Origin of the sequence: Streptomyces aquilus (assembly GCF_003955715.1) — a bacterium.
GTDB lineage: Bacteria > Actinomycetota > Actinomycetes > Streptomycetales > Streptomycetaceae > Streptomyces > Streptomyces aquilus.
This window is the reverse complement of record NZ_CP034463.1, coordinates 3,077,572-3,134,462: the sequence shown is the minus strand read 5'-3', so window position 1 is coordinate 3,134,462 and position 56,891 is coordinate 3,077,572. Positions and strand designations below refer to the sequence as shown.

The 56,891-nt window shown below is 70.2% G+C and carries 53 protein-coding genes and 1 riboswitch (2 of these 54 only partly in view); of the genes, 37 read left to right on the top strand and 16 right to left on the bottom strand.

Annotation, left to right across the window (positions count from 1 at the left end; translation table 11 throughout):
• Together EJC51_RS14460 and EJC51_RS14455 are read left to right on the top strand one after the other, a co-directional pair.
• A protein-coding gene (locus tag EJC51_RS14460) for an efflux RND transporter permease subunit (RefSeq protein WP_126271451.1) crosses the window boundary here: on the top strand, nt 1-1,926 show its 3' portion. 1,182 nt of this gene lie to the left of the window's left edge; the window shows 1,926 of its 3,108 coding nt (coding positions 1,183-3,108); its start codon lies off the left edge, out of view; its stop codon occupies nt 1,924-1,926.
• A gap of 99 nt (nt 1,927-2,025) precedes the next feature.
• On the top strand, nt 2,026-4,275 hold the full coding sequence (locus EJC51_RS14455) for a protein kinase domain-containing protein (RefSeq protein WP_126271450.1): 2,250 nt from the start codon (nt 2,026-2,028) through the stop codon (nt 4,273-4,275).
• A gap of 11 nt (nt 4,276-4,286) precedes the next feature.
• On the opposite strand, the gene nadA is transcribed toward EJC51_RS14455, so the two are convergent.
• Nucleotides 4,287-5,471 carry a quinolinate synthase NadA gene (gene nadA, locus EJC51_RS14450; protein ID WP_126271449.1) on the bottom strand — a complete coding sequence of 395 codons (1,185 nt, stop codon included), beginning with the start codon at nt 5,469-5,471 and terminating at the stop codon, nt 4,287-4,289.
• Between the two features lie 243 nt (nt 5,472-5,714).
• On the opposite strand from nadA, the gene EJC51_RS14445 reads away from it, so the two are divergent.
• Nucleotides 5,715-6,071 carry a HesB/IscA family protein gene (locus EJC51_RS14445; protein WP_030794551.1) on the top strand — a complete coding sequence of 119 codons (357 nt, stop codon included), beginning with the start codon at nt 5,715-5,717 and terminating at the stop codon, nt 6,069-6,071.
• A 94-nt stretch (nt 6,072-6,165) separates the two neighbouring features.
• Here EJC51_RS14445 and EJC51_RS14440 read toward each other — a convergent pair whose 3' ends face one another.
• Complete coding sequence (locus EJC51_RS14440) at nt 6,166-7,935, bottom strand: hypothetical protein (protein ID WP_244362621.1); 1,770 nt, start codon at nt 7,933-7,935, stop codon at nt 6,166-6,168.
• A gap of 174 nt (nt 7,936-8,109) precedes the next feature.
• On the bottom strand, nt 8,110-8,319 hold the full coding sequence (locus EJC51_RS14435; RefSeq protein ID WP_126271448.1) for a hypothetical protein: 210 nt from the start codon (nt 8,317-8,319) through the stop codon (nt 8,110-8,112).
• Nucleotides 8,320-8,452: 133 nt separating this feature from the next.
• On the opposite strand from EJC51_RS14435, the gene EJC51_RS14430 reads away from it, so the two are divergent.
• Entirely contained in the window at nt 8,453-9,427 is a 975-nt protein-coding gene (locus EJC51_RS14430) for a carbohydrate kinase family protein (protein ID WP_126271447.1), read from the top strand.
• Between the two features lie 4 nt (nt 9,428-9,431).
• Here the strand turns inward: EJC51_RS14430 and EJC51_RS14425 are convergent, their stop codons facing one another.
• Nucleotides 9,432-10,796 (bottom strand): cysteine desulfurase/sulfurtransferase TusA family protein, encoded by a 1,365-nt coding sequence (locus EJC51_RS14425; protein ID WP_126271446.1) that lies wholly within the window; start codon nt 10,794-10,796, stop codon nt 9,432-9,434.
• A 246-nt stretch (nt 10,797-11,042) separates the two neighbouring features.
• Between EJC51_RS14425 and ctaC the strand changes: the two genes are divergently transcribed.
• The 4 genes from ctaC (at nt 11,043) to EJC51_RS14405 (ending at nt 15,547) form a co-directional block, all read left to right on the top strand.
• Entirely contained in the window at nt 11,043-12,002 is a 960-nt protein-coding gene (gene ctaC / locus EJC51_RS14420; RefSeq protein WP_097263052.1) for an aa3-type cytochrome oxidase subunit II, read from the top strand.
• Nucleotides 11,999-13,735: an aa3-type cytochrome oxidase subunit I gene (gene ctaD / locus EJC51_RS14415; protein WP_126271445.1), complete on the top strand. Its 1,737-nt coding sequence runs from the start codon at nt 11,999-12,001 to the stop codon at nt 13,733-13,735. Before ctaC ends, ctaD begins: the two co-directional genes overlap by 4 nt.
• The gene (locus EJC51_RS14410) at nt 13,732-14,130 is read left to right on the top strand and encodes a cytochrome c oxidase subunit 4 (RefSeq protein WP_109499282.1); all 399 of its coding nucleotides are present in this window, start codon (nt 13,732-13,734) and stop codon (nt 14,128-14,130) included. Before ctaD ends, EJC51_RS14410 begins: the two co-directional genes overlap by 4 nt.
• Nucleotides 14,131-14,284: 154 nt before the next feature.
• Nucleotides 14,285-15,547, top strand: coding sequence for a L,D-transpeptidase (locus tag EJC51_RS14405; protein ID WP_126271444.1), 1,263 nt, complete (start codon nt 14,285-14,287; stop codon nt 15,545-15,547).
• Nucleotides 15,548-15,554: 7 nt separating this feature from the next.
• On the opposite strand, the gene EJC51_RS14400 is transcribed toward EJC51_RS14405, so the two are convergent.
• Nucleotides 15,555-15,956, bottom strand: a complete 402-nt coding sequence (locus tag EJC51_RS14400) for a response regulator (RefSeq protein WP_126271443.1) — start codon at nt 15,954-15,956, stop codon at nt 15,555-15,557.
• Between the two features lie 178 nt (nt 15,957-16,134).
• Here EJC51_RS14400 and ctaE point away from each other — a divergent pair, with 178 nt between their 5' ends.
• The 7 genes from ctaE (at nt 16,135) to EJC51_RS14365 (ending at nt 25,476) form a co-directional block, all read left to right on the top strand.
• On the top strand, nt 16,135-16,755 hold the full coding sequence (gene ctaE, locus EJC51_RS14395; protein ID WP_059197596.1) for an aa3-type cytochrome oxidase subunit III: 621 nt from the start codon (nt 16,135-16,137) through the stop codon (nt 16,753-16,755).
• A gap of 82 nt (nt 16,756-16,837) precedes the next feature.
• Nucleotides 16,838-17,647 (top strand): cytochrome bc1 complex diheme cytochrome c subunit, encoded by an 810-nt coding sequence (qcrC, locus tag EJC51_RS14390; protein ID WP_126271442.1) that lies wholly within the window; start codon nt 16,838-16,840, stop codon nt 17,645-17,647.
• The gene (gene qcrA / locus EJC51_RS14385) at nt 17,644-18,699 is read left to right on the top strand and encodes a cytochrome bc1 complex Rieske iron-sulfur subunit (RefSeq protein ID WP_126271441.1); all 1,056 of its coding nucleotides are present in this window, start codon (nt 17,644-17,646) and stop codon (nt 18,697-18,699) included. The genes qcrC and qcrA overlap by 4 nt, the downstream gene beginning before the upstream one ends.
• The gene (gene qcrB / locus EJC51_RS14380; RefSeq protein WP_126271440.1) at nt 18,696-20,336 is read left to right on the top strand and encodes a cytochrome bc1 complex cytochrome b subunit; all 1,641 of its coding nucleotides are present in this window, start codon (nt 18,696-18,698) and stop codon (nt 20,334-20,336) included. The genes qcrA and qcrB overlap by 4 nt, the downstream gene beginning before the upstream one ends.
• 135 nt (nt 20,337-20,471) lie before the next feature.
• Nucleotides 20,472-21,536: an anthranilate phosphoribosyltransferase gene (gene trpD / locus EJC51_RS14375; RefSeq protein ID WP_126271439.1), complete on the top strand. Its 1,065-nt coding sequence runs from the start codon at nt 20,472-20,474 to the stop codon at nt 21,534-21,536.
• 74 nt (nt 21,537-21,610) lie between these two features.
• A riboswitch (SAM riboswitch) is annotated at nt 21,611-21,727 on the top strand.
• A gap of 162 nt (nt 21,728-21,889) precedes the next feature.
• A complete protein-coding gene (locus EJC51_RS14370; protein ID WP_126271438.1) occupies nt 21,890-23,251 on the top strand; it encodes an aminotransferase class V-fold PLP-dependent enzyme in 1,362 nt (453 codons plus the stop codon).
• 68 nt (nt 23,252-23,319) lie between these two features.
• A complete protein-coding gene (locus EJC51_RS14365) occupies nt 23,320-25,476 on the top strand; it encodes a protein kinase domain-containing protein (protein WP_126271437.1) in 2,157 nt (718 codons plus the stop codon).
• On the opposite strand, the gene EJC51_RS14360 is transcribed toward EJC51_RS14365, so the two are convergent.
• Nucleotides 25,473-25,754, bottom strand: coding sequence for an Lrp/AsnC family transcriptional regulator (locus EJC51_RS14360; protein WP_059197589.1), 282 nt, complete (start codon nt 25,752-25,754; stop codon nt 25,473-25,475). The two genes, EJC51_RS14365 and EJC51_RS14360, sit on opposite strands and share 4 nt — an antisense overlap.
• On the bottom strand, nt 25,751-26,491 hold the full coding sequence (locus EJC51_RS14355; RefSeq protein WP_126271436.1) for a rhomboid family intramembrane serine protease: 741 nt from the start codon (nt 26,489-26,491) through the stop codon (nt 25,751-25,753). Before EJC51_RS14355 ends, EJC51_RS14360 begins: the two co-directional genes overlap by 4 nt.
• A 174-nt stretch (nt 26,492-26,665) precedes the next feature.
• Between EJC51_RS14355 and EJC51_RS14350 the strand changes: the two genes are divergently transcribed.
• The 5 genes from EJC51_RS14350 to EJC51_RS14330 all read left to right on the top strand — a co-directional run bounded on the left by EJC51_RS14350 (nt 26,666) and on the right by EJC51_RS14330 (nt 31,997).
• Complete coding sequence (locus EJC51_RS14350) at nt 26,666-26,905, top strand: hypothetical protein (RefSeq protein WP_037719539.1); 240 nt, start codon at nt 26,666-26,668, stop codon at nt 26,903-26,905.
• A gap of 37 nt (nt 26,906-26,942) precedes the next feature.
• A complete protein-coding gene (locus EJC51_RS14345; protein WP_126271435.1) occupies nt 26,943-28,286 on the top strand; it encodes an NYN domain-containing protein in 1,344 nt (447 codons plus the stop codon).
• 210 nt (nt 28,287-28,496) lie between these two features.
• The gene (locus tag EJC51_RS14340) at nt 28,497-29,531 is read left to right on the top strand and encodes a C40 family peptidase (protein ID WP_126271434.1); all 1,035 of its coding nucleotides are present in this window, start codon (nt 28,497-28,499) and stop codon (nt 29,529-29,531) included.
• Between the two features lie 210 nt (nt 29,532-29,741).
• Nucleotides 29,742-30,761 (top strand): C40 family peptidase, encoded by a 1,020-nt coding sequence (locus EJC51_RS14335; RefSeq protein ID WP_126271433.1) that lies wholly within the window; start codon nt 29,742-29,744, stop codon nt 30,759-30,761.
• Between the two features lie 45 nt (nt 30,762-30,806).
• Entirely contained in the window at nt 30,807-31,997 is a 1,191-nt protein-coding gene (locus EJC51_RS14330; protein WP_126271432.1) for a hypothetical protein, read from the top strand.
• Here the strand turns inward: EJC51_RS14330 and EJC51_RS14325 are convergent.
• Nucleotides 31,954-32,511 carry a PadR family transcriptional regulator gene (locus EJC51_RS14325; RefSeq protein ID WP_126271431.1) on the bottom strand — a complete coding sequence of 186 codons (558 nt, stop codon included), beginning with the start codon at nt 32,509-32,511 and terminating at the stop codon, nt 31,954-31,956. The genes EJC51_RS14330 and EJC51_RS14325 overlap by 44 nt on opposite strands.
• 109 nt (nt 32,512-32,620) lie before the next feature.
• Here EJC51_RS14325 and EJC51_RS14320 point away from each other — a divergent pair, with 109 nt between their 5' ends.
• Nucleotides 32,621-33,931 (top strand): MATE family efflux transporter, encoded by a 1,311-nt coding sequence (locus tag EJC51_RS14320; RefSeq protein WP_126276948.1) that lies wholly within the window; start codon nt 32,621-32,623, stop codon nt 33,929-33,931.
• On the opposite strand, the gene EJC51_RS14315 is transcribed toward EJC51_RS14320, so the two are convergent.
• On the bottom strand, nt 33,880-35,127 hold the full coding sequence (locus tag EJC51_RS14315) for a glycosyltransferase family 87 protein (RefSeq protein WP_126271430.1): 1,248 nt from the start codon (nt 35,125-35,127) through the stop codon (nt 33,880-33,882). The genes EJC51_RS14320 and EJC51_RS14315 overlap by 52 nt on opposite strands.
• Nucleotides 35,128-35,291: 164 nt before the next feature.
• On the opposite strand from EJC51_RS14315, the gene EJC51_RS14310 reads away from it, so the two are divergent.
• Nucleotides 35,292-36,434 carry a glycosyltransferase family 4 protein gene (locus EJC51_RS14310; protein ID WP_126276947.1) on the top strand — a complete coding sequence of 381 codons (1,143 nt, stop codon included), beginning with the start codon at nt 35,292-35,294 and terminating at the stop codon, nt 36,432-36,434.
• Nucleotides 36,435-36,474: 40 nt separating this feature from the next.
• Nucleotides 36,475-38,112: a GMC family oxidoreductase gene (locus EJC51_RS14305; RefSeq protein WP_483025181.1), complete on the top strand. Its 1,638-nt coding sequence runs from the start codon at nt 36,475-36,477 to the stop codon at nt 38,110-38,112.
• Between the two features lie 17 nt (nt 38,113-38,129).
• On the opposite strand, the gene EJC51_RS14300 is transcribed toward EJC51_RS14305, so the two are convergent.
• Nucleotides 38,130-39,926: an AMP-dependent synthetase/ligase gene (locus EJC51_RS14300; protein WP_126271429.1), complete on the bottom strand. Its 1,797-nt coding sequence runs from the start codon at nt 39,924-39,926 to the stop codon at nt 38,130-38,132.
• A gap of 312 nt (nt 39,927-40,238) precedes the next feature.
• Here EJC51_RS14300 and EJC51_RS14295 point away from each other — a divergent pair, with 312 nt between their 5' ends.
• The 6 genes from EJC51_RS14295 to EJC51_RS14270 all read left to right on the top strand — a co-directional run bounded on the left by EJC51_RS14295 (nt 40,239) and on the right by EJC51_RS14270 (nt 45,223).
• On the top strand, nt 40,239-41,036 hold the full coding sequence (locus EJC51_RS14295) for a metallophosphoesterase family protein (protein ID WP_126271428.1): 798 nt from the start codon (nt 40,239-40,241) through the stop codon (nt 41,034-41,036).
• A 127-nt stretch (nt 41,037-41,163) separates the two neighbouring features.
• A complete protein-coding gene (locus EJC51_RS14290; RefSeq protein WP_126271427.1) occupies nt 41,164-41,607 on the top strand; it encodes an SRPBCC family protein in 444 nt (147 codons plus the stop codon).
• Between the two features lie 34 nt (nt 41,608-41,641).
• Complete coding sequence (locus EJC51_RS14285) at nt 41,642-42,844, top strand: ArsA family ATPase (RefSeq protein ID WP_126271426.1); 1,203 nt, start codon at nt 41,642-41,644, stop codon at nt 42,842-42,844.
• A gap of 57 nt (nt 42,845-42,901) precedes the next feature.
• A complete protein-coding gene (locus EJC51_RS14280) occupies nt 42,902-43,381 on the top strand; it encodes a DUF5304 domain-containing protein (RefSeq protein WP_126271425.1) in 480 nt (159 codons plus the stop codon).
• Between the two features lie 54 nt (nt 43,382-43,435).
• The gene (locus tag EJC51_RS14275) at nt 43,436-44,389 is read left to right on the top strand and encodes an ROK family glucokinase (RefSeq protein WP_059197577.1); all 954 of its coding nucleotides are present in this window, start codon (nt 43,436-43,438) and stop codon (nt 44,387-44,389) included.
• Nucleotides 44,390-44,506: 117 nt separating this feature from the next.
• The gene (locus EJC51_RS14270) at nt 44,507-45,223 is read left to right on the top strand and encodes an endonuclease/exonuclease/phosphatase family protein (RefSeq protein ID WP_126271424.1); all 717 of its coding nucleotides are present in this window, start codon (nt 44,507-44,509) and stop codon (nt 45,221-45,223) included.
• Here EJC51_RS14270 and EJC51_RS14265 read toward each other — a convergent pair.
• Together EJC51_RS14265 and EJC51_RS14260 are read right to left on the bottom strand one after the other, a co-directional pair.
• Nucleotides 45,220-45,846, bottom strand: coding sequence for a hypothetical protein (locus EJC51_RS14265; protein WP_126271423.1), 627 nt, complete (start codon nt 45,844-45,846; stop codon nt 45,220-45,222). The two genes, EJC51_RS14270 and EJC51_RS14265, sit on opposite strands and share 4 nt — an antisense overlap.
• Nucleotides 45,839-46,621, bottom strand: a complete 783-nt coding sequence (locus EJC51_RS14260) for an alpha/beta hydrolase (RefSeq protein WP_126271422.1) — start codon at nt 46,619-46,621, stop codon at nt 45,839-45,841. Before EJC51_RS14260 ends, EJC51_RS14265 begins: the two co-directional genes overlap by 8 nt.
• A gap of 169 nt (nt 46,622-46,790) precedes the next feature.
• On the opposite strand from EJC51_RS14260, the gene EJC51_RS14255 reads away from it, so the two are divergent.
• The 5 genes from EJC51_RS14255 to EJC51_RS14235 all read left to right on the top strand — a co-directional run bounded on the left by EJC51_RS14255 (nt 46,791) and on the right by EJC51_RS14235 (nt 51,735).
• Nucleotides 46,791-47,537, top strand: coding sequence for a lysophospholipid acyltransferase family protein (locus EJC51_RS14255; protein WP_126276945.1), 747 nt, complete (start codon nt 46,791-46,793; stop codon nt 47,535-47,537).
• Nucleotides 47,538-47,566: 29 nt separating this feature from the next.
• Nucleotides 47,567-48,781, top strand: a complete 1,215-nt coding sequence (gene macS / locus EJC51_RS14250) for a MacS family sensor histidine kinase (protein ID WP_126271421.1) — start codon at nt 47,567-47,569, stop codon at nt 48,779-48,781.
• On the top strand, nt 48,778-49,455 hold the full coding sequence (locus EJC51_RS14245; RefSeq protein WP_059197571.1) for a response regulator: 678 nt from the start codon (nt 48,778-48,780) through the stop codon (nt 49,453-49,455). Before macS ends, EJC51_RS14245 begins: the two co-directional genes overlap by 4 nt.
• 109 nt (nt 49,456-49,564) lie before the next feature.
• On the top strand, nt 49,565-50,593 hold the full coding sequence (locus EJC51_RS14240) for a 6-phosphofructokinase (RefSeq protein ID WP_126271420.1): 1,029 nt from the start codon (nt 49,565-49,567) through the stop codon (nt 50,591-50,593).
• 146 nt (nt 50,594-50,739) lie between these two features.
• The gene (locus EJC51_RS14235; protein ID WP_126271419.1) at nt 50,740-51,735 is read left to right on the top strand and encodes a 2-hydroxyacid dehydrogenase; all 996 of its coding nucleotides are present in this window, start codon (nt 50,740-50,742) and stop codon (nt 51,733-51,735) included.
• Here the strand turns inward: EJC51_RS14235 and EJC51_RS14230 are convergent.
• Together EJC51_RS14230 and EJC51_RS49555 are read right to left on the bottom strand one after the other, a co-directional pair.
• Nucleotides 51,687-53,567 carry an anthranilate synthase family protein gene (locus tag EJC51_RS14230; protein WP_126271418.1) on the bottom strand — a complete coding sequence of 627 codons (1,881 nt, stop codon included), beginning with the start codon at nt 53,565-53,567 and terminating at the stop codon, nt 51,687-51,689. The genes EJC51_RS14235 and EJC51_RS14230 overlap by 49 nt on opposite strands.
• Nucleotides 53,568-53,666: 99 nt before the next feature.
• Nucleotides 53,667-53,723 (bottom strand): trp operon leader peptide, encoded by a 57-nt coding sequence (locus tag EJC51_RS49555; RefSeq protein WP_071528813.1) that lies wholly within the window; start codon nt 53,721-53,723, stop codon nt 53,667-53,669.
• Nucleotides 53,724-53,819: 96 nt separating this feature from the next.
• On the opposite strand from EJC51_RS49555, the gene EJC51_RS14220 reads away from it, so the two are divergent.
• Nucleotides 53,820-55,172, top strand: coding sequence for a class II 3-deoxy-7-phosphoheptulonate synthase (locus EJC51_RS14220; RefSeq protein ID WP_126271417.1), 1,353 nt, complete (start codon nt 53,820-53,822; stop codon nt 55,170-55,172).
• 159 nt (nt 55,173-55,331) lie between these two features.
• Complete coding sequence (locus EJC51_RS14215; protein ID WP_208870707.1) at nt 55,332-55,556, top strand: (2Fe-2S)-binding protein; 225 nt, start codon at nt 55,332-55,334, stop codon at nt 55,554-55,556.
• Between the two features lie 10 nt (nt 55,557-55,566).
• Here the strand turns inward: EJC51_RS14215 and bfr are convergent, their stop codons facing one another.
• On the bottom strand, nt 55,567-56,046 hold the full coding sequence (gene bfr / locus EJC51_RS14210; RefSeq protein WP_079308696.1) for a bacterioferritin: 480 nt from the start codon (nt 56,044-56,046) through the stop codon (nt 55,567-55,569).
• Between the two features lie 174 nt (nt 56,047-56,220).
• Here bfr and EJC51_RS14205 point away from each other — a divergent pair, with 174 nt between their 5' ends.
• Nucleotides 56,221-56,853 carry a sulfite oxidase-like oxidoreductase gene (locus EJC51_RS14205; RefSeq protein WP_126271415.1) on the top strand — a complete coding sequence of 211 codons (633 nt, stop codon included), beginning with the start codon at nt 56,221-56,223 and terminating at the stop codon, nt 56,851-56,853.
• 9 nt (nt 56,854-56,862) lie between these two features.
• On the opposite strand, the gene EJC51_RS14200 is transcribed toward EJC51_RS14205, so the two are convergent.
• Nucleotides 56,863-56,891, bottom strand: the end of a protein-coding gene (locus EJC51_RS14200; protein ID WP_126271414.1) for a DUF4396 domain-containing protein. It continues 445 nt past the right edge of the window; only the last 29 of its 474 coding nucleotides appear in the window; its start codon lies off the right edge, out of view; its stop codon occupies nt 56,863-56,865.

Here is a 56,891-nt window from a genome sequence, read left to right as displayed (position 1 = left end):
ATCGGCCGGGTCGTCGACGACTCGATCGTGGTCCTGGAGAACATCAAGCGCCATCTCGGCTACGGCGAGGAGCGCCAGGACGCCATCCTCAAGGCGGTCCGCGAGGTCGCCGGCGCGGTCACCTCCTCCACCCTCACCACGGTCGCCGTGTTCCTGCCGATCGGCCTGGTCGGCGGCATGGTGGGCGAGCTGTTCGGCTCCTTCAGCCTGACCGTGACGGCGGCGCTGCTCGCGTCCCTCGTCGTCTCGCTGACGGTCGTGCCCGTCCTGTCGTACTGGTTCCTGCGCGCCCCGAAGAACACCCCCGAGGACGCGGAGGAGGCCCGCCGCCTCGCCGAGGAGAAGGAGGCGCGGAGCAGGCTCCAGCGGCTCTACGTCCCCGTCCTGCGGTTCGCGACCCGGCGGCGGCTGACCAGCGTGCTGATCGCGGTCGTCATCCTCATCGGCACGTTCGGCATGTCCGGGCTGCTGAAGACGAACTTCTTCGACCAGGGCGAGCAGGAAGTCCTCACCGTCAAGCAGGAGCTGAAGCCCGGCACCAGCCTGGCCGCGACCGACGCGCAGGCGAGGAAGGTCGAGAAGCTGCTCGCCGACACCGAGGGCGTCAAGGACTACCAGGTCACCATCGGCTCGTCCGGCTTCATGGCGGCCTTCGGCGGCGGAACCGACACCAACCAGGCCTCCTACTCGGTGATGCTGGACGACTCGGCCTCCTCCGACGACGTCCAGGACAGCATCGAGGCCGGTTTGAAGAAGCTCGACGGCATCGGTACGACGACCATCGCGGCCGGCGACGGCTTCGGCAGCCAGGACCTGAGCGTCGTCGTGAAGGCGGCCGACCCGAACGTCCTGCGCGAGGCGTCCGAGGAAGTGCGCAAGACCGTGGCCGGCCTCGACGACGTCACCGACGTCACCAGCAACCTCGCCGAGAGCGTCCCGCGCATCTCGGTGAAGGCCAACTCCAAGGCCGCCGCGGCCGGTTTCAACGACCAGACCCTCGGCCAGGCCGTCGCCGAGGCGGTCAAGGGCACCACCGCCGCCAAGGCGATCCTCGACGACACCGAGCGCGATGTCGTCATCCGGTCGGCGAAGCCCGCCCGGACGCTGGACGAGCTGCGGAACCTGAAGCTGGGCCCGGTGAAGCTGGGTGACATCGCGACGGTGAAGCTGGTGGACGGCCCGGTGTCGATGACCCGGATCGACGGTCAGCGGGCGGCGACCATCACCGCGAAGCCGACCGGCGACAACACGGGCGCGGTGAGCCAGGACCTCACGTCCAAGCTCGACGCGCTGAAGCTCCCGGCGGGCGCCACGGCCGAGATCGGCGGTGTCACCTCCGACCAGGACAGCGCGTTCAAGAACCTGGGCCTGGCGATGCTCGCGGCGATCGCGATCGTCTTCATGCTGCTGGTGGCGACGTTCCGTTCACTGGTCCAGCCGCTGATCCTCCTCGTCTCCATTCCGTTCGCGGCGACGGGCGCGATCGGCCTGCTGATCCTCACCGGCACCCCGATGGGCGTCCCCGCGATGATCGGCATGCTGATGCTCATCGGCATCGTGGTGACGAACGCGATCGTGCTGATCGACCTCATCAACCAGTACCGCAGGCAGGGGTACGCGACGGTCGACGCCGTCATCGAGGGCGGCCGGCACCGGCTCCGCCCGATCCTGATGACGGCCCTGGCGACGATCTTCGCCCTGCTCCCGATGGCCCTCGGGGTCACCGGCGAGGGCGGCTTCATCGCCCAGCCGCTGGCCGTCGTCGTGATCGGTGGTCTGATCACCTCGACGCTGCTGACCCTGCTCCTGGTCCCGACGCTCTACACGATGCTGGAGCTCCGCAAGGAGCGCCGCGCGAAGAAGCGGGCCCTGAAGCGGGAGAAGAAGGCGGAGGCACCGGCCCAGCCGGAACCCGCGGGAGTGTGACCAACCCCTGAGAGGGCGGCCGGGCGACCGGCCGCCCTCGCTCTTCGCGTGCGTATTCTGTGGCCTCGAACTGCCGTGCGCGGGAAGGGACATACGGTCGTGCCACTGCACAAGGACGACCCGAAGTCGGTCGGCGGGTACAAGCTGGTCGACCGGCTCGGCTCCGGCGGCATGGGCGTCGTCTACTGGGGCAGATCGCGCTCGGGCCGCGACGTCGCCGTCAAGGTGGTGCACGCCCAGTACGCGGAGGACAAGGTCTTCCGCGCCCGCTTCCGCCAGGAGATCGAGGCCGTCCGCAAGGTCAGCGGCGCCTTCACCGCGCCCGTGGTGGACGCCGACCCGGAGGCGGTACGGCCCTGGATGGCGACCCAGTACGTCCCCGGCAGCTCCCTCGCCGAACGCATCCGCGACCACGGCGCCCTCAAGGGCCCCCAACTGCGGCGGCTGGCCCTGGGGTTGGTGGAGGCGCTGCGGGACATCCACCGGGCCGGAGTCGTCCACCGGGACCTCAAGCCCGCCAACGTCCTGATGGCCGAGGACGGCCCCCGCGTCATCGACTTCGGCATCTCCCGCGCCGCCGAGAACCACCAGACCCTCACCGAGACCGGCCAGATGATCGGCACCCCGCCGTTCATGTCCCCGGAACAGTTCACCGACGCCCGCACGGTCGGACCCGCCTCGGACGTCTTCTCACTCGCCGCGCTCCTCGTCTTCTCGGCCACCGGCCGCGGCCCCTTCGACGCCGACAGCCCGTACATGACCGCGTTCCGGGTCGTCCACGAGCCACCCGGACTGGACGGCGTACCGGAGCGGTTGCGGGCGGTCCTGGAGCGCTGCCTGGTCAAGGACCCCGCCGAACGGCCCCCGCTGGACGTCCTGGCCAAGGAGTTCGCCGAGGCCCTGCCCGAGCCGGACCCCATGGACCCGGACACCACGATGCTCAGCCTGGGCGATCTGCGGACCGTCGAGGAGACGTACGCCGGGACCGGCTCGGCCGCCCCGGCGACGAGCGGGCGTCGCCGGCGCCGGCTCCGCCCCCTGCTGGTGGCGGCCGGCACCGTCGGCGCGCTGGCCCTGGGGACGCTCGGGTACGCGCAGTTCGGGGTCTCGGACGACCCCTCGGCGGCCAGCGACGACCCGGGTTCCCGATGGGCGCCCGCGCCGCTGCCCGACGGCTGGCAGCCCTGGCGGACCACGGTGGCCGAGCCGGCGCGGTGGGGCGAGATCCAGCCGCTGGGCGCGGCGGACGGTGAGGTCGGCGACGCCTCCTGCGTGCGCAGCGGGGACGCCGTCTACTGCGCGGGCGCCAACGTGCTCCCCGAACGCCTGGACGCGCGCACCGGCGACACGCTCTGGCGTGCCTCCCTGGCCTCGACCGGCGGCGCGAAGAAGACCTACGACGCCTCGATCCTCGGCGTGCACGACGGCACGGTGCTGATCCGGCAGTCCGTCGCCGGCGTGGACTCCTCACGGGCCACGGTCCATGTCATCGCCCTCGACGCGCAGCGCGGCGACGAGCTGTGGCGGCGCGAGGTGAACGACCAGAACGCCCAGCTGATCCTGTCGCGCGAGATCGTCCTGACCGTCGACCCCGGCGGCAGGATCGTGACGGCCCGCGACCCGCGCACCGGCCTGGACCGCTGGACCAGCGAGCTGCCGTCCGGCAGCAACTGCGCGTTCCTGACGGCCGGCACCGCCCTGTACGAGCACTGCTTCCCGCAGCGGGGCGGTCCCGACGCGCAGCTGCTGCGCCTGGACCGGTCCGACGGCTCGGTGGTCAAGCGCATCAAGACGCCGTACGACAGCGGTGTGGCCGGCACGGTGGAGGGCCTGCTGGCGGTGCTGCCCGCGAACCACAGCGGGCCGGACGCCCTGGAGGACTCGACCTTCGGTACGGTCCTGCTGATCGAACCGGACACCGGGAAGCGCACCACGATCAAGCTGACGAAGACCTACACGGGCTCCACGACCCTGGCGGGCGGCACCCTGTGGATCACCGAGGTCGACGGCCGCGTGTCCGCCGTGAACCCGCTGACCGGCGAACAGGCGTGGCAGACGAGCACCGTCGTGGAGAACTCGGGCCCGCCCACGTACGACGCCAAGACCCGCACCGTGTTCGTGGCCGGCCCCAGCGGCCGGGTCGCCGCTCTCGACGCCGACACCGGCGAGAACCTGTGGGAGACGGGCCCCCACGCCGAGAAGATCTCCGACAGCAGCACCACCAAGGCCCGGGTGCTGCTGTACGGCGGCGCGCTGATCGCCGTCACCCCGGACGGCACGGTCTTCGGCCTCGACCCCGCAGACCCCTCGGACCCCTCAGACCCCGAGGAGGACTCCTCCTCGGGGTGATCACCAGGGTGTTACGGCAGCGCCAGCATCCGCTCCAGGGCGAGCTTCGCGAACGCCTCGGTCTCCTTGTCGACCTCGATGCGGTTGACGAGCTTGCCCTCGGCGAGCGACTCCAGCGTCCACACCAGGTGGGGGAGGTCGATGCGGTTCATGGTCGAGCAGAAGCAGACCGTCTTGTCGAGGAAGACGATCTCCTTGCCCTCGGGCGCGAAGCGGTTGGCGAGCCGGCGTACGAGGTTCAGCTCGGTGCCGATGGCCCACTTGGAACCGGCCGGGGCCGCCTCCAGCGCCTTGATGATGTACTCGGTCGAACCGACGTAGTCCGCCGCCGCCACGACCTCGTGCTTGCACTCGGGGTGGACCAGGACGTTGACCCCTGGGATGCGCTCGCGCACGTCGTTGACCGAGTCCAGCGAGAACCGGCCGTGCACCGAGCAGTGGCCGCGCCACAGGATCATCTTCGCGGCACGCAGCTCGTCGGCGGTCAGGCCGCCGTTCGGCTTGTGCGGGTTGTAGACGACACAGTCCTCCAGGGACATGCCCATGTCCCGGACGGCGGTGTTGCGGCCGAGGTGCTGGTCGGGCAGGAAGAGCACCTTCTCGCCCTGCTCGAACGCCCAGTCCAGCGCGCGCTCGGCATTGGACGAGGTGCAGATCAGGCCGCCGTGCTTGCCCGTGAACGCCTTGATGTCCGCGGACGAGTTCATGTAGGAGACGGGCACGACCTGCTCGGCTATCCCGGCCTCGGTCAGCACGTCCCAGCACTCGGCGACCTGCTCGGCGGTGGCCATGTCGGCCATCGAGCACCCGGCCGCGAGGTCGGGCAGCACGACCTTCTGGTCGTCGCTGGTCAGGATGTCCGCGGACTCCGCCATGAAGTGCACACCGCAGAACACGATGTACTCGGCCTCCGGGCGCGCGGCCGCGTCCCGGGCCAGCTTGAAGGAGTCGCCCGTGACGTCGGCGAACTGGATGACCTCGTCGCGCTGGTAGTGGTGGCCGAGGACGAAGACCTTGTCCCCGAGCTTCTCCTTGGCCGCACGGGCGCGCTCCACCAGGTCCGGGTCGGACGGCGAGGGCAGGTCGCCGGGGCACTCCACACCCCGCTCGCTCTTCGGGTCGGCCTCACGGCCGAGGAGCAGCAGGGCGAGGGGCGTCGGCTGTACGTCGAGCTCCTGGGTCTGGGCGGTGGTCACGACACGCACCCTTTCTACTTTTCGTCGTTCTGACGTTATCTATCATAACCCGGTTCACGTCACTTTGACGATGGTCATTGCGTCGATGTGACATGAATCCCGACGCGGCATTTTCCGCCGCCTGTCAGGTGTGCGAGCATGAAGAAGACGCCGGAAAAACGGCGCCCGGCCCGGAATGAATCCGCGGCCTTGCCGGTTGCACCAGTCGGCAAGCAGTCTCCGTACAACCCGGGAGAGATGTAGATGTCCGTATCGGACGAGACCAGCACCGTCACCGACGGCATCATCCTGTCCGACGCCGCCGCGGCGAAGGTCAAGGCCCTGCTCGACCAGGAAGGCCGTGACGACCTGGCCCTGCGTGTCGCCGTCCAGCCCGGTGGCTGCTCCGGCCTGCGCTACCAGCTCTTCTTCGACGAGCGCTCGCTCGACGGTGACGTCGTCAAGGACTTCGACGGCGTGAAGGTCGTCACCGACCGCATGAGCGCCCCGTACCTGGGCGGCGCGTCCATCGACTTCGTCGACACCATCGAGAAGCAGGGCTTCACGATCGACAACCCCAACGCGACGGGCTCCTGCGCCTGCGGCGACTCCTTCAGCTAAGCCCCACGGCTCAGCCGAAGAACCGAACACACGCGAAGGCGGCGGCCCCCTCCGACAGGGCCGCCGCCTTCAGCTGTTCTCCGGGGCTTCGGGGCTACCGCGCCCCGGAGGTGTTCGGCAGCCGGGCCCCCGCCTTCTCCAGCGGGATCTCCTTGCCGTCCGAGCCGACGACCTTCCGGTCGCCCAACGGCTCATCCAGCCGCACGCTCTGGTGGTACACCTTGGCGATCATGATGCAGACCTTGTCCGGCCAGGGCGTCTCGGTCACCGTGACGGTCACCTTGTCCGAGCCCTCGACCGCGGCCGCCTTGTAGTCGGCGCAGACACCGCCCGTGAAGCTCACCGTCAGCTCGTTCCCGTCGGCGGTGTAGCCGTCCACCTGCACGTCCCGGGTGGCCGGCGCCGCGGTCGGCTCGTCGGAACCCGGCCCGGTCGGCCGCGGGCTCGGTGGAGCGGTCGGCTCGCCGCTCGGCACCGCGGACGGCGTCGGCGAGGCGATGTACTTCGGGTCGACCGCCGGATACGTCACCGTGAACGGGTCCTGCGCCCCCGCCGCCTTCACCTCGAACAGCCAGGACGGCACCAGCGTCTGCCGCGCGTCCACATACTGCGCGGCAAGCCCGAACACGGCCTTCTCGACGGTGATGGTGTCCTGCTGCGCGGGCTGCGGTGTACCGGCCTTCGGAGCGCCGGACGACGACGAACCGCAGGGCGCCTCCAGGCGGTCCTTCAGCGGTACGGGACTGGCGCAGCCGCCGATCCCCATCCGATGGTCGGCCGCCGGCCGCGCGTTCATCAGCTCCAGCGCCTTCTCCGCACCCACGACGGGGTACGTGTCACCCTTCACCGGCGCCTTCAACTGCCCGCTGCCGCCGACCACCTCGCCCCGCACATTGACCACGACGCCGGTCGTCCAGCCGTGCGTCGGCAGTCCGCCTACCACCGGATCGGCGTTCACCACCCGCTGCGCACCCATGACCTGGCTCGCGTCGATCTTCGCGTCGTCCTGCCCGACCGCCTTCAGGACCGGCGCCGCCGCCTTCCTGGCGACGTCCTCGCTCACCGGGTCGACGGCCGGGGCGGCGGGGTCGCTCGCGCACACCGTCTCGCTCTTGCAGTCGTCGGTGCCGGGCGCGTACCGGTGGAAGGTCCAGGTCCCCGGCGCGAGCTGGTTCACCTGGAGACTCGGCCCGGCGGCGTCCTGCCCGCCCACCTTCCAGGCCTTCCCCTCCAGGACCGGCGTCCCGGTCACCCCGAGCGCCTCGGCCAGCCGGGCCACCTCGTCCTCGGTGACCTCGCCGGTCGCCCGGTACACGGGCGCGGAGTCGGGGCCGTCGGGGAGCGTGCCGTCGGCCTGGTAGGTCGGGCCGTACGGGTTCGGCTCCCCGGGTGCGATGCCGCCGGTGCCGCCGCCGTCGGTGTAGCCGTCCAGATGCAGCGGCGGGGGAGTGTCGTCGCCGGGCGCCCCGGACGTCGTACCACCGTCGCCCGAGCCGCTCGCGGCGCCGGTGGCGAGATACGCCCCACCCCCGCCGACGAGCAGCACGGCGGCGGCGACGGAGGCGATGAGCACGGGGGAGCGGCGCCGGGTGGGGCGCTCGGTGTCGTCCCGCTGACCTGAGACCGCGACGACGGGCTCCTCGGGGGCACCGGATTCCTCGACGGCTTCCTCGGCGGCCGTCTCCGTGGTCTCGGCGGCCGTCTCCGTCGTTTCGCCGGTCTCCTCGGCAGCCGCCTCCGCCTCGGTGGTCTCGCCGGTCTCCTCGGCGACCGCTTCCGGGGCCTCCTCGGCAGCCTCATCGGCGCCCGTGTCCCTGTCGACGACCTCGGCGTCGTCGTCGTTGTCGGGTCGCTCGGTGTTCACCGCATTCGCTCCTTCGGCCGCGCAGCTGTCCCATTGACCCTGACCCGGCCCTGTCAAAAGGGCGAGTCGGAGGGTCGTATCCCGCATCCCCTTTACGGGGGACAGCGATGGGACGCAGCGGGGGAGCGCACGGTTCCCTTCAGCGCGCCGGGCCCAATCTCCGTAGCGCCGGGCTCAGTCTCCGTAGTCCGACATCGCGTCCAGCAGCCGGGCGGACTTCGTCGGCACCTTCACCCCGTGGATGAGGGACGGGGACACCGGGAGGGAGGCAACCCGGTCGGGGGCGGCCCAGTGCGGGACCATCCGGGCGCAGTCACCGCGCAGCGACGCCAGATCGCCGTCGAGGTCGGCCGGAGCGGGGGCAGGGGCCTTGAGGTTCGTCATGACGGCACCGTAGGCACGACGGAGCCCGCGAAGAAAGATCTACTATCGGGTAGTTTTGGCCGCTTCAGAGGCCCGTACGGACCAGGTAGCGTGAACTGTCAATCCAGTTTCTCCCCACAGGAGAGTCCACGCCGTGCGCATCGCAGTCACCGGCTCCATCGCCACCGACCACCTCATGACCTTCCCCGGCCGCTTCGCCGACCAGTTGGTCGCGGACCAGTTGCACACGGTCTCGCTCTCCTTCCTGGTCGACAACCTCGACGTCCGCCGCGGCGGCGTCGGCGCGAACATCGCCTTCGGCATGGGTCAGCTGGGCACCGAGCCGATCCTGGTCGGCGCCGCAGGCTTCGACTTCGACGAGTACCGGGCGTGGCTGGACCGCCACGGCGTCGACACCGCCTCGGTCCGTATCTCCGAGACCCTGCACACCGCCCGGTTCGTCTGCACCACCGACGCCGACCACAACCAGATCGGCTCCTTCTACACCGGTGCGATGAGCGAGGCCCGCCTCATCGAGCTCCAGACCGTCGCCGACCGCGTCGGCGGCCTCGACCTGGTCCTCATCGGCGCCGACGACCCGGAGGCGATGCTCCGCCACACGGAGGAATGCCGCTCCCGCGCCCTCCCCTTCGCCGCCGACTTCTCCCAGCAGATCGCCCGGATGAACGGCGACGAGATCCGGGTCCTGCTGGAAGGCGCCACGTACCTCTTCTCCAACGAGTACGAGAAGGGCCTCATCGAGTCCAAGACCGGCTGGACGGACGCCGAGATCCTCGCGAAGGTCGGTCACCGCGTCACCACGCTCGGCGCCCGAGGCGTACGGATCGAGAAGGCCGGCGAGGAGCCGGTCGTCGTCGGCTGCCCCGAGGAGGACCGCAAGGCCGACCCGACCGGCGTCGGCGACGCCTTCCGCGCCGGGTTCCTGTCGGGCCTGGTCTGGGGCGTCTCGCTGGAGCGGGCGGCCCAGGTGGGCTGCATGCTGGCGACCCTCGTCATCGAGACCGTCGGCACCCAGGAGTACCAGCTGCGCCGCGGCCACTTCATGGAGCGCTTCACCAAGGCGTACGGCGACGAGGCCGCGGCCGAGGTCCAGAAGCACCTGGCGTAAGGCCTTACGAGGTCCGGCGGACGAGGTAGGCAGTCCCCTTGTCCGCCGGCTCCTCACCGACGTACTCCTGCTCCCGCATCTCGCACCACGCCGGGATGTCGAGACGGGCCGCCTCGTCGTCCGACAGCACCCGCACGAGCCCGCCCACCGGCACGTCGCCGATGACCTTGGCCAGCTCGATGACCGGGATCGGGCAGCGCTTGCCGAGGGCGTCGACGAGCAGCTCGTCCGCGCGCACCACCGCGGTCGGCGTGGGTGCGCCCAGCTTCTCCCGTACGCCGTTCACCACGCCCGGCAGCACGGCGAGAAACCGCTCCACGTCCTCGGCCGCGGTCCCCGCCGGCAACGAGACCCGCACATTCCCCTCACTCAGCACCCCCATCGCCTTCAGCACATGGCTGGGCGTCAGCGTGCTGCTCGTACAGGACGAACCGGAGGAAACGGAGAATCCCTCCCGGTCCAGCTCGTGCAGCAAGGTCTCCCCGTCGACATAGAGACAGGAGAAGGTGACGATCCCCGGCAGCCGCCGCTCCGGATCGCCGACCACCTCCACATCCGCGACGAGCTCCGGCACCCGCGCCCGGATCCGCTCCGTCAGCTCCCGCAGCCGTACCGCCTCTTGAGCCGCCTCGGCCCGCACGGCCCGCAGCGAGGCCGCCGCCGCGACGATCGCGGGGAGGTTCTCGAAGCCGTATCCCCTCTCGTCCACCGGCCCTTGAGCGGCGAACCGCACCCCCTTCCGGACGACAAGCAGCCCGACTCCGGCGGGCCCACCCCATTTGTGCGCACTGCCCGCGAGAAGCGACCAGGGCCCCTCCACCGGCCCCCACGCCAGCGACTGCGCCGCGTCCACCAGCAACGGCACCCCGGCGGCCCGGCACACCTCGGCCACCTCGGCCACCGGCTGCTCGGTCCCCACCTCATGGTTGGCCGACTGGAGACAGGCGAGCGCGGTGTCCGGCCGGAGCGCGTCGGCGTAGCCGGAGGGGACGACCCGCCCCCCGCGGTCGACCGTCACCTGGGTGACCGAACCGCCCTCTTTCTCGTGCAGTTCGGCCGAATGGAGCACGGAGGAATGTTCCACGGCTGACACGATCAGGTGACGTCCCACGCGCCGCCGCCCCGCCAAGGCCCCGGCGATACCGCTGTGTACGGCATGCGTCCCTGAAGGGGTGAAGCGCAGTTCGTCCACCCGACACCCCACAGCCTCGGCAGCGGCTTCCCGAGCGGCATCGAGCAACATCCGAGCCCGCCGCCCCTCCCGGTAGAGCCGCGAAGGATCAGCCCACCCCTCGTCCAGGGAGGCCAACAGCGCCTGACGGGCTACGGGATGAAGGGGCGCACTGGATGCAGCGTCAAAGTAAGACACGCGCCAACGCTAACGCCGCCAGGGGCGCGGGGAACTGCGCTACCAGCCCAAAACAACCCGCACCCGCCAATCCAGCGAACCACCCCACCCACTAGGCACCCCTCCCCGCGAACCCCCAGAACGCGTCGGCTAGGGTTTGGTCCGCATAAACATCCAAACCCCTGCCCGACGCAGGGCGGCGACCGACCACCGAGTAAGGCAGGCCGCAGCCAATCCGCGCGGGCGAGACTCTCGGGAAGGCGCTACGTGAGTCCCAACGGCTCCGACCGCTCGCCGCGGCGCCCGATGCGGCGGAAGCTGCTGCAGGCAATGACCGCGGGCCTGGTCCTGGCGACCGCCACCGGTTGCACATACAAGGACTTCCCCCGCCTTGGTATGCCCACCCCGACCACGGAAGAGGCTCCGCGGATCCTCTCCCTGTGGCAGGGCTCCTGGGCTGCCGCGCTGGCCACCGGCGTGCTGGTGTGGGGCCTGATCCTGTGGAGTGCTTTCTTCCACCGGCGCAGCCGCACGAAGGTCGAAGTTCCTCCGCAGACCCGGTACAACATGCCCATCGAGGCGCTGTACACCGTGGTCCCGCTCATCATCGTCTCGGTGCTGTTCTACTTCACGGCCCGCGACGAGTCGAAGCTCCTCAGCCTCGACAAGAAGCCCGACGTCACTGTGAACGTGGTCGGCTTCCAGTGGAGCTGGGGCTTCAACTACATCGAGAACGTCGACGGTTCCACCGGCGACGCGAAGACCGACAAGAACCTGGACGCCATTCCGGACCGGTTCAAGGCGGACTTCCCGGCGAACGCCGGCGGTGTCTACGACGTCGGTACGCCCGGCACCCGCAACCCGCAGACCCACAACCCGGGTCCCACGCTGTGGCTGCCCAAGGGCAAGACGGTCCGCTTCGTGCTCACCTCGCGTGACGTCATCCACTCCTTCTGGGTGGTGCCGTTCCTCATGAAGCAGGACGTCATCCCGGGCCACACCAACTCCTTCCAGGTGACCCCCAACAAGGAGGGCACCTTCCTGGGCAAGTGCGCCGAGCTCTGCGGCGTCGACCACTCCCGGATGCTGTTCAACGTGAAGGTCGTCTCCCCCGAGCGCTACGAGCAGCACCTCAAGGACCTCGCCAAGAAGGGGCAGACCGGTTACGTTCCCGCGGGCATCGAGCAGACCGCCCACGAGAAGAACCGGGAGACGAACAACCTGTGAGCATCCTCAACGAACCCCAGGGTGCCGCGGCAGCTGAGGGACACTACTCAGACGAGCTGCCGGTCCGGCGCAAGCAGCCCGGCAACGTCGTGATCAAGTGGCTCACCACCACTGACCACAAGACGATCGGAACGCTGTACCTCGTCACGTCGTTCGCGTTCTTCTGCATCGGTGGCGTGATGGCGCTGCTCATGCGCGCCGAGCTCGCCCGGCCTGGTCTGCAGATCATGTCGAACGAGCAGTTCAACCAGGCGTTCACGATGCACGGCACGATCATGCTGCTGATGTTCGCGACGCCGCTGTTCGCCGGCTTCGCGAACTGGATCATGCCGCTCCAGATCGGCGCCCCCGACGTCGCCTTCCCGCGTCTGAACATGTTCGCCTACTGGCTGTACCTGTTCGGCTCGCTCATCGCGGTCGGCGGCTTCCTCACCCCGCAGGGCGCGGCCGACTTCGGCTGGTTCGCCTACAGCCCGCTCTCGGACGCCGTGCGCTCCCCGGGCGTCGGCGCCGACATGTGGATCATGGGTCTGGCCTTCTCCGGCTTCGGCACCATCCTCGGCTCGGTCAACTTCATCACCACGATCATCTGCATGCGTGCGCCGGGCATGACCATGTTCCGCATGCCGATCTTCGTGTGGAACGTGCTGCTGACCGCCGTCCTGGTCCTGCTCGCCTTCCCCGTGCTGGCCGCGGCCCTCTTCGCGCTGGAGGCGGACCGCAAGTTCGGCGCCCATGTCTTCGACTCCGCCAACGGCGGGGCGTTGCTGTGGCAACACCTCTTCTGGTTCTTCGGCCATCCAGAGGTGTACATCATCGCGCTACCGTTCTTCGGCATCATCTCCGAGGTCATCCCGGTCTTCTCCCGCAAGCCGATGTTCGGCTACATGGGCCTGATCGGCGCCACCATCGCGATCGCCGGTCTGTCCGTGACGGTGTGGGCCCACCACATGTACGTCACCGGCGGAGTGCTGCTGCCGTTCTTCTCCTTCATGACGTTCCTCATCGCCGTGCCAACGGGCGTGAAGTTCTTCAACTGGATCGGAACGATGTGGAAGGGGTCCTTGAGTTTCGAGACCCCGATGCTCTGGGCCACCGGCTTCCTCATCACCTTCACCTTCGGTGGTCTGACCGGTGTCATCCTGGCCTCGCCGCCGATGGACTTCCACGTGTCCGACTCGTACTTCGTGGTGGCGCACTTCCACTACGTCGTCTTCGGCACCGTCGTCTTCGCGATGTTCTCCGGCTTCCACTTCTGGTGGCCGAAGATGACCGGCAAGATGCTCGACGAGCGCCTCGGCAAGATCACGTTCTGGACGCTGTTCGTCGGCTTCCACGGCACGTTCCTCGTCCAGCACTGGCTGGGCGCGGAGGGCATGCCGCGGCGTTACGCCGACTACCTGGCGGCCGACGGCTTCACCGCCCTGAACACGATCTCGACGATCAGCTCGTTCGTGCTCGGCGCGTCGATCCTGCCGTTCCTCTACAACGTGTGGAAGACGGCCAAGTACGGCAAGCCGGTCGGCGTCGACGACCCGTGGGGCTACGGCCGTTCGCTCGAGTGGGCGACGTCCTGCCCGCCGCCGCGGCACAACTTCCTCACCCTGCCCCGTATCCGCAGCGAATCCCCGGCGTTCGACCTGCACCACCCGGAGATCGCCGCTCTCGACCAGCTCGAGAACGCGCCTCACGGTGAGAAGGCGCTCGCTGGTGGCAAGGAGGCCGGCAAGTGAAGATCCAGGGCAAGATGTTCATGTGGCTGAGCGTCTTCGTCCTCGCCATGGCGGTCGTCTATGGCGTGTGGTCGAAGGAGCCGGCCGGTACCACGGCCCTCTTCCTGGCCTTCGGTCTGTGCATCATGGTCGGCTTCTACCTGGGCTTCACGGCCCGGCGGGTCGACGCGGGCGCGCAGGACAACAAGGAGGCGGACGTCGCGGACGACGCCGGCGAGGTCGGGTTCTTCAGCCCGCACAGCTGGCAGCCGCTGTCCCTGGCGGTCGGTGGCGCGCTCGCCTTCCTGTCGATCGCGATCGGCTGGTGGCTGATGTACTTCTCGGCGCCGCTGATCCTGGTCGGCCTGTGGGGCTGGGTCTTCGAGTACTACCGCGGTGAGAACCGCACCCAGTAGCACGGCCTGAGCTCAACGAGAGCCCGGACACTCCGTCAGGAGCGTCCGGGCTCCCGCTTTTGCAGCAGTTTCGATGGCCGGATGCAGCAGTGCCCGTCCCTCGTACGAGTTACCCGCCGCGCCGCTGCTGACGAACGTTCCTAGCGTGAAGTACATGAGCCACACTCCGCGCACGCGCACCGTTCTCTCCTGCACCCTGCTGGTGCTCGCCCTCACCGCGGGCGCCACCGCCTGCAGCAGCGACGGCAACCCGCTGTCGGCGGCGCCGTACGACGCGGCGGACCAGATTTCCTTCAACGGCCCCTCCGGCGACGGCAAGAAGGCCGACCCGGACAAGCCGCTGGAGGTCACCGCCGAGGACGACGACGGGCGCATCACCGACGTCACGGCCATGGACGCCACGGGACGCCATGTGGCGGGCGAACTCTCCGCCGACGGCAGCCGATGGCACAGCACCACCCCGCTGGCCGCCAGCGCCCACTACACGGTCCGGGTGAGCACCGAGGACGAGGACGGGGCGCCCGGCCGCCGGGTCCTCGCCTTCGACACCGGCAAGCCCACCACGAAGAAGCGCCTGAAGGTCACCTTCGGCCCCAAGGCGGGCAAGTACGGCGTCGGCCAGCCCATCACGGCCGAACTGAACAAGCCCGTCAAGGACAAGGCGCAGCGGGCCATCGTCGAGCGCGCCCTCAAGGTCGACTCGATGCCCGCCACAGAGGGCGCCTGGTACTGGGTGGACGACAAGGAACTCCACTACCGGCCCAAGGAGTACTGGCCCGCCCACGCCACGATCCAGGTCCGCAGCAACCTGGACGGAGTGAAGATCAGCGACCGCTTGTGGGGCGGTCGGACCAAGCCCCTCAAGCTGACCACCGGGGACCGCATCATCGCGGTGACGGACGCCTCGTCACACAGCATGACGGTCTACAAGAACGGCGAGGTCATCAAGGAGCTCCCGGTCACCACCGGCAAGCCCGGCTTCGAGACCCGCAACGGCGTCAAGGTCGTACTCGGCAAGGAGTACTTCGTACGGATGCGCGGCACCAGCATCGGCATCGCCGAGGGCTCGTCCGAGTCGTACGACCTGCCGGTCTACTACGCGACCCGGGTCACCTGGAGCGGCGAGTACGTGCACGCCGCCCCCTGGTCCGTGGGCTCCCAGGGCTACGAGAACGTCAGCCACGGCTGCACCGGCATGAGCACCGGCAACGCCGAGTGGTTCTTCGACACCGTCCACGAGGGCGACGTGGTGAAGGTCGTCAACTCGTACGGCGACACCATGGAGACCTTCGGTAACGGTTTCGGCGACTGGAACCTCAAGTGGAACAAGTGGCGCAAGGGCAGCGCCCTGACCGCCGGCGCCCCTGAGGCCCCCAGCGCCGAGCAGCGGGCCCGACTGCGGCCGGAGAGCGTCTAGGGCCGCCTCAGGCGCTCAGGGCCCGCTTCTGGCGCAGCAGGGAGGCCAGTGCCGAGGCGAACTCCACCGGGTCCACCGGGTGCGTCACAGCGCCCTCGGCGCGGCTCCAGGTGGCCAGCCAGGCGTCCTGCGGGCGGCCGATCAGCAGCAGCACCGGCGGGGAGTTGAAGACCTCGTCCTTGATCTGGCGGCACAGCCCCATGCCGCCCATCGGTACGGCCTCGCCGTCCAGCACGCAGACGTCGATCCCGCCCCGGTCCAGCTCCTTGAGCACCGCGGCGGACGTGGCGCACTCCACGAACTCGACCACCGGGACGTCCGGAGCCGGCCGCCGGCCGGTCGCGAGCCGTACCTGCTCGCGGGTGTTGGCGTCGTCGCTGTAGACCAGCACCGTGGCGGTCGCCTGCATGCTTCCTCCGTGACATCAGCGTCGTACGGACAGAACAGTTGCCGCGGATGCTACTCCCTTGAACAGCCCGTCAACACCCGCTGGAGCGCCCCCGCGATGGGCCATCCGGGCAGTACACAGGGTGCGAACACTCCGAACGGCACCCCCCGGAGTGAGGGCGGGATAAGCGACCGACATAATGTCGGTCGTGGCGACAGCAACGACAGTAGAAACCGGGCACGCGCACCCGTCGGTCAATCGGCCGAACCTCACCAGTGTCGGAACGATCATCTGGCTGAGTTCCGAGCTGATGTTCTTCGCGGCCCTCTTCGCGATGTACTTCACCCTGCGATCGGTGACGGGTCCCGATCACTGGAAGGAAATGGCCGAGAGCCTGAACCTTCCGTTCTCGGCGACCAACACCACGATCCTGGTGCTCTCCTCCCTCACCTGCCAGCTCGGCGTGTTCGCCGCCGAGCGCGGTGACGTGAAGAAGCTCCGGATGTGGTTCATCGTCACCTTCGTGATGGGTGCGATCTTCATCGGCGGTCAGGTGTTCGAGTACACCGAGCTGGTCAAGAAGGACGGGCTCTCGCTCTCCTCGGACCCGTACGGCTCGGTCTTCTACCTGACCACCGGTTTCCACGGTCTGCACGTGACGGGTGGCCTCATCGCCTTCCTGTTCGTCCTCGGCCGCACCTACGCGGCCAAGAGGTTCACGCACGAGCAGGCGACCGCCGCCATCGTCGTGTCCTACTACTGGCACTTCGTCGATGTCGTCTGGATCGGCCTCTTCGCCACGATCTACCTGATCAAGTAGTCGGGGCCCGTTCCCGAGCGCCTCCACGAGAAGCGCACTTCCAGAAGCATCGACGCAGAAGATCCTGACACCGGGGTAATCCGTGAAAAAGCTCTCCGCACGACGACGCCATCCGCTGGCGGCGCTCGTCGTCCTACTCCTCGCGCTGGCGGCCACTGGGGGGCTGTACGCCGCGTTCGCGCCCGCGGACAAGGCGCAGGCCGATGAAACCGCCCAGTCCCTCACCATCGAGGAGGGCAAGAAGCTCTACGCCGTGGGCTGCGCCAGCTGCCACGGCACCGGTGCTCAGGGCACCACCGACGGGCCGAGCCTCGTGGGTGTGGGCTCCGCGGCCGTGGACTTCCAGGTCGGCACCGGCCGTATGCCGGCCCAGCAGCCGGGCGCCCAGGTCCCGCGCAAGAAGGTCATCTACACGCAGGCCGAGATCGACCAGCTCGCCGCGTACATCTCCTCGTTGGGCGCCGGTCCGGTCGTCCCGACGAAGAACCAGTACAGCCCGGAGGGCGCGGACATCGCCAAGGGTGGCGAGCTGTTCCGCACCAACTGCGCGCAGTGCCACAACTTCACCGGCAAGGGCGGTGCGCTGACGCACGGCAAGTTCGCGCCGAGCCTCGAGGGTGTCGACCCGAAGCACATCTACGAGGCCATGCAGACCGGCCCGCAGAACATGCCGTCGTTCCCCGACACCACGCTGTCGGAGCAGAACAAGAAGGACATCATCGCGTACCTCGACGCGGTCAACGGTGACGACACCGAGAGCCCCGGCGGCCTCGAGCTGGGCGGCCTCGGTCCGGTCAGCGAGGGTCTCTTCGCGTGGGTGTTCGGACTCGGTGGCCTGATCGGAATCGCCGTCTGGCTCGCCGCTCGGACCGCAAAGGCCAAGAAGTCATGAGTAGCCAAGACATTCCAGAAGAGAACCTGCCCGCTGAGCAGGACGCCCACGGCGCGGTGAGCGTCGCGGACGACAAGGACCCCTTCGCCGACCCCGGCCTGCCGCCGCACGAGCACCGGGTCCAGGACATCGACGAGCGGGCCGCCAGGCGGTCCGAGCGCACGGTGGCGATGCTGTTCACCCTGTCGATGCTGGCCACGATCGGCTTCATCGCCGCGTACGTGGGTGTCCCGCACGACAAGGCGATCTACGTCTTCCCCATCGGGCACATCAACGCGCTGAACTTCTCGCTCGGCCTGACCCTCGGTGTCGCCCTCTTCGCGATCGGCGCGGGCGCGGTCCACTGGGCCCGCACCCTGATGTCCGACGTGGAGATGGTCGACGAGCGTCACCCGATCGAGGCGTCTCCCGAGGTGCGCGAGAAGGTCTTCGACGACTGGAAGCAGGGCGCCAAGGAGTCCGCGCTCGGCCGTCGCAAGCTGATCCGCAACACCATGCTCGGCGCGCTCACCCTGGTGCCGCTCGCCGGTGTCGTGCTGCTGCGCGACCTCGGCCCGCTGCCCGGGACCAAGCTGCGTCACACCATGTGGCGCAAGGGCCTCCAGCTCGTCAACATGAACACGAACGAGCCGCTGCGTCCCGAGGACGTCGCGGTCGGTTCGCTCACCTTCGCCAAGCCCGAGGGCCTGGAGGAGCACGACGAGGAGTTCCAGACCGAGATCGCCAAGGCGGCCCTGATGATCGTCCGGATCCAGCCGGACAACATCAAGGACAAGCGCGAGCTCGAGTGGTCGCACGACGGCATCGTGGCGTACTCGAAGATCTGCACCCACGTCGGTTGCCCGATCTCCCTGTACGAGCAGCAGACGCACCACGTGCTGTGCCCGTGCCACCAGTCCACCTTCGACCTCTCCGACGGCGCCCGGGTGATCTTCGGCCCCGCTGGTCACGCCCTGCCGCAGCTGCGCATCGGTGTGAACGAGGAGGGTTACCTCGAGGCGCTCGGCGACTTCGAGGAGCCCGTCGGTCCTGCTTTCTGGGAGCGCGGATGACCACCACGACCGAGACCACAGACTCCCGCTCTCGCGGGAAGGCACCGGCCGGCGAGAAGCTCGCCGACTGGGCCGACGGCCGACTGGGGATCTACTCCCTGGCCAAGGCCAACATGCGCAAGATCTTCCCCGACCACTGGTCGTTCATGCTGGGTGAGATCTGCCTGTACAGCTTCATCATCATCATCCTCACGGGTGTGTACCTGACGCTGTTCTTCCACCCGTCGATGAACGAGGTGGAGTACCACGGCAGCTACGTCCCGCTGCAGGGACAGCTGATGTCCGAGGCGTTCAACTCGACCATGCACATCTCCTTCGATGTGCGCGGTGGTCTGCTGATCCGGCAGATCCACCACTGGGCGGCGCTGATCTTCCTCGCCGGCATGTTCGTGCACATGATGCGTGTGTTCTTCACGGGCGCGTTCCGCAAGCCGCGTGAGGTCAACTGGCTGTTCGGCTTCCTGCTGTTCGTCCTGGGCATGTTCACCGGCTTCACCGGTTACTCGCTCCCGGACGACCTGCTCTCCGGCACCGGTGTCCGCTTCATGGAGGGCGCGATCCTGTCCGTGCCGATCGTCGGCACGTACCTGTCGTTCTTCCTCTTCGGCGGCGAGTTCCCGGGCGGCGACTTCGTGGCCCGCTTCTACTCGATCCACATCCTGCTGCTGCCGGGCATCATGCTCGGCCTCGTGGTGGCCCACCTGATCCTGGTCTTCTACCACAAGCACACGCAGTACGCGGGCCCCGGCAAGAACAACAACAACGTCGTCGGCATGCCGCTGCTGCCGGTCTACACGGCCAAGGCCGGAGGCTTCTTCTTCCTGGTCTTCGGTGTCATCGCGGTCATCGCGGCCATCGCCTCGATCAACCCGATCTGGTCCATGGGCCCGTACCGTCCGGACCAGGTGTCCACGGGCGCCCAGCCCGACTGGTACATGGGCTTCTCCGAGGGCCTGATCCGTGTCATGCCGGGCTGGGAGATCAACTTCTGGGGTCACACGCTCGTCCTGGGCGTCTTCGTCCCGCTGGTGATCTTCCCGCTGGTCCTGGTCGCGATCGCGGTCTACCCGTTCATCGAGGCCTGGGTCACCGGCGACCGGCGCGAGCACCACATCCTGGACCGCCCGCGCAACGCCCCGACCCGTACGGCCTTCGGCGTCGCGTGGATCACCTGGTACATGGTGCTGCTCGTCGGTGGTGGAAACGACCTGTGGGCCACCCACTTCCACCTGTCGATCAACTCGATCACCTGGTTCGTCCGCATCGCGTTCTTCGTCGGTCCGGTCATCGCGTTCATCATCACCAAGCGGATCTGCCTCGGCCTCCAGCGCCGCGACAAGGACAAGGTGCTGCACGGCCGCGAGTCCGGCATCATCAAGCGCCTGCCGCACGGTGAGTTCATCGAGGTGCACGAGCCGCTCAGCCAGGACGCGCTGCACACGCTCACGGCGCACGAGCAGTACAAGCCGGCCGAGATCGGCCCGACGGTCGACGAGAACGGCGTCGAGCGCAAGGTGAAGGGCTCCGAGAAGCTGCGCGCCAAGCTCAGCGAGGCGTACTTCGGCGAGGAGTCGCAGATCGCCAAGCCCACCGTCGAGGAGTACAAGGAGATCACGAGCGGCCACGGCCACCACTGATCGCTGCGCTCGCCACGCGCGCTGGAAGGGCCCCCGTCCGGTCTTCGGACGGGGGCCCTTCTGCGTGTCCTGAGCTGGATAGGGTGGGGTCAAACATCTGTTGAAGCAGGTCTCACGACACCCAGGAGCGGCCGTATGAGCGCTGTGACCCCCGCTGGAGGCGACACCGCGGCGGGCCGTTCCTGGCCCGAGGTGCTGAACGCCCTGCTGTACGGGCAGGACCAGAGCGCCGACGCCACCGCCTGGGCGATGGACAAGATCATGCGCGGCGAGGCGACCGACGCGCAGATCGCCGGGTTCGTGGTGGCCCTGCGCGCCAAGGGGGAGACGGTCGAGGAGATCACCGGCCTCGTCCGGGCGATGTACGAGCACGCCAACCTGATCGAGGTGTCCGGGCGGACCGTCGACATCGTCGGCACCGGCGGCGACGGCGCGAAGACGGTGAACATCTCCACGATGTCCTCCCTCGTCGTGGCCGGCACCGGCGCGAAGGTCGTCAAGCACGGCAACCGCGCGGCCTCGTCGGCATCGGGCTCCTCGGACGTCCTGGAGAAGCTGGGCGTCAACCTCGACCTCACGCCCAAGCGGGTGGCCGAGGTCGCCGAGGAGGCCGGCATCACCTTCTGCTTCGCCATCAAGTTCCACCCGGCGCTGCGTCACGCGGGCGCCGCCCGCGGCCAGTTGGGCATCCGCACGGTGTTCAACGCCCTCGGCCCGCTGACCAACCCGGCGAAGGTCAAGGCGCAGGCGGTGGGCGTCGCCGACCCGCTGATGGCGCCGATCGTCGCCGGGGTGTTCGCCGAGCGCGGCAACTCCTCCCTGGTGTTCCGCGGCGACGACGGCCTCGACGAGCTGACGACCACCGCCACCTCCCGGGTGTGGATCGTCCGCGACGGCAAGGTCACCGAGGAGGCCTTCGACCCGCGTGACGTCGGCCTCGAACTGGTGCCGGTGGAGGCGCTGCGAGGCGGGGACCCGGCGTTCAACGCGGAGGTCGCGCGCCGGCTGCTCGACGGTGAGACCGGCCCCGTCCGGGACGCGGTCCTGCTGAACTCGGCGGCCGCTCTGGTGGCCCTGGAGCCTGGCTCGGGGACGCTGGCGGAGCAGCTGCGGGCCGGCATGGACCAGGCCGCCGAGTCGATCGACTCGGGCGCCGCCAAGCAGGCCCTCGACCGCTGGGTGGCGGCCAGCAACCGGTAGTCGTGCCGATCGTCGTCCCGCGATCCGGACACGGGTTGCGGGCCGACGATCACATCGCGTACTTTCCTGTACCAGGTCATGAGTGACAGTCATGAGGCCCCGGCCGACTGTCCGGCAACCCTCCGTCCGTGGCGGGGTGCCCCGGGTGAAGACCAGGCCGTAGGCAGCGAGGTCTACGGCAAGCGCGGGCCCCTCTCGAATCCAGGGGTCCTGGTCGTTCGAGGGAGTCTTCCGTGAGCAAGCGAATGCGATAGGGCCGCAGAGCCCCGCCTCCGCGCACCCTTTTTCTCTTCTTCCGCATGCCAGCTTCTTCTGTATGCCTGCTTCGGCATGCCCTCTCACGGGAGTTCCCCATGTCTGTCTCCACCGCTGCCGCCGCCCAGACCATTTGTGCCCCCCTGCCCGTTCTGGGCCGTGATGTCACCGTCCCGCTCGTCACCGGTGGCGAGGTCACCTACGCCGCCCTCGACTACGCCGCCAGCGCGCCGGCCCTCCAGCGGGTGTGGGACGACGTGGCGGCGTACGCGCCCTACTACGGAAGCGTCCACCGCGGTGCCGGGTACCTCTCGCAGCTGTCGACCGACCTGTTCGAGAACGCCCGCAGGACCGTCGCCGAGTTCCTGGGCTGCCGCGAGGGCGACCAGGTCGTCTTCACCCGGTCCACCACCGACTCCCTCAACCTGCTCGCCGCCGCGCTGCCGGCCGACTGCCAGGTCTTCGTCTTCGAGACCGAGCACCACGCCTCCCTGCTGCCCTGGCGCGACGCCCGCGTCACCTACCTCGACGCGCCCCGCACCCACCAGCAGGCCGTGGAGACCCTGGAGAAAGCCCTCGCCGACCGCGACCCCTACGGCCCCGCCCTGGTCTGCGTGACCGGTGCCTCCAACGTCACCGGCGAGCTGTGGCCGGTGCGCGAACTGGCCGCCGCCGCCCATGCGCACGGCGCCCGGATCGTCCTCGACGCCGCCCAGCTCGCCCCGCACCACGCGGTGTCCGTCGCCGACCTCGACGTCGACTGGGTCGCCTTCTCCGGCCACAAGCTGTACGCCCCGTTCGGCTCCGGCGTCCTCGCGGGCCGCGCGGACTGGCTGGTTCAGGCTCAGCCGTATTTGGCCGGCGGCGGCGCCAGTCGCAAGGTCACCCGGCGCGAGGACGGCGGCGTGGACGTGGAGTGGCACGAGAGCGCGGCCCGCCACGAGGCCGGCTCCCCGAACGTCATCGGCGCCTACTCCATCGCCTCGGCCTGCAAGGCGCTCACCGAGGCCGGCTTCGACAGCCTGGTCGCCCGTGAGCAGTACCTGATCGAGAAGGTGCGGGAAGGCCTGGCGGACGTCCCCGAGGTCCGCATCCTCTCCCTCTTCGGCGACGACGCCCCGCGCGTCGGCGTGATCTCCTTCGTCGTCGAGGGCTGGAACAGCTCCCACTTCGCCGCCGCCCTCTCCGCCGAGTACGGCATCGGCGTCCGCGACGGCCTCTTCTGCGCCCACCCCCTCGTCCGCACCCTGCTCGGCAGCGACCCGCAGACCCAGGGCGAGTGCGGCGCCCCCGAGGCCGCGCCCGGCGAGAAGTCCCTCAACGCCATCCGCGTCAGCTTCGGCGCGGGCACGCCGGACGAGCACGTGGAGCGGTTCGTGACCGCCGTGCGCGAGCTGGTCAGCGACGGTGCGAAGTGGCGGTACCGGACCGAGGACGGGCGCTGCGTCCCGGCCGTCTGACCGGCTGACCTGCGCTTGCCGGTACGCTCCCCTACGGCGTTCGTACGACATACAGGGGGAAGCCGGAAGTGCAGGCGCTGCGCACGACGGATCCGCGCAGGGTCGGCCCGTACGAGGTACGAGGCCGGCTCGGCTCGGGCGGCATGGGCGAGGTCTACCTCGCCGAGTCACGGACCGGGCTGCGGCTGGCGGTGAAGGTCGTCAGGGCCGAGTACGCCCAGGACCGCACCTTCCGGGCCCGGTTCCGGCAGGAGGTGCGGGCCGCGCAGACCGTCGGCGGGGCGGGCACGTACACCGCACGGGTCGTGGACGCCGACCCCGAGGGCGAGCGCCCCTGGATGGCGACGGAGTTCGTGGAGGGACCGAACCTGCGGGACGCGGTCCTGGACGGCGGACCGCTGCCCGAGCCTGCGGTCCGGGTGCTGGGGGCCGCGCTCGGGGAGGCGCTGGGCGCGATCCACGCCCGTGGCATGGTCCACCGGGACCTGAAGCCCTCCAACATCCTGCTGGCGCCGGACGGCCCCAGGGTCATCGACTTCGGGATCGTCCGGGCCCTCGAAGCGACGGCGATGACCCGCACCGGCGCGATCGTGGGCTCGGTCGGCTATGTCTCGCCCGAGCAGATCCGCAACGGCGGCAAGGTCGGACCGTCGAGCGACGTGTTCTCCCTGGGGGCCGTCCTCGCCTACGCGGCGAGCGGCCGCGAGCCCTTCGGCGAGGGGCAGGACTCGGTGATCCTGCTGCGCATCCTGACCCGGGACTTCGACCTGACGGGCGTACCGAGGGAACTGCTGCCGCTGGTGGAGGCCTGCCTCCGGGAGGAGCCGGGGCAGCGGCCGATGCCGGCGGACGTCGTGGCGGCCGTGGGGGGTTCCCCGCGCGGCGGTCTGCGTCCGGGCTGGTACACCGCTGCGGGGCCGGGCCCCGAGGCGTCTCAGGGGACCGAGATCTGGCTTCCGGAGCGGGAGTCGGGGGAGCGGGAGAGCCGGGTCGAGTATGTGGCGCCGGTGGCGGAGACGCCTGACGTGGCGCCGCCCGAGGTGGAAGCCGCGGATGGACGGCCGTCGCGGCGCGGGCTGCTGCGCCTCGCCGCGGGCGGGGTCGTGGTCGCCGGCGCCGGGGGAGCGGGCGCCTGGTGGTGGCTCGGGCAGTCGGAGACCGGGAGCTCGGGCGAGGGGAAGGGCGGGAGCGCGAAGGCGCCGGGGTCCGTCGCACGGAAGGCGTCCGTGAACTGGACGTACAAGGCCGGCGGCCCGCCGCACGTGGCCGGCGGTGCCGGCGGGGCGCTCTCCGTCGACGGCCGGACGCTGTACTTCGTGGGGGACGACGGGAACCTGCGGGCCTTGGGAAGCGACGGCAAGGAACGCTGGAAGGCGACCGTCTTCAAGGGGGCGTCCTTCGTCACCCGGCCGGTCTTCACGGCCGACGGGATCTTCGTCGCAGTGGTCAGCGACACCGAGCCCGAACCGGGCCGGCTCATCGCACTGAGCGCCGAGGGCGAGGTGATGTGGACGCGCGAGCTGCCGAGTCCGTTCTTCCAGCAGCCCGCGGTGTTCAGAGGCAACGTCGTCGTCGGTTCCTCGAAGCACACGATCGACGGGGCGGGGATCGTGCAGGCCTACGACGGCCGGGGCAAGGTGCGCTGGTACGCCGAGCTGGACGGTGCGCCGCACGAAGAGCTCGTCGTGGCCGGCGACGTCCTCTACGTGCCCTGCTACGACAACCACCTCTACGGCATCCGCGAGGGCGGCGCCACGCCGTTCGACGCCCCGCTGGACGGTGATGTCGGCCGGCCCGCCGTCAGCAGCGACACCGTGATCGTGAGCACCGGGAACCAGGCCGCCGAGTTGTTCGGGCTGGATCTGACGGGCCGCCTGAAGTGGCGGGAGCCGGACCTCGCCGGTTCCTACGTCCCGGCGAACGCGGACTCCTTCGCCTTCCTGGGGGTGACCGACACGGGGGCGGCGCTCAAGGCGATCACGGCGCGCGGCGACGTGGTCTGGACGTACGGCGGGGGCGGGGCCTTCTCCGACCCGGTGCTGGTGGACTCCACGGTCTACGTACGCACCGACACCGAGGTCCACGCCCTCGACCTGCGGGGCGAGCTGCTCTGGAAGGCGACGGTGGGCCCCGACCCGGGCGTCCTGCTGACCCCCCTCGTCCACGGCCGCCGTGTCTACGCCGGCACGAACAAGGGCATTGCCGCCCTCGACGTCACCGTCTAGTTGTCGAGCCCGATCGCGAACGCCGCCTCCAGGTCGTGCTGGGAGTACGTGCGGAAGGCGACGTGGGTGTCCGTGGCCTCGACGCCCGGGATCTTGCTGATGCTGCCGGGGATGACCTCGGCGAGGTCCTCGTGCTGCCGGACGCGGACCATGGCGATCAGGTCGTAGGTGCCGGTGACGGAGAAGACCTCGCTCACGGAGTCCAGCGCCGCGATCGACTCGGCGATCTCGGGGATCCGGTCCACGCTGGTCTTGATGAGGACGATCGCGGTGATCACGGCTGGTTCTCTCCCTCGGGGGCCGGAGCTGGGGCGGGCTTCACTCTAGTCGCAGGGGGGAATCGCACCCACGCGAAGGCGAAGCCCAGGCCGAAGCCCACCAGGTGCGCCAGATACGCCACCCCGGGCCCGTTCGGCGCCCGGCCCGCCGCCAGCCATTGCAGGGCCGCCCAGAACGGCAGCACCACCCAGGCCGGGAAGCGCAGCGGGAGGAAGAAGAGGAACGGCAGCAGGCTTGTCACCCTGGCCCCGGGGAACAGGTAGAGAAACGCTCCGAGCACGGCTGAGATCGCCCCGGAGGCGCCCACCAGCGACTGGTCGGAGTCGGAGTTCGCCGCCGCGTAGCCCAGCAGCGCCAGATAGCCGCAGCCGACGTAGAACAGCGTGAACTGGACGCGGCCCATCCGTTCCTCGGTCAGCACTCCGAAGACATAGAGGAAGAGCATGTTGCCGAGGAGGTGGACCCAGCTGCCGTGCACGAAGAGGGCCGTCGCGGGGGTCAGGGCGGCTCGGGCCGAGCCTTCGAACAGTTCTGCGGGGACCACCCCCCAGCGGTGGAAGTAGGCCCGCTGGGCGGCCAGCAGTTCGTCGCCGGTGCCGTAGGCCGGATTGAGGCCCGCGGCCGGGCCGATCAGGAACAGCAGACAGCACAGGGCGATCAGGCCGTAGGTGACCGGTGCCGACCCCCACAACGACCTGCTCGCGCCACCGACCGTCACCCTCCAGTTGCTGATCATGAACACAGAGCATGACGTAACGGGACGCAACCGAACAGACCGCCTCGCCGCCGGGTGGGCGATATGGACGGCCGAGCGACGACTACCCGCCAGGCCGTAGGGTTACGAGCCACACGCACCGGGCCCGGTGTGTCGCGGACAATAGAAGACCTAGCAGGAAAGAGCACAGGCACGATGACGGTTCCCCTGCCGACCGCCTCGACGCGGTGGCGCTGCACCCTCTGCGGCAACCTCACGCGGTTCGACGTGACCCGCTCGTCGAAGGTCGTCGAGTACGTCCACCTCGACCTGGCCGGTGAGCCGAAGGTCGAGGAGCGCGAGGTGGTCAGTGAGACCATCGAGTCGGTGCGCTGCCGCTGGTGCAACGCCGTGGATCAGGTGGAACTCGTGGACAGGCCGGGCGCCGGCTCCTGAGGGAGCGGCCCCCGCACACAGGTTGGGGTGTTGACGGATGGTGGAGTCACAAGGCGGGGGGCCGGGCGACGGCGCCGCTGAGGTGCTCGACCGTCCGCTGCCCGACGGGGTGCGCCGCCGTGTCGTACAGATCGTGTCGGACGGCTTCGGCGGACTGACCGTCGGTGAACTGCCCGCGCAGCTCAGACAGTACGCGCGCTTCGCGCCGAACCGGCGGGCCAAGTTCGCCGGCAACGCGATGGCGGCGGCGCTGGAGACCGATCCGCTGTTCCGGCAGCGGATCGGCGAGAAGTTCAGAGAGGCCCAGCCGGAGCTCTCCGGCGCTCTCGACACCGGCTCGCCGCCCCCGGCCGCGGATCCGCTCGACGTGGCGGCCGCGGCCTATGTTCTGCGCCCCACGGGTTGGGTGAAGCTCGTGACCGCGGCCGGCGAGGAGGCCCAGCGGGCCGACGCCGAGCGGGCCGACGAGGAGAGCCGCATCGAGCTGGAGCGGCTGCGCGAGGAGCTGGTGGCGGCCCGGGAGCAGACCCGGACCGAGACCGAGCGGCTGCGCACCGAGCTGGAGTCGGCGAAGAAGGAAGCCGAATCGCTTCACCGCAAGCTGCGCGCCGCCCTCAGTGACGTCAAGCGCGGCGAGGCGGCGCTGCGCAAGCTGCAGGGCGAGATGGACGCCGTGCGCGCCGAGGGGCAGACGCAGGTGTCCGCCGCCGAGGTCGAGACGCGGCGGCTCAAGGCCCGGCTGAGCGAGGCCGAGGCGGCCCTGGAGGCGACGCGCAGGGCGGCGCGTGAGGGGCGCAGTGTCGAGGACATGCGCGTGCGGCTGCTGCTGGACACCGTGCTCGACGCGGCCCAAGGGCTGCGCCGGGAGCTGGCGTTGCCGCCCGTGTCGGTACGGCCCGCGGAGACCGTCGACGCGGTCGAACCGGGACGCATGACACCGAAGGACATCGCCGCGCGGGCCCTGTCCGAGCATGATCCGGCCATTCTGGATCAGCTGTTGGCCCTGCCGCAGGCCCACTTGGTGGTCGACGGCTACAACGTCACCAAGACCGGCTATCCCCAGATGCCGCTGGAGAAGCAGCGGCTGCGGCTGCTCGGTCAGCTCTCGCAGCTCGCGGCGCAGACCGGGGCGGAGGTCACCTGTGTCTTCGACGGTGCCGAGCTGGCCGCGCCGGTGCTGCTCGCGCCGCCGCGCGGGGTGCGGGTGCTGTTCTCCAAGCCGGGTGTCACGGCCGACGAACTGATCCGCCAGCTGGTGCGCGCCGAGCCGCCGGGCCGGCCCGTCATCGTCGCCTCCACCGACCGCGAGGTCGCCGACGGGGTGGCCAAGGCGGGGGCCAGGCCGGTCGCTTCGGCGATGCTTCTCAAGCGCCTGTCCTAAACATCGAACTTGTGGGCTCATTGCCCGAATTGGTCGGATCGTCACGCAACGTAGTGTCAATCGAGCATTACCGCACGTGAGTTGTGTGTAAAGAATGCAGTCCGTGACCGATTTTTTCGCGTGAGGATTTGAACTGATCACAAGAAGGTCACTAGGGTCTGGGCTCGAACCTCCGAACGGGTGATCACTCACAAGAAGGAGCTCACCTCCGTGGCGTCCCACCGTCGACCCAAGCAGCCGAGCCGCACACGCGTGACCGTGCTGACCACCGCTGCTGCCGCCGCCGTCGCGCTGAGCGCCAACGCCGCCAACGCGGCACCGAGCGAGAAGCCCAGCAAGGACGAGGTCAAGTCCAAGGTCGACAAGCTCTACGAGGAGGCCGAGCAGGCCACCGAGAAGCTCAACGGCGCCAAGGAGAAGCAGGAGAAGCTCCAGAAGGAGATCTCCGCCATCCAGGACACCGTGGCCCGCGGCCAGGAGGAGCTCAACGGGCTCCGTGACTCCATGGGTCTCGCGGCCGCCGCCCAGTACCGCACGGGCTCCATAGACGCCTCCCTCCAGCTCTTCCTGTCGTCCAACCCGGACGACTACCTGGACAAGGCCTCCACGGCCGACCAGTTGAGCGCCCAGCAGGTCGAGGCGCTGAAGAAGATCCAGGAGAAGCAGCGCGAGCTCGCGCAGGAGCGTGCCGAGGCCTCCGAGAAGCTCAAGGACCTCTCCTCCACCCGGACCGAACTGGCCAAGAAGAAGAAGGAAGTCCAGGGCAAGCTCGCCGAGGCGCAGAAGCTCCTCAACACGCTGACGGCCGCCGAGAAGGCCGCCCTCGCCGCCGAGGACGCGCGCGCCAGCCGCTCCGCCAGCGAGCGCGTGAACCTCGGCGACACCCCGCCCGCCTCCAACTTCGCCGCCGCCGCCTTCCAGGCCGCCCAGACGCAGCTCGGCAAGCCGTACGTCTACGGCGCCACGGGCACCGCCTCCTACGACTGCTCGGGCCTGACCTCCTGGGCCTACGCCCAGGCCGGCGTCTCCATCCCGCGCACGTCGCAGGCCCAGGCCAACGCCGGCACGCGCATCTACTCGCAGAGCCAGCTCAAGGTCGGCGACCTCGTCATCTTCTACGGCGACCTGCACCACGTCGGCCTCTACGCCGGCAACGGCCAGGTGATCCACGCCCCGCGCACCGGCACGGTCGTGCGCTACGAGTCGATCGGCAACATGCCGTTCCAGTTCGGCGTCCGGATCTGATCCCCCCGAGGATCACCTTCAAGATCACGACACCCCACCGCCCGTTCGGGCGAATCCCGGCGACGTGAACTGACCCCACGCCCCGCCACTGACCTGCGTCGGTGGCGGGGTGTCACGTTGTGTGGCCGTGGAGGTCTTTGGAAGCGCCCTTGTCGCGGGGCTACTGTCGGCCGCGTTTCCTGTCCGCCAGCGGAAGGGGTGCGGCTTCTCGTGAGGTCCCATCGCCGCCTTGCATCGACATCGTCCGGGTTCGACCGGGGCGCCAGTGCCGCGCTCTGCGTCCTGACCGCCACCGCCGCGGCCCTCGGGGCCGTACCGGCCACGGCCGCCCCGCACGACGACACCCGTGCCGAGGTGGACCGCCTCTACGAGGAGGCCGAGAAAGCCACCGAGGCCTACAACAAGGCCGACGAACGCGCCGACTCGCTGAAGAAGCAGGTCGGTACCGCGCAGGACCGGATCGCCCGGCAGCAGGACCGCATCAACGCCATGCGGGAGACGCTCGGTTCGCTGGCCGGCGCCCAGTACCGCTCCGGCGGCCTCGACCCGTCCCTCGCCCTGCTGTTCTCCGACGACCCGGACGACTACCTCGACAAGGCCGCCGCCCTCGACCGGATCACCGCCCATCAGGCCGGTGAGCTCAAGGACCTCCAGACGGCGATGCGGGAACTCGCCCAGGAGCGCGCGGAGGCGGCCGGTCAGCTGGCCGAGCTGGAGAAGAGCCGCAAGGCCGTCGCGCATCACAAGCGGACGGTGGAGAAGAAGCTCGCCGAGGCCCGCCGGCTGCTCAACTCCCTGCCGTCCGAGGAGCGCGCCGCGTACGACCGGGCCTCCCGCTCCGGCCGCGACGAGATGCCCGACCTCGGCGGCGCGCTGCCGCCCAACGCCCGGGCCGCCGCCGCGGTCGCCGCGGCCCGCGCCGCGCTCGGCAAGCCGTACGTCTGGGGCGCGACCGGCCCTTCCGGCTTCGACTGCTCGGGCCTGATGGTGTGGTCGTACCGGCATGCCGGCGTCTCCCTGCCGCGCACCTCGCAGGGCCAGCGCTACGCGGGCCGTCAGGTCCCGCTCTCCCAGGCGCAGCCCGGTGACCTGGTCACCTACCGCGGTGACGCGAGCCATGTCGGCATGTACGTCGGCAACGGCCAGGTGATCCACGCCCCCTACCCCGGCGCCCCCGTCCGCTACGACCCGGTGGGCATGATGCCGGGCGCGACGGTCACCCGGGTCTGACCCGGCCCTCTGACCCTGGCGCCGCTCCCGCCGTACGATCGTGAAATGGCTGGTCGAAGGCGGGCGTCGAGACACGGGGCACTCGCGCTGTGTCTGCTGCTGGTCTCCCTGGTGGCCTGTGGGGGAAAGCCGGGGACCGGGACCGCCAAGGCCGATGTCCAGGAGCTGCTCGACCGGCGGTCGGTGGCCGTGCTCGACCGGGACCGGGCCGCGTTCATGCAGACGGGTTCGCTGGACTGGTTCGAGAACGCGCGGGGCGTGCCGTTCGCGGCGTGGGCGTACCGGCTGACGGGGCTCCACCAGGACGGCACCGAGGCCACCGCGGACGTCGAGCTCAAGTACCGCATACAGGGTTACGACAACGCCCCCGTCACCGTCGGCCGCACGCTCACCCTGAGCCTGGACGCGGGGGGCGAGTGGTACGTCGACCGGGAACAGCCCGCGAAGAAGTCCGCCCAGCAGCTGTGGGACCAGGGCGAGGTGGACGTCGTCCGCGGGAAGCACAGCCTCGTCCTAGGCGTCGGGCGGTCGAGCGCGGCGCTGCACACCTACGCCGATCTCGCGGACCGTGCCGTTCCGGCGGTGTCGGCGCAGTGGGGCACCGACTGGGCGCGGCACGTCGTCGTGCTCGTACCGACGTCGCTGGAGGGCATGGCCGGGCTGCTGGGGTCGCCCGCCTCGTCGTATCGCGGGATCGCCGCCGTCACCACCGGCGAGACGGGCTCCCCGGCGCGCGCGCCCGCGGACCGGATCATCGTCAACCCCGACGCGTACGGCGTCCTCGGCAGCGTCGGCAAGCAGGTCGTGCTCACCCACGAGACCACTCATGTCGCCACCCGCGACCACACCACCGCGGCCACCCCCCTGTGGCTGTCCGAGGGGTACGCGGACTGGATCGGTTACCTCGGCTCCGGCCGGTCGCCGGTCCAGGCCGCGCCGGAGCTGTGGCGGTCCGTGACCGAGGGGCGGACGCCGAAGTCCCTGCCCGAGGACGCGGACTTCGGGTTCAGCGGCGACGCGACGAAGCTGGCGGAGGCCTACGAGAGCGGCTGGCTGGCCTGCCGGATGATCGCGGACCGGTGGGGCACCGACCGGCTTCGGGCGTTCTACCAGGCGGTGGGCGCCCACAAGCGGCGCGCCGGGGCCGTCGAGGACGCGCTGAGGGCCGTGCTCGGCACGAGCCTGGACGACTTCACGGCCCAGTGGCGGGACTATCTGCGGACTCAGCTCGGCTGAGCCGCTCGATGGCCTCCTCCAGCCAGGTGCGTTCCGCCTCCCCGGTCGCCCGCGCGACCCGCAGCATGCCCTCCCGGAACAGGTCCGCCGCCTCCTCCGCGCGCACGGGTCTGCCCTCGTCGTAGAAGAAGCTCGTGGGCGTGTCGAGGAACTCCAGGCGGCGGCGGAGCACCGCGGCCTGTTCGCGGCGGTCCGGGAGGTGCCGCAGGAACGTCAGGACCGTGTTGAAGCGGACCTGGTCGGAGATCTCCACCGGCTTGGGATGGCGCAGGCGCTCCAGGAGGTCCGCACGGCCCGTGCCGGTGAGGGAGAGCGTGCGCCGCGGGGCCGCGCTCGCGCCCGGCTCGGTGTGCTCGTCGAGCTTGCCCGCCTTGATCAGCCGGGTGATGGCCGGATAGAGCGCGCCGTCGCTGACCGGGCGGACATGACCGCTGAGCGCCTTGATGCGCTCCTTCAACTCATAGCCGTGCAAGGGCTCTTCGGCCAGGAAGCCCAGGATCGACAGCTCCAGCACGCCGATTCCTCCTTGTGGTCGTCGTGACGCCATGGTACCTCTTATCGAGCTACCTCGAAACGAGGTAGCTCGTTTCGAGGGGGTTGCTGTGGTCTTCGGGGCCGTGGTCATGGACAGTCATCGGCGTCGGCTCGTCGCGCTCGCCCGTCCCGTCTACTTCTCGCTGCTCGCCTCCGTGGCCGCCGGGATCATCAACACCGTCTGGGTCTCCCGGCTCGGCGGAGCGGCGGTCGCGGCCGTCGCCGTGGCGACCAACGCGGAGAACGTGCTGCTGGGAGTCGCCCTGGTCTTCGGCTCGGGCACGACCGTGCTGGTCGCGCATGCCAGGGGCGCGCGGGATCCCGGGGCGGTACGGGCCGCCGTGCGCGGGGGCTGGGCGGTGTTCGGGGTGGTCACGCCGGTGGTCGTGGCGGGCGGGTATCTGCTGCGGGAGCCGCTGGCGCGGCTGGTCCTCGGCGGGGGCGCGGCGCTGCCCCTCGCCGTCGGGTACTTCGCGATATCGATGCCGGGAATCGCCGTGTTCTTCGCCCAGCAGCTGGTCGACGGGATCCTGAAGGGCACGGGGGACACCAGGACACCGATGCGGCTCGCCCTGCTCGCCAACGGACTGATCCTCGTCTGCGACCCGCTCCTCATCCACCTCTACGGCGTCCAGGGCGCCGCCGCCTCCACGGTGCTGTGCCGGTGCGTGGCGCTGGGGGCGGGACTCCTCGCCCTGCGACGGAACGCGCTGCTGAGGGCGGCCGCGGGGCCCGGGGTGGCCTTCCGGCGCGTGCTGCGCACGGGGCTGCCCATGGCCGCCGACTTCACCGTGCGGCAGGGCGGGGCGCTGGTGCTGGTCGGGATCGTGGCGCGGGTCGGGGTGACGGCGGTGGCCGCGTACGCCATCGCGTACAAGGTCCTGTACGTGGCCACCATGGGCTTCTACGCGGTCCGGCAGGCCGCCTCCCTCCACACCGCGCATCTGCTGGGCGCCGGCAGGGACGCGCGGCGGGCGATCGGGCGGGAGGCGGTCGTGGTGTCCGGCGCCTTCGGGGCGGCCGCCGCTGTGCTGTTCGCCGTGACCGCGCCCTGGATCATGGCCGCCTTCGGCGCCGAGGGCGGCGTCGCCGGCGAGGGGGTGCTGTTCCTGCGCTGCGTCGGGCCCTATCTGCTGCTGATGGCCTGCTTCATCGCGCTGGGCGGGGTCTTCGAGGGGAGCGGGGGCGCGCCGGTGCTGCTGAGGGTGACGCTGCTCGGTACGGCGGTCCAACTGCCGTTGGCGTACGGGCTGTCCGGGCTCGGGCTGCCCGGGGTGTGCCTCGCGATGGCGTCGGCGATGGCCGTGCAGTGCGCGGTGGTGGGCGTGATCCTCGGGCGGTCCCGGCGTCAGGAGGTGACCGAGGTCTCCGACGGCTCCTCCGTGGCCTGCGCGACCTGAGCCCGCTCGGGGTCCTCGGCGGCCGCGCTGACCGTGCCCCGCCACAGCTCGACGGCCGCCAGCACGGTCGCGGCGACGAGCAGGCCGTTGCGGAGGAAGAGGAGGGTGACGCCGAGGCGGTCGCTGGCGACGACGTCGGCGAAGTAGACCGGGAACTCCAGGACCGTCACGAAGGACGCCACCAGGACCAGCAGCGCGGGCACCGTCATCCGGCTCGCCCGGAAGCACAGGCAGACCGCCGCCAGGCCGATCAGCCACACCATGTACTGCGGGCTGATCACCCGGCTCGTGGTCGTGAACAGCAGCACCGCCACGAACGCCGCGTCCGCCGTGGTGTGCGCCTCGAAGCGGGTCGCCACCAGCCGCCACAGCAGCAGCCAGCCGAAGGCGATGCCGGTCAGGGCGAGCGCGGCGGTGCTGACGACGTTCACCCACGGGCCGAGGAACTCCACCGAGCCGTAGTTCAGCAGCACCTGGCCGTCCCAGCCGAACTGCCGGGCCACATGGAAGACCAGCGAGCCCAGCGACTCCACCTCGGTGCCCCGGTCGGCCTGGAAGGTCAGGAACGCGAAGGAGCCGGGCATGGTCACCGCGAACAGGGCCGCGAGACCGGCCGCCGTCACCGCCGCCGACATCCAGACACCGCGCCTGCGGGCGGCCACCAGCAGCAGCACCGGCCACACCTTGAGCATCGCCCCGAAGCCCACCAGGGCGCCCATCACCCGCGGATGCCGGGCGCCCGCGAGCAGCGCGGCCACGGCGACGGCGGTGACCATCACGTCGTAGCGGGCGTACACGGTCGGGCCGAGCAGCGGGACGCCCACCACCCATACCCAGGCGCCGCGCAGGCTCCGGCCGGGGCGCAGGCCCCCGTACAGCAGCAGGGAGAGGACCACCAGGTCGGCGAGGAAGGCGAGGACGAAGAACGCGGTCGCGTACGGAAGGAAAGGCAGCAGCGCGGGGGAGAGGATCGCCAGCGCTGCGGCCGGCGGGTACTGCCAGGTGACGTCGTCCTGCGGGAAGGTGCCGGTGCGCAGCACGTCGTACCAGCCCTGGTAGATCACCGACACGTCGCTGGTGACGTCCGGGCCGGGGAAGACGTACACCTTCAGGACGAACAGGAGCAGCAACAGCCTCGTCAGGCCCCAGGTCACCAGCAGTCCCGCCGGAGACCGCCTCGCACCCGCAATGTCCACCGGAGCCCCTGTTCGCGCGTTGCCGTCTGTGCCGTCTTTGAGATGGCCATGATGTCCCGACCTGCTGTGAGGGTGCCATAAACGCGGCCGGGACCGGCTGTGCGGGGGTCGTGGAGCGGCGGTGGGCCCGCCGTTGGATAGGGTCGGCGGCGATGCGCACGACGATGTCCAAGACCCTGATCGTCACGAACGACTTCCCGCCCAGGCCAGGCGGTATCCAGGCGTTCCTGCACAACATGGCGCTGCGCCTCGATCCCGAGCGGCTCGTGGTCTACGCGTCGACCTGGAAGCGGGGCCGGGAGGGCGTAGAGGCCACGGCCGCCTTCGACGCCGAGCAGCCCTTCACCGTCGTACGCGACCGTACGACGATGCTCCTGCCGACGCCCGCGGCCACGCGTACGGCGGTCGGACTGCTGCGGGAACACGGCTGCACGTCGGTGTGGTTCGGGGCGGCGGCGCCGCTCGGGCTGATGGCGCCCGCCCTGCGGAAGGCCGGGGCCGAGCGGCTGGTGGCCACGACCCACGGGCACGAGGCGGGGTGGGCGCAGCTGCCCGCCGCGCGTCAGCTGCTGCGCCGGATCGGCGAGGGCACGGACACGATCACCTACCTCGGCGAGTACACGCGGTCGCGGATCGCCGGCGCGCTGACGCCGCAGGCCGGCTCGCGGATGGTGCAGCTGCCGCCGGGGGTGGACGAGAAGACCTTCCATCCGGGGTCGGGCGGTGACGTCGTGCGGGCGCGGCTCGGGCTGACCGACCGGCCGGTGGTGGTGTGCGTCTCGCGGCTGGTGCCGCGCAAGGGGCAGGACACGCTGATCCTGGCGATGCCGCGGATTCTCGCCGACCAGCCGGACGCGGTGCTGCTGATCGTCGGGGGCGGGCCGTACGAGAAGGAGCTGCGCAGGCTTGCGCGCGAGACCGGGGTCGCCGACTCCGTCCGTTTCACCGGGTCCGTGCCCTGGTCCGAGCTGCCCGCGCACTACGGCGCCGGGGACGTGTTCGCGATGCCGTGCCGGACGCGGCGGGGCGGGCTGGACGTCGAGGGGCTCGGGATCGTGTACCTGGAGGCCTCCGCGACCGGGCTGCCGGTCGTCGCCGGGGACTCCGGCGGGGCGCCGGACGCCGTGCTCGACGGGGAGACCGGGTGGGTCGTACGCGGCGGGTCGGTCGAGGACTCCGCCGAGCGGATCCTGGCCCTCCTGGGCGACGCGGAGCTGCGGCAGCGGATGGGGGAGCGGGGCCGGGCCTGGGTCGAGGAGAAGTGGCGCTGGGACCTGCTGGCAGAAAAGTTGAAGACGTTGCTCTAGCCGTCTAGGCGGAACCGAATAATCCGCCCATGCTGCGCGCATGACAGCAAAACTGATGCAGCGTCAGCTGACGAGACGTCACATCCTGGGCATGGTGGCCCTCCAGACCGCCGCCGCGTCCGGTCTCACCCGCATCGGTCTCGAGTCCGCGTCGGCCGTGGAACCGGCCGCCGTCGACAACGCCCCGGCCATCGTGGTCGGTTCGGGCTACGGCGCCGCCGTGGCCGCCCTCCGCCTCGGCCAGGCGGGCATCCGCACCCTCATGATCGAGATGGGCCGGCTCTGGAACACCGCCGGCTCCGACGGCAAGGTCTTCTGCTCCACCGCCAGTCCGGACCAGCGCTCCATGTGGTTCCGCACCCGCACCGAGGCACCGCTGGCCACGTTCCTGTGGCTGGACGTCGTCAACAAGGACATCAGCCCCTACCCCGGCGTCCTGGACCGGGTGCACTTCGCCGACATGTCGGTGTTCGTGGGGCGGGGCGTCGGCGGCGGTTCGCTGGTCAACGGCTGCATGGCGGTGACCCCGCTCAAGTCGTACTTCGCCGAACAGTTCCCGACCGTCGACGCCGACGAGATGTACGCGACGTACTTCCCGCGCGCCAACGCCATGCTCGGCGTCAACACCGTCGACCCGGCCTGGTTCGAGTCGACGGAGTGGTACCGCTTCACCCGGATCTCCCGCAAGCACGCCCAGAACACCGGCCTGAGGACCACCTTCGTGCCCAGCACCTACGACTTCGCCTACATGCAGAAGGAGGCCGCCGGCACGGCGACGAAGTCGGCGCTCGCCCAGGAGGTCATCTACGGCAACAACCACGGCAAGAAGAGCCTCGACAAGACGTATCTCGCCGCCGCGCTCGGCACCGGGAACGTCACCATCACCACCATGGAGCGGGTCAGGGCCATCAGCCGGGCGAGCGACGGGTCGTACGTCCTGACCGCCGACCGGATCAACGACGCCGGCACGGTCGTCGAGACCAAGCAGTACAGCTGCACCTACCTGTTCCTCGGCGGCGGCAGCCTCGGCACCACCGAACTCCTCGTCCGCGCCCGGGACACCGGCACCCTGCCCGCCCTGAACGCGAGCGTCGGCGCCGGATGGGGGCCCAACGGCAACACCATGCTCGGCCGGGCCAACCACCTGTGGGACACGGTCGGGGCCAACCAGTCGACCATGCCGGTCATGGGCATCGACGACTGGGCCAACACCGCCAACCCCGTCTTCGCCGAGATCGCCCCTCTGCCCACGGGCCTCGAACACTGGGTCAGTCTCTACCTGGCGATCACCAAGAACCCGCAGCGGGCCGCGTTCACCTACGACAGCGCCACGGACGGCGTGAAGCTGGGCTGGACCGCGGCCCAGAGCGCGGTGTCCTCGGGCATGGCGAAGAAGCTCTTCGACCGGATCAACTCGGCGAACGTGACCATCTACCGCACCGATCTGTTCGGCACGCCCAGCCGGACCTTCGCCGACGACTTCACCTACCACCCGCTGGGCGGCTGCGTGCTGGGCAAGGCGACCGACAACTACGGCCGGGTGAAGGGGTATTCGAAGCTGTACGTCACCGACGGCTCGCTCGTGCCCGGGTCGATCGGCGTCAACCCGTTCGTGACGATCACCGCACTCGCGGAACGGACGATGGCGCGGGTCCTCGTGGAGGACACCGCGCCATAAGTCCCGTACCGCAGTGACTACTTCTGGTAGATCGCCTCGATCTCGTCCGCGTAGTCCTTCGCCACCACGTTGCGCTTGAGCTTCAGGGACGGCGTCAGGTGGCCCGACTCCTCCGTGAACTGGGAGGACAGAATGCGGAACTTCCGCACCGATTCCGCCTTCGACACCGCGGCGTTGCCGTCGTCGATCGCGGCCTGGATGGCAGCGTTCAGGTCCGCGTCCCCGGCCAGCGACGCCGCGGTGGCATCCGCCGGCTTGCCGTGCTCGGCCGCCCAACGGCCCAGGAACTCCTCGTCGATGGTGACCAGCGCGCCCACGAAGGGCCGCCCGTCGCCGACGACCATGCACTCCGCGACCAGCGCGTGCGCACGGATACGGTCCTCGATCACGGCCGGGGCGACGTTCTTGCCGCCCGCGGTGACGATGATCTCCTTCTTGCGGCCGGTGATCCTGAGATAGCCGTCCTCGTCGAGGGTGCCGATGTCACCGGTGTGGAACCAGCCGTCGGCCAGCGCCTCGGCGGTCGCGGCCTCGTTGTTCCAGTAGCCCTTGAACAGGTGCTCGCCGTGCAGCAGCACCTCGCCGTCGTCGGCGATCCGGACCACCGAGCCGGGCAGCGGCTGACCGACCGTGCCGATCTTCTGCCGGTCCCAGGGGTTGAAGGCGGTGGCCGCGCAGGACTCGGTGAGGCCGTAGCCCTCCAGGACCGTGAAGCCGATGCCGCGGAAGAAGTGGCCGAGCCGCTCACCCAGCGGGGCGCCGCCGGAGATGGCGTACTCGCCCTTGCCGCCGAGGACCGCGCGCAGCTTGCTGTAGACCAGCTTGTCGAAGGTCTTGTGCTTGATCTTCAGCCCGAGGGACGGACCCGACGGGGTGTCCAGCGCCTTGCTGTACGCGATCGCGGTGTCGGCGGCCTTGTCGAAGATCTTGCCCTTGCCGTCCGCCTGCGCCTTGGCACGCGCCGAGTTGTAGACCTTCTCGAAGACGCGCGGCACGCCCAGGATCAGCGTCGGCCGGAAGGAGGCCAGCTCGTCGGTGAGGTTCTTGATGTCCGGGACGGTGCCCAGCTTGATCGGCGCCATCATCGGCGCGATCTGCACGAGCCGCCCGAAGACGTGCGCGAGCGGCAGGAAGAGCAGCACGGAGCACTCGCCGGTGCGGAACAGCGGGCGCAGCCGCTCCACCACGTTGCCGCACTCCGCGAAGAAGCTGCGGTGGGTCAGCACACAGCCCTTGGGACGGCCGGTGGTGCCGGACGTGTAGACGATGGTCGCCGGGTCGTCCGCCTTCGCCAGCGAGCTGCGCTCCTCGACGGCCGCGTCGCTGATGTCCTGGCCGGCCCGGCCCAGCTCCGCCACGCCCCCGCCCTCGATCTGCCAGACGTGCTTGAGCGCGGGCAGCCGGTCGCGCACCGACTCCACGGCCGCCGCGTGATTGTCCAGCTCCACGATGCAGGCGGTCGCGCCGGAGTCGGCGAGGATCCACTGGATCTGCTCCGGCGAGCTGGTCTCGTACACCGGCACGGTGACCGCGCCCGCGCACCAGATCGCGAAGTCGAGCAGCGTCCACTCGTAGCGGGTCCGCGACATCAGGCCCACCCGGTCGCCGGGCTGCACACCCGAGGCGATGAGACCCTTGGCCGCCGCGTGCACCTCCGCGAGGAAGGTCGTGGCCGTCACGTCCTGCCAGGCGCCGTCCACCTTGCGGGCGATGACGGCGACGTCGGGATGCTGCGCGGCGTTTCTGCGGACGATGTCGGTGAGGTTTCCGTCCGCAGGGACCTCGTACAAGGCCGGAAGGCTGAACTCGCGCAAGACTGCTGCTCCTAATAAGGCGCCGGCGCCACGACGTTGTGCGATGCGACGGTGCGGTCCAAGGCTCGGGCAGGTGCTCAGGCTTCTTTGCATGGTTGCAGCCACTTGTTGAAATCCCGAGCACGACTGGACTGCCCGGACGTTACCCGCCGGTATGGCGTCTCCGACAGGGGGTCCCGGCGAGATGTTCGCTGCGTCACACGGATTGGTGTTTCTCAGCGCAGAGTAGTCGAGGCGTCTGATGACTGGCCAGTAACCGCAGGTCCGGCCGCCACTGTTCACGTATGCCGCACACGCCTACCCTTGATCGCCATGGCACCCTCACCACCCGGAAACCGCAGGACACGCGTCCATGTGGTCAGCGACGTGCACGGCAACGCCCGTGACCTGGCCCGCGCCGGCGAGGGCGCGGACGCCCTGATCTGCCTGGGTGACCTCGTCCTCTTCCTCGACTACGCCGACCACTCCCGCGGCATCTTCCCCGACCTGTTCGGCACCGAGAACGCCGACCGCATCGTCGAGCTGCGCACCGCCCGCCGCTTCGAGGAGGCCCGCGAGTTCGGCGCCCGCCTGTGGGCCGGGATCGGTACGGACCGGGCGAGCGCCATCGAGAAGGCCGTACGCAAGCAGTACGCCGAGCTGTTCGCCGCGTTCCCGACACCGACGTACGCCACCTACGGCAATGTCGACATGCCGCCCCTGTGGGCGGAGTACGCCGGACCGGGCACCACGGTCCTCGACGGCGAGCGCGTGGAGATCGGCGGCCGGGTCTTCGGCTTCGTCGGCGGCGGCCTGCGCACCCCCATGCGCACGCCGTACGAGATCAGCGACGAGGAGTACGCGGCGAAGATCGAGGCGGTCGGCGAGGTCGACGTGCTGTGCACGCACATCCCGCCCGAGGTGCCCGAGCTGGTCTACGACACCGTCGCGCGCCGCTTCGAGCGAGGGAGCCGGGCGCTGCTGGACGCGATCCGGCGCACCCGGCCCCGGTACGCGCTGTTCGGCCATGTCCACCAACCGCTCGTGCGCCGGATGCGGATCGGGGCGACCGAGTGCGTCAACGTCGGGCACTTCGCGGGGAGTGGACGGCCGTGGGCGCTCGAATGGTGAGCGGCCGGTGAAGTCCGAAGGGTGACGGGCGGTGAAGTCGGCCGGTCACGTGCGCGGTAGCCTTCACGCTGCACACACGTGCGCACGCTTCATGACCTACCGGCCCGCATCTGGAGGAGCCACGGCGATGGCGGAACACACCAGCTCGAGCATCACGATCGAGGCGGCACCGGCCGACGTCATGGCGGTGATCGCCGACTTCGCCCGCTACCCGGACTGGACGGGCGAGGTGAAGCAGGCGGAGGTCCTCGCGACGGACGCCGCCGGCCGCGCCGAGCAGGTACGGCTCGTCATGGACGCCGGCGCCATCAAGGACGACCAGGTGCTCGGCTACACGTGGACCGGGGAGAACGAGGTCTCCTGGACGCTGGTGAAGTCCCAGATGCTGCGCCAGCTGGACGGCTCGTACGTCCTCAAGGCCACCGGCACCGGTTCGACCGAGGTCACCTACCTCCTGACCGTCGACGTCAAGATCCCGATGCTCGGGATGATCAAGCGCAAGGCCGAGAAGGTCATCATCGACCGGGCGCTCGCCGGGCTGAAGAAGCGGGTGGAGTCCGGGGCGAAATAGGGATTTGCCGCGGGGGGATCTACCGTTCACTCCCATGCGCACCCTCCTGATCACCGGTCCCGGCGGCAGCGGTCGTACGACCCTTGCCGCCGCCACCGCACTCGCCGCCACGCGCGCGGGTGAGCGGACCCTCCTCCTCAGCGGCGACCGGACCGACACCCTCGGCGCGGTCCTGGGCGTGGCCACGGGGCCGGTGCCCGTCGAGGTCCGGGAGGGACTCACCGCCTGGCGGCCCGACGCGACCGCCGGTTTCCGGGACGACCTCGCCGGCTTCCAGGAGCGCGCCTCCTCCGTCCTCGACCTGCTCGGCGCCTCCCGCCTCGACCCCGAAGAGGTCACCCCGCTGCCCGGCGCCGAGGAACTCACCCTCCTGCGTGCCCTCCGGGACGCGGCCCTCTCCATGGGGGCACCTCCCAGGCCTTTCGGGCACTGGGGGAGGCACGACCTGCTCGTCGTGGACCTGCCGCCCACCCCGCAGGCCCTCGCCCTCCTCGCCCTCCCCGGGGAACTGCGCCGCTATCTGCGCCGGCTGCTGCCGCCCGAACGGCAGGCCGCGCGGGCGCTCAGGCCCGTGCTCGGACGGCTGGCCGGGGTGCCGATGCCCTCGGAGTGGCTGTACGAGACCACCGCGCGCTGGGACCTGGAACTCGCCGCCGTCGAGGCCGTCATCGCCGACCGCAAGACCGTCGTACGGCTCGTCGCCGAACCCGGCCCCGCCGGGGCCGACGCCGTGCGCGACGCCACCCTCGGGCTCGCCCTGCGCGGACTGCGGCCCGACCACCTGATCGCCAACCGGGTCCTGCCCGACGCGTCCGCCGACAGCTGGCTCGCCGGACCCGTCGCCCAGCAGCGCAAGACGCTGGAGGAGTGGCGGGAGACGTACGAGGTCGTGGAGATCGCCCACCCCGGACGGGACCCGCGCGGCCTCGACGACCTCGACGCCCTCGTGGTGCCCGGGGCGCCGGAGACCTCCTCCCGCGTCGAGTGGCCGGTCGTCGACCGGCTGGCCGAGGACGGCGTGCTGGTGTGGCACGTGCCCCTCCCCGGTGCGATACGGGACGAGCTGGACCTCATCCGGCGCGGGGACGAACTCGTCGTCGCCGCCGGGCAGTTCCGGCGGATCGTGCCGCTGCCGTCCGCGCTGCGCCGGTGCACCGTCGCCGGGGCCGCGCTGCGCGACGGGGAGCTGCGGGTCCGGTTCGCGCCGGACCCGGATCTCTGGCCGCAGACCCCGTGAATCCGGTGCGGCCGTTCGGGTAACGTCGTAAGGACGCAACGCAGTCAGGAGTCCGTCATGAGCGAAGAGCTCCGCCCGTCAGACGCCGCCTCGGGGAACGAGGCCGTGGACGAGGTGCGGGCCACCGACGCCGACGCGTGGGCGACGGCGTGTGCCGAGGATCTCGCGGCGGAGAAGGCCCGTCGCCGCGCCAGTTACGGCCCGCCGCCCGGCTCGGCCGCGGAGGAACTGCGCAAACTCGTCGACGCCGTCAGCGACAAGCTCTCCTCGATCCAGTCACCGCTGCTCGGGGCGGTCGCCGGACCGGCCGCCCAGCAGGTGGTGCAGCAGGTCGTCCAGCAGGCCAAGGCCGCCGTCGAGCCCGTCATCGAACGCAACCCGGACGTCTTCGACCACCTGGCAGCGGCCGGCAGCGAACTGCTGGCCGCCTACCGCTCCGCGGTCCAGGCCCAGGAACAGCGCTGGACCCAGCGGGACACCAAGCCCGGGAAGGGCGGCGAGGAGCCTGGTCCGGGGGAGCGCATCGACCTGGACTAGAGGTCGCTCGGGTACGGTGGGCCGTAGCGGGGCTCGACCGAAACTGAGGGATTCATGGGACTCACCATCGGCGTCGACATCGGCGGCACGAAGATCGCGGCCGGCGTGGTCGATGAGGAAGGCAACATCCTCTCGACCTTCAAGGTGCCGACCCCGGGCACGCCCGAGGGCATCGTGGACGCCATCGCCTCCGCCGTCGAGGGCGCACGCGCAGGTCACGAGATCATCGGCGTGGGCATCGGAGCCGCCGGTTACGTCAACCGGCAGCGCTCCGAGGTCTACTTCGCGCCCAACATCGACTGGCGCAACGAGCCGCTGAAGGAGAAGGTCGAGGCCCGCGTCGGCCTCCCCGTCGTCGTGGAGAACGACGCCAACGCGGCCGCGTGGGGCGAGTACAAGTTCGGCGCCGGCAAGGGCCACCGCAACGTCATCTGCATCACGCTCGGCACCGGCCTCGGCGGCGGCATCATCATCGGCAACAAGCTGCGCCGCGGCCACTTCGGCGTCGCCGCCGAGTTCGGCCACATCCGCATGGTGCCGGACGGGCTGCTGTGTGGCTGCGGCTCGCAGGGCTGCTGGGAGCAGTACGCCTCCGGCCGCGCCCTCGTCCGGTACGCCAAGCAGCGCGCCAACGCCACCCCGGAGCGCGCCGAGGTGCTGCTCGCCCTCGGCGACGGTTCGCCGGAGGGCATCGAGGGCAAGCACATCTCCGTCGCCGCCCGGCAGGGCGACCCGGTCGCCGTCGACTCCTACCGCGAGCTGGCCCGCTGGGCCGGCGCCGGCCTCGCCGACCTGGCCTCCCTCTTCGACCCGTCCGCCTTCATCGTCGGCGGCGGCCTCTCGGACGAGGGCGAACTGGTCCTCGACCCGATCCGCAAGTCGTACAAGCGCTGGCTGGTGGGCGGCAACTGGCGCCCGGTGGCGGATGTCATCGCGGCTCAGCTGGGGAACAAGGCGGGGATGGTCGGCGCGGCCGACTTGGCGCGAGAGCCGGACCCGATCATGTGATCCAGCGGTGAGGGCAAGGCTTTTCAGGGGCGCGGGGAACTGCGCGACCAGCCACAACGGGGGGCCAGTCGCACACATACCTCGCGCCCCGAGCTGTCAGGCGCAAAAATCAACGCCATGGCACCTGACGATTCAGCGCTCGTCCGAGTCCTCAGCTACAACGTCCGCTCCCTACGCGACGACACCGCCGCCCTCGCCCGAGTCATCAAGGCCTGCGAACCGGATCTCGTCCTCGTCCAAGAAGCCCCCCGCTTCTTCCACTGGCGCAAGAAACTCGCCCGTCTGGCCCGCGCAGCCGACCTCGTCATCCTCACCGGGGGTGCGACAGCGGCGGGCCCGGCCATCCTGTGCGATCTCCGCGCCACCGTGGAGCGCACGGAAGACGTCCTTCTCCCGCTCACACCTGGGCAGCACAGGCGCGGCTTCGCGACCGCCGTCGTCCGGTTCGGCAACGCCCGCCTCGGCGTACTCAGCTGTCACCTCAGCCTCCAGAAGGACGAGCGCTACGAGCAGGCCGGCATGCTCCTCGACCGTCTCGCCGGCATGGGCGTCGAGCACGCCGTCGCGGGCGGCGACCTCAACGAGCGCCCGGGCGGCCGGACGTTCCGCCGTCTCGCCGAGAGCCTCCAGGACTGCTGGGCGGTGGCCCCCGACGGCGGCGAGCACACCTGGGTCCACAGCGAGCCGCACCAGCGCATCGACGCGATCTTCGCGACGAAGGGCATCGAGGTGCTGGGCTGCGGGGTCCCTCTGCACCTCCCCGAGACAGACCTGAGGGTGGCCACGGACCACCTCCCGGTCCTGGCCACCCTCAGAGTGCCCGCCGCCGACTAGACGACCGCGCCCCGCCCGGGGTCGTCGTCCTCGTCCTCGTCCGTCCGCATCCGCATCACCAGCGTCGCGAACCCGCCCAGGAAGCCGCCGATCCCGATCGTGGCGAGCCACCAGGTCATGTCCCAGCTCAGCAGTACCGCAAGCAGCAGGAGCAGCGGGCCGCCCAGCACCGCGAGCCAGGCGAACTTGGCCGTGGTGTCGGCGTCCGGCAGCGGGGGCGGCTCCGGCGGGACGAAGTGGCCCTCGTCGTCCTCGTCGAAGTCCTCCTCCGCCGGCTCCGGCGTCGTGTAGTCACGCGGGCCGACGCCGGGCGCGAAGGCGACGGAGCTGCCCAACGGCTTGGCCGACGCGGGCTTCTCGTCCCCCTTCGGCCGCTCCGCGGCGGCGTCCGTGTCGGTGCCGCTGTCGTTCGTCTCCGGCTCCAGCAGGGCCAGGTCCTCCACCGACTTGAACGGCTTGGCGCCCGGCGGGTCCGGCGGCTCCTCGCCGTACCCGGCGACGATCGCCTCCCAGGCGGCGGCCTCGTCGAAGGGGACGTGCTGCTCCTCCGGGCCGAGACCGTCGCGGTCCTCGCGGTCGTCGCGGTTCTCCCGGTCCTCGCGGTCCGAGTCGTACTCAGCCACGTACGGCCGTCCCTTCCTTGCTGCCGGAGCCGGCGGCGAGCCGGCCGATGAACGCGGAGCTCTCCTCGAAGATCCGCTCCGCGTCATGGTCCAACGTCGCCACGTGGTAGCTCTGTTCCAGCACGATCTCCGTCACGTCCGTCGACGACACCCGGCTCAGCACGCGCGCGGAGTCGGCGGCCGGCACGACATGGTCCTCGGCGCTGCGCAGCAGCAACAGCGGCTGGGTGACCTGCGGCAACTCGCCGTCGACCAGCCGGAAGAAGGCCCGCAGGGAGTGCGCGGCGTGCAGCGGCACCCGGTCGTAGCCCAGTTCGTGCCGGCCCTCCTTGGCGATGTCGTCGGCGATGCCCGGCGTCGACCGCAGGAGATGACGGGCCACCGGAAGGGCGTAGGGCGCGAGGCCGTGCATACGGTTCGCCGGGTTGACGACCAGCACGCCCCGCACCGCGTCCCCGTGCTTCGCCGCGAGGCGCAGGGCGAGCGCGCCGCCCATCGACAGGCCGGCCACGAACACGTCGGCACAGCGCTCGGTGAGGGCGCGCAGCTCGCGGTCCACCTCGGCGTACCAGTCCTGCCAGCCGGTGAGCTGCATGTCCTCCCAACGGGTGCCGTGGCCCGGCAGCAGGGGCAGCGACACCGTCAGGCCGCGCTCGGCGAGGTGCTCCGCCCAGGGGCGCAGCGACTGCGGGGAACCGGTGAAACCGTGGCAGAGGAGGACACCCGTCTCCCCGCCCTCATGGCGGAACGGCTCGGCTCCAGGGAGGACCGGCACCTTCGGTCTCCTGTTCATGGGGTCGGTTGCGTGTTCATGGGGTCGTGCGCAGGTACTTCACCGTACGCGACCGCACTGACACCGACCAGGGTCGTCGGGTCCTTTGACGGTGCTCCGGGTTAAGGTCTGATCGACAGACACAGGAGGCACTCGGTTGTTGTACGGAACGATGAAGGTCGCCATCGGAGGGCCGCTGAAGGTCGCCTTCAGGCCCTGGGTGGAGGGCGCCGAGAACATCCCGGCCGAGGGCCCCGCGATCCTGGCGAGCAACCACCTCTCCTTCTCGGACTCCTTCTTCCTGCCCGCGGTCCTCGACCGCAAGGTCACCTTCATCGCGAAAGCCGAGTACTTCACGACGCCCGGTGTGAAGGGCCGTCTGACGGCCGCCTTCTTCAAGGGCGTCGGCCAGCTCCCCGTGGACCGCTCCGGCGCGCGTGGCGCGGGCGAGGCGGCCATCAAGAGCGGCATCGAAGTCCTGGAGCGCGGTGAGCTGTTCGGGATCTACCCGGAGGGCACCCGCTCGCCCGACGGCCGCCTCTACCGGGGCAAGCCGGGCGGCCTCGCGCGCGTGGCGCTCGCCACCGGCGCGCCGGTCATCCCGGTCGCGATGATCGACACGGAGAAGATCCAGCCGCCGGGCAAGGTGATGCCCAAGATCATGCGGCCGGGCATCCGCATCGGCAAGCCGCTGGACTTCAGCCGGTACCACGGCATGGAGCACGACCGTTTCGTGCTGCGCGCGGTGACCGACGAGGTCATGTACGAGATCATGAAGCTCTCCGGCCAGGAGTACGTCGACATCTACGCGACCGCCGCCAAGCGGCAGATCGCGGAGGCGGCGAAGGCCGAGAAGGAAGCGGAGAAGGCGGCCAAGGCCGCCCTCGCGCAGGCTGAGAAGGAACGCGCCGAGTCCTGACATCGGGACATCGGGTGGGGGTGGGGGGCATGGCCAGGCGTGAGCGTGTCATGAGGATGTCGGTCGAGCTGCCGCTGTGGCGTGCGCTCACCGGCTACCGGGTGCTGACCATGCTGTACGCGGTGGGCCTGTTCGCCACGCAGTACGACGACTACGACCGCCCGGGCATCGCCATCGGCTACTACGTCGTCCTGTGCGGCTGGACGCTCGCCACCCTGCCCCGCGTCCAGAACGAGGCGTCCTGCACCAAGCGCTTCCTCGCCGCCGACCTGACCGTCGCCCTCACCGGCATCGTGCTCACCCCGCTGGTCGTCAACGACGCGCACATCGACGGCGGCGGCCCCACCCTGCCGTCGATATGGACGGCAGGCTCGGTCCTGGCGTTCGCCATCAAGGGCGGCTGGCGCTGGGCCGCGTTCGCCTCCACACCGGTCGCCGTCGCCAACCTCATCGAGCGCGGCGCCCCCGCCCGGGACACCATCCACAACGTGATCCTGGTCTGGGTCGCCTCCATCGCCATCGGCTACGTCGTCGAGGTCGCCCGCGCCTCCGAGCGCACCCTCGCCCGCGCCCTGGAGATCGAGGCGGCGACCAGGGAGCGGGAGCGGCTGGCCCGGGACATCCACGACAGCGTGCTCCAGGTGCTGGCCATGGTGCAGCGGCGCGGCGCCGTCCTCGGCGGCGAGGCGGCGGAGCTGGGCCGGATGGCGGGCGAGCAGGAGGTGGCGCTGCGCACCCTGGTCTCCGGAGGGCTGACGCGGGTCTCCTGGGCGTCCGAGGACGCGGCCCAGGGCGCGGTCGTACGGGCCGTCGACGAGCCGGAGCCCGAGGGTCCCGTCGATCTCCGCGTGCTGCTCGCCCCGTTCGCCGCCGCCAAGGTCAGCTTCGCCGAGCCCGGTGCTCCGGTGGAGCTGCCCCCGGCCGCCGCGAGGGAGTTGGCCGCCGCGGTGGGGGCCACCCTGGACAACGTACGGAAGCACGCGGGGGAGCAGGCGCGCGCGTGGATCCTGGTCGAGGACGAGCCCGGCGAGGTGATCGTGACCGTACGGGACGACGGGCCCGGCATTCCGGAGGGGCGGCTCGCCCAGGCCGAGGGGGAGGGGCGGATGGGGGTGGCCCTGTCGATCCGGGGGCGGTTGCGCGATCTCGGCGGCAGCGCCGAGCTGATCTCGGTGCCCGGGCAGGGCACGGAGGTCGAACTGAAGGTACCGAAGGCTTCACGGGGGAAGGCAGGACAGCGATGAGTGAGCAGCAGGGCCCGATCAAGGTGATGGTGGTCGACGACCACCCGATGTGGCGCGACGCGGTCGCCCGCGACCTGGGCGAGTCCGGCTTCGAGGTGGTGGCCACCGCGGGCGACGGCGACCAGGCGGTACGCCGGGCCAAGGCGGCCGGGCCCGATGTGCTCGTGCTCGACCTGAACCTGCCGCTCAAGCCCGGCGTCCAGGTCTGCAAGGAACTCGTCGGCCACAACCCGGCGTTGCGGGTCCTGGTGCTGTCCGCCAGCGGCGAGCACGCCGACGTGCTGGAGGCCGTGAAGTCGGGCGCGACCGGCTATCTGCTGAAGTCGGCGTCCACGGAGGAGCTGCTCGACGCGGTGCGCCGGACCGCGGTCGGGGACCCGGTGTTCACGCCGGGCCTCGCCGGTCTGGTCCTCGGTGAGTACCGCCGCCTCGCCTCGGAGCCCGCGCCCGCCGCCGACGCCGACCAGCCCAAGGCACCCGAACTCACCGACCGCGAGACCGAGGTGCTGCGCCTCGTCGCCAAGGGCCTGAGCTACAAGCAGATCGCCGAACGCCTGGTCATCTCCCACCGCACGGTCCAGAACCACGTCCAGAACACCCTGGGCAAGCTCCAGCTGCACAACAGGGTGGAGCTGGTCAGGTACGCGATAGAGCGCGGACTTGACGACGAGTAAACCGATGACCCCCTGATTCACCGGAATTGCCCTTCCGGCCCATCCCTGTGTGACCTGGATCACCATTAGCGTGGCCTTCACCAGGCAACCGCGGCGAAGGGACATTTCCATGCGGGTCGGAGTACTGACCGGAGGCGGCGACTGCCCCGGGCTCAACGCCGTCATCCGGGGCATCGTCCGCAAGGGCGTGCAGGAGTACGGCTATGACTTCGTCGGCTTCCGGGACGGCTGGCGCGGGCCCCTGGAGGGCGACACCGTCCGCCTCGACATCCCCGCCGTGCGCGGCATCCTGCCCCGCGGCGGCACCATCCTCGGCTCCTCGCGGACGAACCCCCTGAAGCAGGAGAACGGCATCCGCCGGATCAAGGAGAACCTCGCCAAGCTGGAGGTCGACGCGATGATCGCGATCGGCGGCGAGGACACCCTGGGCGTGGCCGCGCGGCTCACCGACGAGTACGGCGTCTCCGTCGTCGGCGTACCGAAGACCATCGACAACGACCTGTCCGCCACCGACTACACCTTCGGCTTCGACACCGCGGTCGGCATCGCCACCGAGGCCATCGACCGGCTGCACACCACCGCCGAGTCCCACATGCGGGTCCTGGTCTGCGAGGTGATGGGCCGTCACGCCGGCTGGATCGCCCTGCACTCCGGCCTCGCCGGCGGCGCCAACGTCATCCTCATCCCCGAGCAGCGCTTCGACCTCGACCAGGTGTGCGCCTGGATCACCTCCCGCTTCAAGGCCTCGTACGCCCCGATCGTCGTCGTCGCCGAGGGTGCCATGCCGAAGGACGGCGACATGGTCCTCAAGGACGGGTCGCTGGACTCCTTCGGGCACGTCCGGCTGTCCGGGGTCGGCGAATGGCTCGGCAAGGAGATCGAGAAGCGGACCGGCAAGGAGGCCCGTACGACCGTGCTCGGGCACATCCAGCGCGGGGGCACCCCGAGCGCCTTCGACCGCTGGCTCGCCACCCGCTTCGGGCTGCACGCCATCGAGGCCGTACGGGACGGCGACTTCGGGAAGATGGTCGCGCTGCGCGGCACGGACATCGTGCGCGTGCCGATCTCGGACGCCACGGCCAAGCTGAAGACGGTCGCCCCGGAGCTGTACGCGGAGGTCGGAGTGTTCTTCGGCTGACCACCCACCACCCCTCGAACCCCGAGCGCCGTCATGGCTTCCGTGGCGGCGTTCGGCAGGGGCGCCCGCTGACAGAGCGCCTCCGCGGGGGTCTGTGAGATATTCGCCAGGACCAGACAATTCCGGCGTACCCCCCGGAGGGCCGCGTGGAGATCCTCGCCTTCGGTGTCCAGGCCGACGAGAAGCCCCTGATCGAGCGCGCCTTCCAGGGCCACCACGAGGTCCGCTGCCTGGACGTCTTCCTCAACGAGGACACCGCCCCCATCGCGGCCGGCTACGAGGCCGTCTCCACCAGCGTCAACGCCGAGCTCGGCCCCCGCGTCCTGGAGGTCCTGGCGGCCGGCGGCACCCGGATGATCGCCCAGCGCTCCACCGGCTTCAACAACATCGACCTCAAGGTCGCCGAGCGGCTCGGCATGACGATCGCCCGCGTCTCGTACTACTCGCCGTACTCGGTCGCCGAGTTCGCCTGGACCCTCGCCATGGCCGTGAACCGGCGGATCGTCCGCGCCTCCACCCGCACCCGCGACTTCGACTTCCGCCTCGACGGCCTGATGGGCCGCGACCTGCACGGCCGCACCGCGGGCGTCCTCGGCACCGGAAAGATCGGCGAGGCCTTCACCCGGATCGCCCACGGCTTCGGCATGAGGCTGCTCGGCTGGGACGTCGCCGAGAACCCCGCCTGCCTGGAACTCGGCATGAAGTACGTCTCCAAGGAGCAGCTGCTCGCCGAGTCCGACCTGGTCACCCTGCACGTGCCGCTGATGCCGGAGACCCAGCGCCTCCTCGACGCCGCGGCCCTGCGGGCCATGAAGGACGACGCGATCCTCGTCAACTCCAGCCGCGGCGGCCTCATCGACACCGCGGCCCTCGTCACCGAGCTGCGCGCGGGCCGCTTCGCGGGCGTCGGCCTCGACGTGTACGAGGCGGAGGCGGGCCTGTTCTTCCTCGACAAGTCCCTGGAGGCCATCGAGGACGACACCCTGGCCCGCCTGGTCACCTTCCCGAACGTCCTGGTCACGTCCCACCAGGCGTACTACACCGAGGACGCCGTCGGCCAGATCGTCGACGCCACGGTGCGCAACGTCCTCGACTACAAGGCCGGCCGCCGCTCGGAGAACGTGCTCGTGCCGCGCAGCTGAGCCGTCAACTCCCGTACGATCGCGGCCCCGTTCAGCGTCAGCACCGACTCCGGGTGGAACTGCACCCCCGCGAAACCAGGCCCGCGCAGCGCATGCACCTCGTACGCCCCGTTCCGGCTCACCTCGATCTCGTGCGCGGCCAGCTCGGCCGCCGTCTCGTCGTCGCAGCGCGCCACGAAGCTGTTGTAGAAGCCGACGGTCTCCTCCCGCCCGAACAGGTCGACGGTCGTCTGCGCCCCCTGGTACGGCACCTCCTTGCGTACGATCTCCAGGCCCAGCTCCGCCGCGATGAGCTCGTGGCCGAGGCAGACGCCGAGCACGCCGTGCCGGTGCTCGCGGATGACGTGGGCGGCGAGGTCGCGCAGGAAGCGCATCTTCGGGTCGGTCAGGTCGGAGGGGTCGCCCGGGCCGGGGCCCAGGACGACCGGGCCCTCGTGGGCGAGGACGGCCTCGCGCAGACCGGGCTCGTCGTAGCGCCGGACGGTCACCTCCAGCCCGCTGGAGCGCAGGACGTGCGCGAGCATCGCCGTGAAGGTGTCCTCGCCGTCGACGACGAGAGCGTGGCCCGCCAGCTCCTGAGACCGCTCCTGCATCCGCAGCCAGAACGGCGCGAGGGACGACCGGCGGCCGTCGAGCGCGGCCCGCACCCGGGGGTCGTCGGACAGCTTCGGGCGCGCCTCCTCGGCGCGCGGCCGTGCCGGTCGTACGCCCAGGGCCGCCAGCACCCCCGCCGCCTTCGCGTGCGTCTCGGCCACCTCGCTCGCCGGGTCCGAGCCGCGCACCAGCGTCGCGCCGACCGGGACCCGCAGCCGCCCGTCGGCGGCGATGTCGGCGGTGCGGATCAGGATGGGCGAGTCGAGGGTCTGGGCGCCGCCCGAGTCCCGGCCGAGCAGGGCCAGCGCGCCCGCGTAGTAGCCCCGGCCGCCGACCTCGTGCCGCTCGATGACCCGGCAGGCGTTCTGCACCGGGGAGCCGGTGACGGTGGCCGCGAACATGGTCTCCTTGAGCACCTCCCGGACGTCCAGCGAGGACTTCCCGCGCAGCTCGTACTCGGTGTGCGCGAGGTGGGCCATCTCCTTCAGACGCGGCCCGATCACCACGCCGCCCATGTCGCCGACCGTGCACATCATCTTGAGCTCCTCGTCGACGACCATCGACAGCTCCTCGATCTCCTTGCCGTCGGCGAGGAAGTCGAGCAGGTGCTCGGGGGTGGGGCCCTCGGCGGGATAGCGGTACGTCCCGCTGATCGGGTTCATCACGACCGTGCCGCCGGACATCCGCACATGCACCTCGGGGCTGGCGCCGACGAGGGTGCGGTCGCCGGTGTGGACGACGAAGGTCCAGTAGGCGCCCCGCTCGCCCACGAGGAGCCGCCGGAACAGGGCGAGCGCGTCCCCGCGGGAGAACCCCGGGATCTCCCCCTCGTACGTCCGACGGATCACGAAGTTCGCGCCCTCGCCCCGCCCGATCTCCTCCCGCAGCACCCGGCCGACGATCTCGCCGTACTCCTCGTCGGCGACGTCGAAGCCGCCGTTCTCGACGCGGACGTCATGGGCGGGGAGCTGCGCCAGGGCGTCCGGCAGGGCCAGTGTGTGCGTCTCCTCGGGGACCAGCACCGTCAGCGGTGTCCCGTCGTCCCGCACGTCGAAGCCGCGCTCGCGGATCTGCCGGAAGGGGACGAGGGCGAGCCCCTCGTCGGGGAGGTCGGCGAGGCGGTCGTACGAGGAGACCGGGCCGAGGAACACCTCGACGGTGTTCTCGTCGTGGCCCGGCGTGCGGCGGCGCAGCAGGGCGAACGGGCGGTCGTCGTGCACGAGCTGTGTCAGGTCCATGGTTCCTCGGCTGTCGATGACGTCGATGGTGAGGAACGACCCCGGAAACGCCGAAGGCCGCCCCTCGGGCGGCCTTCGCGAAGTCTTGCGTACGCGCAGTCAGTGGGCCGCCGGATGAGCGGTCCACCACCAGTTCTGGGTCGAGTGCGCGAACATGCGACGCACCCTACCCCATGTCCGTTCTCTGTACTCCGTGTCTCATTTGATGGGCATGCGCCGGGAGCCACGACACGACCCCGTAATGTTGAGGCCGTGACCGTGAACGCTAAGACCAGCGCGAGCGCTGGCAACACCTGGCGAGAACTGCCCGCGGCGCAGCAGCCCGAGTACCCCGACCCCGAGGCTCTGCGCGCAGTCGTTGCGGAGCTGGAGTCGTATCCGCCGCTCGTCTTCGCGGGCGAGTGCGACCAGCTGCGCGCCCGGATGGCGTCCGTCGCCAAGGGAGAGGCGTTCCTCCTCCAGGGCGGCGACTGCGCCGAGGCCTTCGACGCCGTGTCCGCCGACCACATCCGCAACAAGCTCAAGACCCTGCTCCAGATGGGCGCCGTGCTGACGTACGCCGCCTCGGTGCCGGTCGTGAAGGTCGGCCGGATCGCCGGCCAGTACTCCAAGCCGCGCTCCAAGGGCACCGAGACCCGCGACGGCGTGACCCTGCCGACCTACCGCGGCGACTCGGTCAACGGCTTCGACTTCAACGAGAAGGCCCGCATCCCGGACCCCGAGCGCCTGAAGCGGATGTACAACGCCTCCGCCTCCACGCTCAACCTGGTGCGCGCCTTCACCACCGGCGGCTACGCCGACCTGCGCCAGGTGCACGCCTGGAACCAGGACTTCGTGAAGTCGTCCCCCTCCGGCCAGCGCTACGAGCAGCTCGCCCGGGAGATCGACAACGCGCTGAACTTCATGCGGGCCTGCGGCACCGACCCGGAGGAGTTCAAGACCGTCGAGTTCTACTCCTCGCACGAGGCGCTGCTGCTCGACTACGAGTCGGCCCTCACCCGCGTGGACTCGCGCACGGGCCGCCTGTACGACGTCTCGGCGCACATGGTGTGGATCGGTGAGCGCACCCGGCAGCTGGACCACGCGCACATCGAGTTCGCCTCGAAGATCCGCAACCCGATCGGCATCAAGCTCGGCCCGACCACCACGGCCGAGGAGGCGCTCCAGTACATCGAGCGCCTCGACCCGGACCGCGAGCCGGGCCGGCTCACCTTCATCGTGCGCATGGGCGCGGACAAGGTCCGCGACAAGCTGCCCGAGCTGGTCGAGAAGGTCACCGCCTCCGGTGCGACGGTCGCCTGGGTGACCGACCCGATGCACGGCAACACCTTCGAGGCCGCCTCCGGTCACAAGACCCGCCGCTTCGACGACGTGCTCGACGAGGTCAAGGGCTTCTTCGAGGTCCACAAGGCCCTCGGCACCCACCCGGGCGGCATCCACGTGGAGCTCACCGGCGACGACGTCACCGAGTGCGTGGGCGGCGGCGACGAGATCTTCGTCGACGACCTGCACCAGCGCTACGAGACGGCCTGCGACCCCCGGCTGAACCGCAGCCAGTCGCTCGACCTGGCCTTCCTCGTGGCGGAGATGTACCGGGACCAGTAAGGGTTTCGCCTGTTACAGGGGCATGAGGTGGGGCGCGGATCACATACGATCCGCGCCCCACACCACTTTTACGCTCCCGGCGGGCCGGGTAAGGTTAGGTTAGCCTCACCGATCAACGGGGATGGCAAGACCGATCAATCCCGTCGGGAGGTGAGCCGCGTGTACGTCTGCAGTTGCTTCGGTGTCACCGAGCAGCAGGTGAAGAAGCACGCGGCGGACGGTGCCTGCACCCCCCGCCAGATAGCGTCGGCCTGCAAGGCGGGCACGGACTGCGGTTCCTGCGTACGCCGTATCCAGGCCATCCTGGGCCGGGGCGCGTGCCCCCGGCGTGAGCTGGCCGATCAGGGTCAGCCGATGCTCGCGGAGCTGGACGAAGCGGCCTGAGGTCTGCGGCTCAGCTCTCCGGCTGCTCGATCAGCTGGGCGATGTACAGCGCCTCACCGAGCTTCTCCAGGAGCTCCAGCTGGGTGTCGAGGTAGTCGATGTGGTGCTCCTCGTCCTCCAGGATCGACTCGAAGATGTTCGCCGACGTGATGTCGCCCTTGGCGCGCATCACCTCGATCCCGCGCTTGAGACGGTCGATCGCCTCGACCTCGATCTGCCGGTCCGCCTCGAACATCTCCTTGACCGTCTGTCCGACCCGGACATGGAACAGGCGCTGGTAGTTCGGCAGCCCCTCCAGGAACAGGATCCGGTCGGTGAGCACCTCGGCGTGCTTCATCTCGTCGAACGACTCGTGGCGGGTGTACTTCGCGAGCTTCGTCCAGCCGAAGTTCTCCTGCATCTTGGCGTGCAGAAAGTACTGGTTGATCGCGGTGAGCTCGCCGGTGAGCTGCTCGTTGAGGAATTCGATGACCTCGGGGTCGCCCTGCATCGCAGAGGCTCCTTCCAAAGGGGGAACTGGCAGGTTGCGCCGCATCCTTGCACCGTCACCGAAGATCGTCCAGTAAGTCTGCGCTTAGTAAGTAAGTCCATGCTTAGTCCGATTTGAGATGAGTCGGGATGGGGTTGGTCAGGTGCACCGCCCGTGGTCTGTCAGGATGGAGTCATGGGTCAGCCGGTGGAGCGCGAGAGTGGAGAAGTGGCGCATTCCGAGCTACCGCCGGGGCAGCGACTACAGCGTGGCTGGCCCGTCACCCACTACGGGCCGGTCCCCAAGTTCCGGCCCGAGCGCTGGGAGTTCCGGGTCTTCGGCGCCACCGCGGACGGCGAGAAGCACTGCTGGAACCACGAGGAGTTCACGGCCCTGCCGTACACCTCCGTCGTGGCGGACCTGCACTGCGTGACGAAGTTCAGCATGCTCGGCGCCGAGTGGGGCGGTATCCCCGCCCGGACCGTCCTGGAGATCGCCCCGCCCGCACCGGATGTCACCCATGTGATGGTCTGGGCCGAGTACGGCTTCAGCTCCAACCTGCGTCTCGCGGACTTCGCCGCCGACCGCACGATCTTCGCCACCCACAAGGACGGTGAGCTGCTGACCGCCGAGCACGGCTTCCCGCTCCGCCTGGTCGTCCCCCATCTGTACGCCTGGAAGGGGCCCAAATGGGTCCGCGGCGTCGAGTACATGACCGCCGACCGCCGCGGCTTCTGGGAAGAACGCGGCTATCACAACATCGGCGACCCGTGGAAAGAGCAGCGGTACTCGTACCAGGAGGGACCGGGGGACGGCCCCGACCTGTAGCCGCCCCGGTCAGTGGTGCTGGTGCACCACCGCGTGCC

What these genes read in the sequence shown, in the direction of transcription:
- trpD (WP_126271439.1), top strand. Translation starts at nt 20,472, where the DNA reads ATGAGCGCTGTGACCCCCGCTGGAGGCGACACCGCGGCGGGCCGTTCC.
- EJC51_RS14230 (WP_126271418.1), bottom strand. Translation starts at nt 53,567, where the DNA reads ATGGACCTGACACAGCTCGTGCACGACGACCGCCCGTTCGCCCTGCTG.
- EJC51_RS14255 (WP_126276945.1), top strand. Translation starts at nt 46,791, where the DNA reads ATGAAGGTCGCCATCGGAGGGCCGCTGAAGGTCGCCTTCAGGCCCTGG.
- EJC51_RS14245 (WP_059197571.1), top strand. Translation starts at nt 48,778, where the DNA reads ATGAGTGAGCAGCAGGGCCCGATCAAGGTGATGGTGGTCGACGACCAC.
- EJC51_RS14275 (WP_059197577.1), top strand. Translation starts at nt 43,436, where the DNA reads ATGGGACTCACCATCGGCGTCGACATCGGCGGCACGAAGATCGCGGCC.
- EJC51_RS14290 (WP_126271427.1), top strand. Translation starts at nt 41,164, where the DNA reads ATGGCGGAACACACCAGCTCGAGCATCACGATCGAGGCGGCACCGGCC.
- qcrB (WP_126271440.1), top strand. Translation starts at nt 18,696, where the DNA reads ATGACCACCACGACCGAGACCACAGACTCCCGCTCTCGCGGGAAGGCA.
- EJC51_RS14330 (WP_126271432.1), top strand. Translation starts at nt 30,807, where the DNA reads ATGGCTGGTCGAAGGCGGGCGTCGAGACACGGGGCACTCGCGCTGTGT.
- bfr (WP_079308696.1), bottom strand. Translation starts at nt 56,046, where the DNA reads ATGCAGGGCGACCCCGAGGTCATCGAATTCCTCAACGAGCAGCTCACC.
- EJC51_RS14355 (WP_126271436.1), bottom strand. Translation starts at nt 26,491, where the DNA reads ATGATCAGCAACTGGAGGGTGACGGTCGGTGGCGCGAGCAGGTCGTTG.
- EJC51_RS14445 (WP_030794551.1), top strand. Translation starts at nt 5,715, where the DNA reads ATGTCCGTATCGGACGAGACCAGCACCGTCACCGACGGCATCATCCTG.
- EJC51_RS14205 (WP_126271415.1), top strand. Translation starts at nt 56,221, where the DNA reads ATGGGTCAGCCGGTGGAGCGCGAGAGTGGAGAAGTGGCGCATTCCGAG.
- EJC51_RS14435 (WP_126271448.1), bottom strand. Translation starts at nt 8,319, where the DNA reads ATGACGAACCTCAAGGCCCCTGCCCCCGCTCCGGCCGACCTCGACGGC.
- EJC51_RS14370 (WP_126271438.1), top strand. Translation starts at nt 21,890, where the DNA reads ATGTCTGTCTCCACCGCTGCCGCCGCCCAGACCATTTGTGCCCCCCTG.
- EJC51_RS14350 (WP_037719539.1), top strand. Translation starts at nt 26,666, where the DNA reads ATGACGGTTCCCCTGCCGACCGCCTCGACGCGGTGGCGCTGCACCCTC.
- EJC51_RS14270 (WP_126271424.1), top strand. Translation starts at nt 44,507, where the DNA reads ATGGCACCTGACGATTCAGCGCTCGTCCGAGTCCTCAGCTACAACGTC.
- EJC51_RS14280 (WP_126271425.1), top strand. Translation starts at nt 42,902, where the DNA reads ATGAGCGAAGAGCTCCGCCCGTCAGACGCCGCCTCGGGGAACGAGGCC.
- ctaE (WP_059197596.1), top strand. Translation starts at nt 16,135, where the DNA reads ATGTCGGTCGTGGCGACAGCAACGACAGTAGAAACCGGGCACGCGCAC.
- macS (WP_126271421.1), top strand. Translation starts at nt 47,567, where the DNA reads ATGGCCAGGCGTGAGCGTGTCATGAGGATGTCGGTCGAGCTGCCGCTG.
- EJC51_RS14320 (WP_126276948.1), top strand. Translation starts at nt 32,621, where the DNA reads ATGGACAGTCATCGGCGTCGGCTCGTCGCGCTCGCCCGTCCCGTCTAC.
- EJC51_RS14345 (WP_126271435.1), top strand. Translation starts at nt 26,943, where the DNA reads ATGGTGGAGTCACAAGGCGGGGGGCCGGGCGACGGCGCCGCTGAGGTG.
- EJC51_RS14240 (WP_126271420.1), top strand. Translation starts at nt 49,565, where the DNA reads ATGCGGGTCGGAGTACTGACCGGAGGCGGCGACTGCCCCGGGCTCAAC.
- EJC51_RS14285 (WP_126271426.1), top strand. Translation starts at nt 41,642, where the DNA reads ATGCGCACCCTCCTGATCACCGGTCCCGGCGGCAGCGGTCGTACGACC.
- EJC51_RS14400 (WP_126271443.1), bottom strand. Translation starts at nt 15,956, where the DNA reads ATGCAGGCGACCGCCACGGTGCTGGTCTACAGCGACGACGCCAACACC.
- EJC51_RS14305 (WP_483025181.1), top strand. Translation starts at nt 36,475, where the DNA reads ATGACAGCAAAACTGATGCAGCGTCAGCTGACGAGACGTCACATCCTG.
- EJC51_RS14310 (WP_126276947.1), top strand. Translation starts at nt 35,292, where the DNA reads ATGTCCAAGACCCTGATCGTCACGAACGACTTCCCGCCCAGGCCAGGC.
- EJC51_RS14295 (WP_126271428.1), top strand. Translation starts at nt 40,239, where the DNA reads ATGGCACCCTCACCACCCGGAAACCGCAGGACACGCGTCCATGTGGTC.
- qcrA (WP_126271441.1), top strand. Translation starts at nt 17,644, where the DNA reads ATGAGTAGCCAAGACATTCCAGAAGAGAACCTGCCCGCTGAGCAGGAC.
- EJC51_RS14405 (WP_126271444.1), top strand. Translation starts at nt 14,285, where the DNA reads ATGAGCCACACTCCGCGCACGCGCACCGTTCTCTCCTGCACCCTGCTG.